Below are 45,458 nucleotides of genomic sequence, written 5' to 3' on the forward strand. Positions count from 1 at the left end.
GCCGGCAGGTGCTCGCCGGGGACGCTGCGCAGCACCAGACCCACCTCGGCGGCCTCGGCTCCGGTGAGGAAGCGCCCGCTGAACAGGAGCTCGCGGGCGCGCTGCGGACCGACCAGGCGGGGCAGCCGGGCGCTCGCCCCGCCGCCGGGCAGCATGCCGACGGCGAGGTGGTGGTCGGCGATCCGCGCCTCGTGGGCTGCCACGACCAGGTCGCAGGCCAGCAGCAGCTCGAAGCCACCCGCCCGGGTCGTGCCGTTGACGGCGGCGACCACCGGAGCGGGCAGCGTCTCGATGCGCCGGAGGATGGCGTGGAAGCGGCCGACCACGTCCAGGAAGTAGTCGTGGTCGCCGAAGGCCCGGCCCAGCAGGTCCAGGTCGAGACCCACGCAGAACGTGCTGCCGGCGCCGGTGAGCACCAGGGCGCGCACGTCCTCGTCGTCGACGACGCGGTCGAGGAGGAGGTCCAGTCCGCGCAGTGCGTCCTCGTCGAGGCTGTTGACGGCACCGCCGTCGAGGGTGGCGACGACGACGTGCGGTGCCTCGGCGATCGTCCAGCCGGCCACGGGTGCTCCCTCGCAGGTCTCGGAGTGGCGAATCGTCTGACGTGCCCCTTGACTTGTAAAGGTCTGCTCTTTCATGCTCCGGGCGTCGGGGCCGGGGAGCGGCCGGGGCGGACGCGCGGGCGGGGCGGGGCCGAGGACGAGGAGGGCGTGCCCGATGGCCGTTCAGCCCGGCTGGGAGGGCCGGTTCTTCGAGGACTTCACCGTGGGCGACGTGTACCGGCACCCGCTCGGGCGGACGGTCTCCGAGGCGGACAACACCTGGTTCACGCTGCTCACGATGAACACCAACCAGATGCACTTCAACGCCGAGTACGCCGCCCGGTCGGAGTTCGGGCGTCCCCTGGTGGTGTCCACGCTCACCGTCGCGATCGCCGTCGGGCAGAGCGTCACCGACCTCACCCAGAACGCGTTCGCCAACCTCGGGTGGGACGACATCCGGATGACCCACCCGGTGTTCGCCGGCGACACGCTGTGGAGCGAGTCGATCGTGCTCGAGAAGCGGGAGTCCGGATCGCGCCCGCACGCCGGCATCGTCACCGTCCGCACCCGCACCCTCAACCAGGACGGCGCCGAGGTGTGCTCCTTCCGCCGCACCTTCTACGTCTACCGGCGCGGCGCCGAGCAGGTGCGCGACACCTTCCCGACGCCGGCGACCGAGCTGACCCTCGACGACGAGGCCCCCTGATGCGGCTCACCTACGGCCCGTGGGGGGAGACCCTCGACGAGCTCGCCGACGCCGCCCGCCGTGCCGAGCAGGCCGGCGCGGAGGTGGTCTGGGTGCCCGAGCTGCACCGCAGCGCGACGGTCGCCGCGGCTGCGCTGGCCGGCGCGACGTCGACGGCGGGCGTCGGGACGGCGATCGCCCTGGCCTTCCCCCGCAGCCCGATGGTGACCGCCCTGGAGGCACTCGACCTCGACGAGCTGGCCGACGGGCGCTTCCTGCTCGGTCTCGGGTCGGGCGTGCAGCGGCTCAACGAGGACTGGCACAACGTGCGGTGGGACAGGCCGGTCGCGCACCTGCGCGAGACCGTCCGCGACGTCCGGCACTTCTGGGCGCACTGCACGACCGGCGCCCCGATGCTGCTCGACGGGGAGCACGAGCCGATGCGGATCTCCGGCTACCAGCGGCCCTTCCCGGTGCGGCGCACGCGCATCCCGGTCTACCTGGCGGCCATGGGCCCGGTCATGACCCGGCTGGCCGGTGAGATCGCCGACGGCTGGATCTCCCACGAGCTGTGCTCGCCGGCCTACGTGGCCGAGCGGGTGCTGCCCGAGCTCGACGCCGGCGTCTCGCGGGTCCCCGGCCGCCGCCGGGCCGACGTCGACGTCGTCGTCTCGGCCTGCTGCTCGATCGACGCGGACCCGGCACGGGCCCGCCGCCGGGCGGCCGGGCTGGTCGGCTTCTACGCCAGCGTGCGCACCTACGCGGACTTCTTCGCCTTCCACGGCCTCACCGAGGGGCAGGAACGGGTCCGCGAGGCGTTCCAGGGCGGCGCGGGTGCCGAGCGCCTGGCCGGCGCGGTGGACGACGGCATGGTCGACGCGCTCACGCTGAGCGGGACGGCCGACGAGGTGCTCGACCGCCTCTGCGCCTACGAGGGGCTCGTCGACACGGTCAAGCTGACCCCGCCGACGCACGGCGTCAGCGCGGCGGAGACCCGGCGGGCCCAGGACGCCGTGATCGCGCTGATCGCGCGGAGCACCCGAGGGAGGGCTGCGTGAGACCACTGGAGGACGTCCGGGTCATCGCCGTCGAGCAGTACGGGGCCGGCCCGTTCGGCAGCGTGCACCTCGCCGACCTGGGCGCGGAGGTGATCAAGATCGAGGACCCCCGGGTGGGCGGCGACGTGGGCCGGTACGTGCCGCCCTACGCCGACGGCGAGGACTCGCTGTTCTTCGAGACGTTCAACCGCGGCAAGCGCAGCCTGTCCCTGGACCTGACCAACGCCGCGGGCAGGGAGGTGTTCGAGGACCTGGTGCGGTCGGCCGACGCGGTGTACTCCAACCTGCGCGGTGACGTCCCCGCCAAGATGCGGATCACCTACGCCGACCTGGCCCACCTCAACCCGGCGATCGTGTGCTGCTCGCTGACCGGGTTCGGCATGAGCGGGCCGCGGCGCGACGAACCCGGGTACGACTACGTCCTGCAGGGCCTCGCCGGCTGGATGTCGCTCACCGGTGACCCCGACGGCCCGCCCACCAAGTCCGGGCTGTCCCTCGTCGACTACTCCGGCGGCTTCGTCGCGGCGATCGCGCTGCTCGCCGGGCTGCACGCCGCCCGCCGCGACGGGCGCGGGATGGACTGCGACGTCAGCCTCTACGACACCGCGATCGGGTTGCTGACCTATCCCGCGGTCTGGCACCTCAACGCGGGGTTCCGGCCGGTCCGCACCCGGCACTCCGCGCACCCCTCGCTCGTGCCGTTCCAGGCCTTCGAGGCCAGCGACGGCTGGCTGGTCGTCGGCTGCGCCAAGGAGAAGTTCTGGTCCCGGCTGGTGCAGGTCATCGGCCGCCCCGAGCTGGGGGAGGACCCCCGGTTCGCCTCGTTCGCCGACCGGCAGGCGCACAGCGACGTCCTGCTGCCGCTCCTGGAGGCGGAGTTCGCCAGCCGGACGGTGGCCGAGTGGCTCGAAGCGCTGTACGCCGCGGCGATACCGTGCGGCCCCATCAACGACGTCGAGCACGCGCTCACCGAGGAGCACACCGGCGCCCGCGGGCTGGTCGTGGAGACCGAGCACCCGCGGTACGGCCGGCTGCGGCAGCTCGCCTCCCCGGTCCGGGTCGGCGACCAGCTCCCGGCCTACCGCCGGGCCCCCGCCCGCAACGAGGACCTCGACCACGTGGTGCGGGAGGTCCTCGGCTACGACGAGGAGCGGGTGACCGACCTCGGGGTCCGCGGCGCCTTCGGGCAGGGGGACAGCGACCCGGACCTCCCGCAGGCCGAGGCCGCGGTCCGGTGAGCCCCTCGCCCGTCGCCCCCAAGCTGGTCGACTGGGCCTGGCGGCTGCGCCTCGACGACGTGCCCGCCGACGCGCGGGCCGCCGTCGCGCGGCACCTGCTCGACGGGCTCGGGACGGCGATCGCCGCCGGCCGCGCGGGGGCGGCATCGCCGGCGGTGACGGTGGCGCTGGGCCTGGGCGGCCCGCCGGAGTCGACGGTGCTCGGATCCGGGGCGCGGGTCGGCGCGCCGGCCGCCGCGCTCGCCAACGGCGTCCTGCTCCACGCGCTCGACTTCGACGACACCCACGCCGGCGGCCTGGTGCACGCCACCGCGGTCGTGCTGCCGGCCGCCCTCGCGGTGGGGGAGCAGGTGGGTGCGACCGGCGCCGACGTGCTGCTGGCCTCGGTGGCCGGCCTCGAGACCGTCTGCCGGCTCGGCGCCGCGGCCCCGCACGCCTTCCACGCGCGCGGCCTGCACGCCACCGCGGTCTGCGGTGTCTTCTCCGCCGCGCTGGTCGCGGCACGGCTCGGCGGTCTCGACCGGGCGCGGGCGGTCGACGCCCTGGGCATCGCCGGCAGCTCGGCGGGCGGGCTGCTCGAGTTCCTGTCCACCGGGTCGGCCACCAAGCAGCTGCACCCGGGGCTGGCGTCGCAGTCGGGGATCCTCGCCGCGCGGCTGGCCGCGGCCGGTGCCTCCGGCCCGGCGAGCGTGCTCGAGGGCGGGCAGGGGGTCTACGCGGCGCTCGCCGGCCGGCGGGTCGACCCCGACGCCGTGCTCGACGGGCTGGGCGAGCGGTGGGAGTGCACCCGGATCACCGTCAAGCCCCACCCGGCCTGCCAGCTCTCCCACGCGGCCCTCGACGCCGCGGCGGCCGCGGCGGCCGGGCTGCCCGACGGCCGTCCGGAGGCCGCGGCCATCGCCTCCGTGGTGGTCGACCTGCACCCCGACAGCGCCGCGATCGTCGCCGAGCCGGCTGCCGCCAAGGTGGCCCCCCGCACCCCCTACGAGGCGAAGTTCTCGGTGCAGTGGAGCGTCGCGGCGCTGCTGGTCGACAGGCATCTCGGCGTGCAGACCTACGCGCCGGCCTCGCTGACCCGCGCCGAGGTCGCCGACCTCGCGGCCCGGGTGTCGGTCCGGGTCGTCGACCGGCCCGGGGTGCCCGCCGCCGCGGCACCGGGGGCCGCGACGATCCGGCTCACCGACGGCACCGAGCTCCGCGGCGAGGTGCCCTGCAGCGCCGGCAGCCCGGAGCGCCCCCTCGACGACGACGGCCTCCTGGCCAAGGCCGCGGCCAACGCGGGCGGTCCCGGCGCCGACCTCGACGAGCTCGCCCGGCGGGTGCGGGGGCTCGCCGGCGAGCCCGACCTGGCGCGGGTCGTCGAGCTCGCCGACCGGCTCGCCCGGCCGGCCGGCCCCGCCGCGGCGCCGCACCCCGAGGAGGACCGATGACGACAGCGGCCATCCGGCCGGCCGAGTTCCCGTGGTTCCGGTACGAGGGCTACACCTTCTCCCTCGGCCTGGCCGAGGACGGCACGGCGTGGCTGTCCGGGCACTCGGCCAGCGAGCACGACCCGCAGTCGGGCCGGATGGTCGTGCGGGGCGGCATGCGCGAGCAGTCCCGCACCGCGTACGCCAAGATCGGCGCCATCCTGGACGCGGCGGGGCTGACCCCCGCCGACGTCACGAGCCTGACCGAGAACGTGACGGTGGCCGGCATCGAGGAGTACGAGGAGACGGCCGCGGTGCGCCGCGAGGTGTTCGGCGCGCACGTCCCGGCGGTGCGCACCGTGGTCGTCGACCGGCTGCTGCGCCCGGCGGCGCTCGTCGAGATCGAGGTGCACGCCGGCCGGGGCGGGGGGACGGCGGGTCCGGGCGGGGTGCGCGAGGCCGGCGACGGCTCGGTCGTCCTGCCCACGGTCCTCCCGCTCGACGACGACGGGGAGGTGGTGCACGACGGTGACCTGGTCGGCCAGTACGCCTGGTGCCTGGACCGCGCCGAGGCCCTGCTCGGCGGGGTGGGTCTGTCGCTGGCCGACGCCGTGACCACCTACGACTACACCACCCTGGCCAGCCGGGACGTCTACCGGCGGACCCACCGGCCGCGCCAGGAGCGGCTGGGCGGGAAGGGCGTCCTCCCGGGCGCGGGCGGGATCCTGGTGAGCCGCCTGCACCGGCCCGGCGTCCTGGTCGCCCTCGACGTCACCGCGTCGCGGCTGCCGTTGCGGCAGGTCAACCCCGGGTGGAGCCGGTACGACACGCTCACCTACGCCCCCGGCGTGCTCGCCGGGCGCACGCTGTACATGAGCGGGTTCGCCGCGCTGGACCTCGAGACGCAGGAGGCGCTGCACCCGGGCGACGTCGTGGCGCAGGCCGAGGTCACCTACCGCTCCGTGCTGGAGGTGGTCGAGGCCGCCGGCGGCCGGCCCGAGCACCTGGTGTCGACGGTCGAGTACGTGTGCCCGGGGGGCCTGGGGGACTACCGGGGGGTCGCGACGGTCCGGCAGCGACTGCTCCGCGAGCCCTGGCCGGCCTCGACCGGCGCGGTCTGCGCGGGGCTGCTCCGGCCGGAGTTCCTCCTGGAGGTCTTCCCGACCGCGCTGCTGCCCGACGAGGACGGCGCCGGTGCTGCTGACTGACGAGATCCGCGCGATGGTGGGGCGCGAGGTGGTCTACACCGCGCCCGAGGAGCTCGGCCGCGCCGCGATCCGGTACTTCGCCCTCGCCGTCGGCGACGACAACCCCGTCTACACCGACGACGACGCCGCCCGGGCCGCCGGTCTCGACGGCGTGGTGGCCCCTCCGACCCTGGTGTGCGAGACGAACCAGTACTCCGGGCGCCCGCCGAACGCCGACGGGTACGCCGGGCACGAGTGGGGGATCGAGATCCCCGGCACCCGCCTGGTCCGGGGCGGGAACAGCTACGTGTTCCACCGACCCGTCCGCCCCACCGACGTGCTCACCGTGACCTGGCGGATCACCGGCATCACCGAGAAGGTCAACCGGCAGGGGCAGGAGATGGTCGTCGTCGCCTCCACGGCCCGCTACCGCAACCAGCACGGCGAGCTGCTCACCGAGAACGACGAGACGCTGGTCTACGTGGCCCTGCCCGGAGCGGCGTCGTGACCGCCGTGGCGGTCGGCGCCACCGTGCCGCCGCTGGAGCGCCGCTTCGACCGGGCCGGCATGGTCGCCTACGCCGGGGCCACCTGGGACTGGCACCGCCTGCACCACGACGAGACCTACCTGGCCGAGAAGCAGCTGCCCGCCCCGGTGGTCGACGGCCAGCTGTTCGGTGCCCTGCTCGCCGAGCAGGTGCAGGACTGGCTCGGCCCGTCGTGCTTCGTCACCCGGCTGTGGTTCCGGTTCGCAGGGCTGGTGTTCGCGGGGGAGACCGTCCGCTGCGAGGCGACCGTCACCGCCGTCGACGGCGACCTCGTCACGGTGAGCTCGCGGGTGGTCGTGCCGGCGAGCGGCGACCGCCCGGAGCGGCCGGCCGTGACCGGCGCGGGCGCGCAGGTGCGGGTGGCGGCGCGGTGACCGGGGTCGCGATCGTGGGGGCGGCCGAGTGCGACCTCGGCGTCACCGGGAGGTCGGTCCTCGGGCTGCAGACCCAGGCGGTGACCCGCGCCCTCACCGACGCGGGGCTGGCGCTGGCCGACGTCGACGGGCTGGCGACCAGCGGTATCTCCCGGTTCTCCACCGCGCAGCTGGCCGAGTACCTCGGCCTGCGCCCCTCGTGGGCGGACTCCACGTTCGCCGGTGGCAGCGCCTACGAGGTGTACGTGGCGCGGGCGGTGCAGGCGATCGAGGCCGGGCAGTGCTCCACCGTCGTGGTCAGCTTCGCGTCGAACCAGCGATCGGCCCGGTCCCGCTCCCTGGGCGGGGTGGTGGAGCCGCACACCCCCGAGGCCCAGTTCGAGGCCCCGTACGGGCCGCTGTACCCGATCTCGCTGTACGCCATGGCCGCGGCGCAGTACCTGCACCGGTACGGCGCCACCCGGGAGCAGCTCGCGGAGGTGGCGGTGGCCGCCCGCGAGTGGGCGCTGCTCAACCCGGTGGCCTACCGCCACGGCGCGGGTCCGCTGACGGTCGCCGACGTCCTCGGCGCACCGGTGCTGTCCACCCCGCTGACGTCGGCCGACTGCTGCCTGGTCACCGACGGCGGCGGGGCCGTCGTGCTCACCTCGCTCGAGCGGGCCCGCGACCTGCCCAGACCGCCGGTGCGGGTGCTCGGCTACGGCGAGAGCACCACCGGCACGTCGATGGCCGGGTACGACGACCTCACCCTGCCCGGAGCGGTCGACTCGGGCCGGGCGGCGTTCGCCCGGGCCGGGCTGTCCCCGGCCGACGTCGACGTCGCCGAGGTCTACGACTCCTTCACGATCACGGTGCTGCTCACCCTGGAGGCGCTGGGCTTCTGCGGCCGGGGGGAGGCCGCCTCCTGGATCCAGGGCGGCCGGGTCCGCCCCGGTGGGGACTTCCCCCTGGACACCTCCGGAGGAGGGCTGTCCTACTGCCACCCCGGCCAGTACGGGGTGCTGCTGCTCGTCGAGGCGGTCCGCCAGCTGCGCGGCGAGTGCGGCGACCGCCAGGTCCCGGGCGCCGAGGTCGCCCTGGCCCACGGCACCGGCGGCGTCCTCTCCACCCACGCCACGGTGCTGCTCGGGGTCGACCGGTGAGCGCCCCGGACGTCCCGCCGCCGGACGAGGTCACCGCGCCGTGGTGGGAGGCCACCCGGCGCCGGGAGTTCCTGCTGCAGACCTGCTCGCGCGGCCACCGGCAGCACCCGCCGCGGGCGGTGTGCACCGCCTGCGGCGACGTGGCCGGCCTCGGCTGGTCGCCGGTCGCCGGCCGGGGCCGCGTCGACGCCTGCACCGTGGTCCACCGCGCCCCCGGCCCGGGGTTCGACCCGCCCTACGTGGTCGCCCGGATCCGCCTGGTGGAGGGGCCGGTCGTGCTGAGCACCGTGGTCGCCGACGACCCCGGCGCCGTCGCGATCGACGACGACGTCGTCCTGGACTGGCGCGGCCTGCCCGACGGGCGGGCCCTGCCCGTCTTCGTCCGACCACCGAGGAGCTGACCGATGGAGTTCCGGCTGAGCGACGAGCAGCGCTCCTTCCGTGCGGTGCTGCGCGACTTCGTCGACGAGGAGGTCGTGCCCGTCGCCCGGGAGTGGGAGCAGGCCGGCCGGTACCCGCAGGAGCTCGTCGACACCATGGCGGAGCTGGGCCTGTTCGGGGTGACCGTGCCCGAGGAGTACGGCGGCCTGGACCTGGACCCGGTGTCGTTCGCGCTGGTGTTCGAGGAGATCTCCCGCGGCTGGATGGGGGTCGCCGGCATCCTCGGCAGCCACTCGCTGTCCTGCCGGATGATCGCCGTCCACGGCACGGCGGAGCAGAGGCAGCGCTTCCTGCCCGACCTGGCCACCGGCCGGCGGCGCACCGGCATCGCCCTCACCGAGCCCGACGCCGGTACCGACCTGCAGGGCATCCGCACCCGGGCGGTCCGCGACGGCGACGGCTACGTGGTCACCGGCACCAAGACGTGGATCACCAACGCGCGCCACGCCGACCCGCTGCCGGTGCTGGTGAAGACCGATCCGGAGGCCTCGCCCGCGCACCGGGGCATGAGCGTCCTGCTCGTGGAGGCCGGCACCCCCGGCTTCGCGGTGGCCCGCGACATCCCGAAGCTCGGCTACAAGGGGACCGAGTCCTGCGAGGTCGTGCTCGACGGTGCCCGCGTGCCGGCGGCCAACCTGCTCGGCGGCGTCGAGGGCACCGGCATGCAGCAGGTGCTGTCCGCGCTGGAGTGGGGCCGGGTCAACATCGCCGCCCGCAGCGTCGGCATCGCCCAGCGGGCCTACGACGAGGCGCTGGAGTACGCGCGCGGCCGGCACGCCTTCGGCCGGCCGATCGCCGACTTCCAGGCCGTGCAGCTCCGGCTGGCCACCCTCGCCACGACGCTGCAGGCGGCCCGCCTGATGGCCTACTGGTCGGCCGACGCGGTCGCAGCCGGCCGGGCGGACGCGCAGACCGGCATGGCCAAGATCTTCTGCTCCGAGGTGGCGCTGGAGGCCGCGATCGACGCGATGAAGGTGCACGGCGGGTACGGCTTCTCCACCGAGTACGAGGTCGAGCGGCTGTACCGCGACGCCATCCTGATGAGCATCGGGGAGGGCACGAACGACGTGCTGCGCACGGTCGTGGCCAAGGCGCTGGTCCGCGGGGAGGCCGCGATCAGGTGAGCACCCCCACGACGGGCGGACGGGCGGCCCCCGACCGCGTCCCCGGACCCGGCGCGGCGTGGCAGGCGCTGCACCTGCCCGACGCGGAGCCGGCCGTCCGGCGGGCGGTCCTGCACCGCGACGGCGGGGGGCGCTCGGTGCAGCTCGTGGAGTTCCCCGCCGGCTGGCACCGACCCGCCGCCGGGCACTTCCCCGTCGACGAGGAGTTCGTCGTGCTGCGCGGCAGCCTCGAGCTCTCGGGGGTCGCGGTGCTCGCGGGGGACCACGCGCTGGTGCCGGCCGGTGCGCTGCGCGCCGACTCCGCCGTCGGGCCGGAGGGGTGCCTCGCGGTCGCGTGGTTCGACGGCGTCCCCGAGTGGCGCCGCGGTGCCGCGCCCGCCCCCTCGGGCGCGATCGTCCGCCGGCGCGTCGAGGGCGTCCTGCTCAGCGAGGGCGGTCGGGTGCGCCCCCACCCCGGGCCCGAGGTGACCGGACCGGCCGACGTCCTCACGACCGACGGTCGCTGGGAGCGGGTGCCCGACGGGGCGGTCGCTCCGGTGCCCGGCGGGGACGCCGTCGTCCGCCCGTGGGGGAGGCGGCCACCGACGTCCCCCACGAGTCCGCCGCACGGTGCCGACGGCGACGGCTCCGAGGGTCAGGCGGACGGCGGAGACACCCCTCGCTGGTCATCTGCGGGTCACCGGTCGTCGGGCCGCCGGTCGCCCCGGTGACGCCGGGGCTCGTCAGGGTCGGGACGACGTGTCCGCGACCCTGGAGAGCTCCTGTGTCATCTCGCGCCGCCCGGCTCCTCGCCTGCTCGCTCCCCGCTGCCGCCGTGCTCGTCGTCGCCGGCAGCCCTGCCGGTGCCGCACCCGGCCCGCAGCGGTCGTTCACCGAGGTGGCGACCTTCGACGTCAGTGGTGAGGTCGCCGAGATCCTCGCTGTCACACCCGACGGCCGGACGCTGCTCCACACCGACTCGGCGACCGGGGAGGTCGGCCTGGTCGACCTGACCCGACCGGACCGGCCCCGTGCGATCGGCGGTGTCGCGGTCGGTGGCGAGCCCACGTCGGTCGCCGTCACGCGGGACGGGCGTCACGCCCTCGCCGTGGTGGACACGAGCGCGTCGCCCGCCGCCCCCTCGGGAGAGCTGGCCGTCATCGACCTGCGCACCCGGTCGGTCGTGCGGACCCTGGACCTGGGCGGGCAGCCCGACTCCGTCGCCGTCGCTCCGGACGGTTCGGTGGCCGCCGTGGCCATCGAGAACCAGCGCGACGAGGAGGTGGAGGTCGGGGGCGTCGAGGGTGGTCTGCCGCAGGCGCCGGCGGGCTTCCTGGCCGTCGTCGACCTGCACGGGCCGGTAGCGGGGTGGACGGTCGGGCGCGTCGAGCTGACCGGCCTCGAGGTCGCGCTGTACCCGGAGGACCCCGAGCCCGAGTACGTCGACGTCGACCGCGACGGCGTCGCCGCGGTGACGCTGCAGGAGAACAACGCCGTGGCACTCGTCGACCTCGGCTCCCGCACGGTGGTCGGTTCCTTCTCGGCCGGCACCACGACGCGTCCTGACGCGGACACCGTCGACGACGGCGTCGCGGTGTTCGACGACCCGCTGCAGGCGCCTCGCGAGCCCGACGACGTCCCGCTCCGTGGTGCGCGCGGTGGAGCCGCGCCGGCTCCGGACCACCCGCACCGACTCCCGGTGTGAGCGCGACCGTCGGACCGGTCGGCCGGGGCGTGTCGGTGCGCCACCGCCTACCGGCCTCGCGAGCGCCTGGGCGAGACTGCGCCGGTGGACGACGAGCACGACGCCGCGCAGCGCGCGGAACGGTCGGCGGAGCTGTTCGGCGTGCTGGCCCGGATCGTGCACCGCACCGCCCAGGACGCCGCTGCCGTGCTCCGCGGGGAGGGTCTCAACCCGGCGCAGTTCCAGCTGCTGCGGGCGGTCCGGGACGCGCCGGGGGAGACCCAGCAGACCTTCGGGAACCGGTTCGGCGTCACCCGCGGCAACGTCTCCATGCTGGTGACCAAGCTGGTCGACGCCGGCCTGCTGGTGCGGGAACCGCGCGGGGCGGCCAACGGGCTGCGGCTCACGCCGCGCGGGGAGGCGCTGGTGGAGCGGCTGGAGCCGGACCAGAGGCGGTTCCTCACCGAGCGGTTCGGCGTCCTCGACGAGGCCGAGCTGGCCACCCTGCACCGGTTGGCCGTGGCGGTCCTGGAGGGCTTGCCCTGAGCCGCAGGCGGGCCTACCGTCGAACTATGTTCAGCACTGAACACACCCTCGTGAGCGGTCGCCGCTCCCTCGTCCTCACCGTCCTCGCCACCGCGGCCGCGGTGGCCACCTTCTCCGCCCTGCGCCTGTCGGGGCAGGAGCTGGTGGTGGCCGCCCGCGGAGATCCACGGCCGGTCCCGGTCGGCGCCGTCGTCCTGGCCACCGTCGCCGGCGGGGTCGCCGCGCACGTCCTCGCCCGGTCGGCCGCTCGCACCGGCCGGCCCCGGCGGACGTTCCTCGCTGCGGTCGTCGCCGGCCTCGCCCTCTCCGGCGTCCCCCCGGTGCAGGCGGCCACCACGACCTCGACCGCCGTCTGGCTGCTCGTGCTGCACGCCGTCGTCGCCGCGGTGCTGGTGCCTCCGCTCGCACGGGCGCTCCCGCCGACGCGGCCCCCCGCGCAGCGGCGCCCGGAGCAGGTCCGGCCCGGCGCCGGGGTCCCGCGGTGAGGCCGGCGAGGCCGCCGGCCGCCGGCGACGTCGCCCGCCAGGTGGCCACCGTGACCGGCGCGGTGGCGCAGGCGGTCCTGCCCGCGGTGCTCCTCCCGCGGGTCCGCCGCGACCTGCGGCCGCCGGAGGTGGCCCAGCCCGCGCCGTGGGCCTTCGCCGTCTGGCTGCCGGTCTACGCGGCCTCGGCGGCGCACGCCGCCCGGCAGGCCCGGCCGGCCCTGCGCGCCGATCCGCTGCTGCGACGCACCGGCTGGCCGCTCGCCGCCGCGTTCCTCTGCCTGGGAGCCTGGGCGCCGCTGCTGTCCCGGCAGCGGTACTGGGCGGCGCAGGCGGCCCTGGCCGGCACCGCGCTGCTCGCCGGGACCGCGCGAGCGCGGGCGGACCGCACGCCGGACCCGGTCCCGCCGACCCTGGCGCTCACCACCGGACTGCTCGCCGGGTGGGGAGCGGCCGCCTGCGGGGTCAACCTCGCCTCGATGCTCGTCGGCGCCGGGCCCGTGCCCGGTGGCCGGCCGGCCACGGCCACCGGCGCGGCCACCGCGGTGGCCCTCGGCGCCCTCGGGGTGGCCACCCTCCCGCGGCACGCCACGACGCTCACCCAGCGGGTGTACGGAGTGACCCTGGCCTGGGCGCTGGCCGGGGTCGCCGACGGTCGCCGCCGCGCCGCTCCACCGGTCGCCGCGGCCGCGGCGCTCGCCGCTCTGCCGATCCTGCGTCGTCTGCGCTGACGGACCCTGCCGGTGGCGGCCAGGGAGGCCGGCCGGCCTCCGTCGCGGTCCTCCTCCCCGCGGCGGGGCCGGCACGGGTCGCCGGTTCAGGTCTGCTCGCTCGTGGTGACGGTCATCTTCGGGCCCGGAGCCGAGACGGACGCGATCTCCAGCCCCGACCTCGTGCCGTCCCACCACCGGCTGTCCGGCGCGGTGGCGTTGCCGAAGGCCGTCGCGAACGGCGCCCCGTACAGGTCCGAGGAGTCACCGGCGTTGGCCCGGTGCTCGAGGTCGAAGCGGTTGTCTGCCTGCTCGAGCGAGCACTCGTAGTGCCGCGCGGGCGTCATCTGCTCGTGGCTGTTGTCGCCCCGCTCGTCGACGTGCCAGATGGCGAGGCCGGCGTCGGGGAGCGAGCGGTCGCGTCCCACCTGCTGCCGGTTCTCCAGCAGGAAGTACTCGGTCGCGTTCCTGCGGTGGACGAGGAGGTCGTTGGTCCCGGCCTCGAGGACGAACGTCGCGCCCGGGGTCAGGGGGCGGACCGACGACGCCCAGCCCGAGGCGTGCTTGAGGTAGGCGCTGACCTGGACGGGGTTGACGTCGGAGCCGCCGAAGCACATCAGGCAGTAGTGCCCGACGCCGTTGCCCTGCAGGGTGGGGTTGGTGTCGTAGTCGTAGAGGTCGGGGTAGTCGCAGATCATGTGGCCGTTCTCGTGGCAGAACGTCCGCAGCGTCAGCCGGTCGCCGAGGTCGGTGATCTGGTAGTCGTAGAGCTCCGCCGTCGGTGTCACCCGGTAGCCGCTCCGCAGGTGCCAGGAGTGCGGCCAGAGCCCCTTGGCCCAGTTGTTGACCCGCTTGCCCGTGTAGAAGACGTTGAGCGCCCGCACGTAGCCGGCGTCGTCGGTCGTCAGCTGCGAGAAGTCGAACCCCTGCGCCACCAGGTCGTCGAGTGCCTCGGTGATCAGCTCCCAGGCGCGCAGCGGCTGCTCGATCGTCTCGTCGGTGTAGTGGGCCCGCTCGTGCCGGGCCGTGTAGTAGGCCGTGACCGTGTTGGTGTAGGTCAGCCGGCCGCCCGAGACGTCGGCGAAGTAGTCCCGGACGGACCCGTTGTTGCCGAAGCCGGCGTACCCCTGCTGGTTGCAGAAGTCCTCGACCTCCCGGCGGGGGATGGTGGCCGGGACGTCGGGGAACGCCACGAGCAGGCACAGGCCGACGTAGTCGCCGGTCGTCTCCTCCTGGGGAGGCGCCGGTGCCGCACCGTCCTGCGCGTCCCCACCCCGGCCGGCCAGCCGCTGCTCGTGGCGGACCCGCCACCGTGGCCGCTCGTCGGCCGCGGAGAGGGCCGACCGCGCGGAGACGCCCCTCGCTCCCCGCTGGGGGCGGACGTGCCGGGGCAGGTCGAGCAGCGCGGCGTCGACGGCGCCGACCCGGTCGCTCGTGGGGAGGAGTTCCTGCTTGTCCGGCGACAGCGTCGCGTACTGCCAGTACCCGCTGTCGGGGTCCTGCACGACGGTGTGCCCGTCGAGGGTCTCGAAGACCGCGGCGAACTGGTTGCCCCAGGCCCGCACCGGCAGCTCGGCGCCGTCGGGGTCGTGGAGGGTGAACTGCTCGCCGTCGTAGGGGAGGGGCATGCCGTCGCTCCTTCGTCCTGGGAGTCCCCTGGCCGGGCCGGCCGCGGGGAGGGACTCGCCGGACGGAGCCCGGGCACCACCCGGCTGATACCCCCGACGGCGAGGTGTCCCGGCGCGCGTGCCGGGTGTGGACCCGGTGGTGACGCGGCGGTGACGCCCGGCCGCTGGACTCGGCCCATGACGCTGACATCCCGCGTGGCCGTCCTGCAGCCGCGCCAGGCCATGGACGACGTGGCCGCCGACGACTCCCTGCCGGTCGAGCTGACCATCCAGGTCGGCACCGGCGACGCCGCACTGGCGGGCTCGGTGCCGCTGCACGAGTTCGTCGCGACGGCCGGGACGCTGACCCACGCCGACCGGGTCGTGCTGGTCGACCAGGCGCTGGTCCTGATGGAGGACAACTACGTCCACCTGCCGCTGAAGACGGCGATGCACGCGGTGAACCCGGTGCAGCGGCTGCGCCTGCTGCGGGCGCGGCTGGGACAGCAGACCGACGCCACGATGGACCCCGAGCGGGTCTTCCACGCCGAACTGTCGGAGGTCTTCCACTCGGTGCGCGACCTGCACACCAACTACCTGCTGCCGGAGCCCTTCGCCGGCCAGGTCGCCTACCTGCCGTTCCAGGTCGAGCGGTGCGTCGAGGGGGCGGCGCGGCGGTACATCGTCAGCAAGACCGCCTCCGGCGTCAGCGACCCGACCTTCCGGGTCGGCGTGGAGGTCCTGCACTGGAACGGTGTCCCGATCGAGCGGGCGGTCGCGGTCGCCGCCGACCGCTTCGCCGGCAGCAACCGCGCCGCCCGCCTGGCCCGCGGCGTCGAGTCGCTGACCATCCGGCCGCTGAAGCTGCACCTGCCGCCGGACGAGGAGTGGGTGACGGTCACCTACCGCGACGCCGACGGGGTGCGCCGCGAGTTCCGGGTGCCGTGGCTGGTGGCGCCCAACGTGCCACCGATGGCCGACGCCGGCGCCGTCACCACGGCCGCCGCCTCCCAGGGCCTGGACCTGCTCACCGACGAGGTGGGGCGCGCGCAGGCGCTGCTCTACGCGCCCCGGGCGGTCGAGCAGCAGCTCGGCGCGGCCGACGTCGACCTGTCCACGGAGCCGGCCGCGCCGGGGGCCGACGTGCCGACGTCGATGCCGCTGGTCTTCAAGGCGCGCAGCGTCGTCACCGCCTCGGGCACCTTCGGCCACCTGCGGGTCTTCCGGTTCGCCGTCCCCGACCCGCACGCCTTCCTCGCCGAGTTCGTCCGCCTGGTGGAGCTGCTGCCGCAGGACGGGCTGGTCCTCGACGTGCGCGGCAACGGCGGCGGGCACATCTTCGCCAGTGAGTTCCTCCTGCAGACGCTCACGCCGCGGCGCATCACGCCGGAGCCGGTGCAGTTCCTCTGCACGCCGCTGAACCTCGCGATCACCCGCCAGCACGCGGCCAACCCGATCGGCATCGACCTCGGGCCGTGGCTGCGGTCCATGGAGCAGGCCGTGCAGACGGGCGCGGTGTTCTCCTCGGCGTTCCCGATCACGCCCGAGGACGAGGCCAACGCCACCGGTCAGCGGTACTTCGGCCCGGTCGTCCTCGTCACCGACGCCCGCTGCTACTCGGCCACCGACATCTTCGCCGCGGGCTTCCAGGACCACGCCGTCGGGAAGGTGCTCGGCGTCGACGACAACATCGGCGCCGGCGGGGCCAACGTGTGGACCCACGGGCTGCTCGCGCGGCTGCTGCGGGAACCGGTGCCGGATCCGGACACCCCGTACGTGGCGCTCCCCCACGGGGCGGACATGCGGGTGTCGATGCGCCGCACGCTCCGGGTCGGGGCGCTGGCCGGGACGCCGGTCGAGGACCTGGGGATCACCCCGGACGAGCGGCACGAGATGACCCGCCGCGACGTGCTGGAGGGCAACCTCGACCTGCTGGAGCACGCCGGCCGGGTGCTCGCGGGCATGCCCCGCCGCCGGCTGGACGTGTCCGCGTCCCTGTCCGGTGGGACGCTCACCCTCGAGGTCGACGTGGTCGGCGCCGACCGGCTCGACGTGCACGTCGACGACCGGCCGCGGGCCAGCGCGGACGCCGCCGACGGGCACCGGACGATCCGGGTCGACGGCGTCCCGGGCGCCCGGGTCGTGCGCGTCGAGGCGTTCGCGGCCGGCGCCCTGGTCGCCGCCCGGACGCGCGGTGTCTGAGGACGCCGTCGTGCCGCGGCACCCCGACGAGGAGGAGGCAGCCGTGTCCCGCTCCAGCGCTCCGGGCCGCTCCCGGCAGGAGGTCCGCCTGGCCCTGGTCCTCAACGGCGGCGTCAGCCTGGCGGTGTGGATGGGCGGGGTCACCCACGAGATCGACCTGCTCCGGCGGGCGTCGCGGGTCGCCGCCGGGGAGTCCGAGGTCGCCGTCGGCGGGGTGGCCGAGCACGACCGGGCGGTGTTCGACGCCTGGGTGGACCTGTGCCGGCGCGCCGACGTGGGGGAGGTCGTCGTCGACGTCATCGCCGGCACCAGCGCCGGCGGCCTCAACGGCACCCTGCTGGCCACGGCGGTGGCCCGCGGGGTCCCGCTGGACCCACCCGGCGGCGACGGCGGCCCGCGGCTGCGCCGCGTCTGGGACGACCGCGCCCGCCTGGAGGAGGGGCGGCTGCTGCGCCGCCGCGAGGAGGACCCGCTGCCCAGCGTCCTCGACGGCGACTTCTTCCGGGAGGCGGTCCGCGAGGAGATCGCCGGGATGGGCGGCGCGGGCGGTTCCCGCGGCCGGCCCGTCACGCTGTTCGTCACCGCGACCGCCCTGGGCCCGGCCACCCGGCCGCACGTGGACTCCTTCGGCCAGCGCTTCGACGTGGCCGACCACCGCCGGCAGTACCGCTTCCGCCGCACCGAGGACGACGGGGTCGTCTACCGGCCCGGCGATGCCGATGCCGATGCCGATGCCGATGCCGACGCCTCGTGGTGGCAGCCGGCGCTCACCGACGACTTCGACGGGCCGGACGCGGAGAGCGCCCTGGTCACCGCTGCCCGGGCGTCGGCGTCCTTCCCGGTGGCCTTCACCCCGGTGCGGGAGGGACCCGAGCTCGCCCGGCGCCGGATCCTCCCGGCCGCGCCCGTGGAACGCGACGGCGACCGCTGGCTGGTCGACGGCGGCGTCCTGGACAACGCGCCCTTCCAGCCGGTGCTCGACGCCATCGGCCGCCGTCCGGCCACGGGGCCGGTGCGGCGGCTGCTGGTGTACGTGGTGCCCTCCCGCGGGCAGGCCTCGACCGGCCTGGACCGGGCCGCACCGGACCACCCTGAGGAGACGCCGGACGGCGCCGGCGACCACCCGGACTGGACGGGCATCCTCGGCTCCGCCGTCGGCTTCCCCCGGGAGGGGGACGTCCGCGCGGACGTGGAGGACGCGGCCGAGCTGCTGGCGCGCGCCGACGCGCGCCAGGCCGGACCGGAGACCCTGCTGCGCGCCGAGCTGGCCGCCCCCACCGGGGCCGCGGACGGGTTGCTGGAGCAGTACCGGCGGGCGCGGGCGGTCGGGGGCCTGCTCGACGTCCGCACCACCCTGGCCTCGGCCAACGAGGGCGGCGGGGTGGTGCTCGCGCCGGCCACCACCGTGGACCTCGACCGGCTGCTCGAGCAGGACCTGCCGTGGGTGCCTCCTGCCGGGACGGGCCTGACCCCCGGCCCCGGCGGCTGGGCCTGGGGCCTGGGCACCGCCGAGCGCGTGTGCCGCCTGCTCGCCGGCGACCTCCGCGACCGCGTCGCCCAGGGCGAGCAGCCGGGCGCCGGCGGGATCGCCGACGTCGTCTCCGCCCTCAGCCGGGTCGAGGCCGTCCGGGACGCCGTGTCCGCCCGGCTGGTCGAGCAGGCCGCCGGCGCGCCGGCCGAGGACGTCGCCTGCGCCGCCTGGGCGCGGCAGCACATCGAGGCCCTCCGGGCTCCCGCCGCCCTGGCCCACTGCGTGCAGCAGGCGGCCCGGGGATACGCCTCCGCGATCGGCGGCTCCCTCGACACCGCCGACGTCGTGCGCGCGGCCCTGGCCGTGGAGGTCGCCTCCCAGGCGTTCACCGCCTACGGGGCGTTCCGGCGGACCGCGCCCTTCCGGTTCCTGCGGCTCGGGCCGGACGTCGACAGCCCGTTCGTGGACCCCTCGGAGGAGGACGCCCGGCTCGCCCGGCGCTGGGGGGACAGGAAGCTCTACGGCACCCGGGTGATGCACTTCGCGGCCTTCGGCCTGCCCGAGTGGCGCGCCTGGGACTGGACCGCCGGCCGGCTCGACGCGCAGGCGCACCTGGCGCGCGCGCTGTCGCCCGACGACGACGAGACCCGCAAGCGGCTCGCCGACTGGCTGACCGACGTCCAGACCGCCACGGTGCGCGCCGAACTGGACCGGGACCCGGCCGCGTGGCGGGAGGAGCGGCAGGCGCTGCGCACGATCGAGGACGAGGACCTGATCGGCCGGCTCCGCAGCACGTCGAAGGGCGAGCACCTGGTCGTCGCCGTGGTCGACGCGGCCATGCGGGCCCTCCCGCTGCGCCTCGCCCTGGACCGGCGCGGGCTGCTGCTCAACACGCTGGTGGCGCGCAAGCCGCAGCAGCGCTGGCGCCCGCCGTGGGCCCCGGTCGCCCGGCTCGTCGTCCGCCGGCGCTGGAGGAGGTGGACCGACGGGCTCGGCCGGCGGACGGCCGGCGAGCGGGGGTGACCGGACGGGCAGCCGCCTCGCCGGTCAGGGGCGGCGTGCCCGCAGCAGGGAGAGCAGCGCCAGGGCGTAGGCCTCGGCCGGGTCGCGGCCGTTGAAGCCGCTCGTCGCGCCGTCGACGCGGAGCGTGACCCGGTAGCCCTCGCCGGTGGGCGCGAGCCCGGCGAACGCGTCGCCGAGCAGCCCGCGCAGCTGGTGCTCGGCCGGCAGCCACAACGCCTCGGACTGCTCGAGGGAGTCCAGGGCCCACTCGGTGGTGCCGTTGAAGCCGATGACCGGCCCGGTGGGGAACTGATGCACCTCGATGGTCATGTCCGAGAGCACGAAGACGTCGGAGTCCATCTCCTTGTCGGGGACGACGAAGCTGTCGCCCCGGGCGGGGGTCCACGTCAGCCCGGCGTCGCGCAGGGCCCGGGCGAGGGGAACGGAGAGCACGCCCCCATCCTGCGTCATCCCCGCCCGACCGGGCCGGGTGCCGGAGGGCCGTCCCGGGTCCCCCTTGTGGGGGACACCGGCAGCGACGGGAGGGGAGCGGGAGGGCGCGGGTGCCGACATGTCCCTGACCGCAACAGGAAGGGGCTCCCCGATGCCCGACGCAGGCATGCTCCTGGCGCCCTCGCTGCAGGACCGGACCGACGTGGCACCGTCTCCCGTCGTGTCCCCCCTGGGAGCCCCGCAGACGCTCGGTGACCTCGCCCTGCCGGTGCGCACCGTGCCGGCCGGGACGCCCCTGCCCGTCGTCGCGGACCTCCTCCGGACCGACGGCTCCCTGCGGTGGGTGGTGCTCACCGGCGCCGAGGGTCCGGTGCTGCTGACGCGCAGCTGGCTCGAGCGGCTCCCGGCCCCGCTGCGCGATCCCGGTCCCCTCCACCGCGGGCAGCGGCCGGCGACCGCGCCGGTCCCGCCCGGCACCGTCGTCCTGGCCGACGGGTGCACGCTGGGCGACGCCGCCGCCGTGCTGGCCCGCAGGCGCCGCACCGACGACCCGGTGCCCGAGGCGATCGTCGTGCGGACGGCGGGCGGACGGTACGGCGTCGTCCCCGTGGCCACCGTGTTCGAGCACCTCGCCCGGCACTACGCCCACCGGGCCGCGCACGACCCGCTGACCGGCCTGCCGAACCGTTCGTTCCTCGAGGAGCAGTGGGGGACGCCCGGCGACGGGCCCCGCCCCGGTGCGCTCCTCTACATCGACCTGGACCGGTTCAAGGACGTCAACGACCACCTGGGGCACGCGGCCGGTGACCAGGTCCTCGTCGAGTTCGCCCGGCGCCTGCGGTGCCTCGCCCGGGAGGGCGACCTCGCGGTGCGCCTGGGCGGGGACGAGTTCGCCCTGCTCGTCGCGAACCGGCTGACCCCGGCGCAGGCCGAGGGGCTCACCCAGCGCATCCTGCTCGCCGCCGCGGCCCCCGTGACGGTGTCCGCGGCCACCGGCGGCGAGGAGGTCGTGACGATCGGGGCGAGCGTCGGCGTCGCCGACGGGCCGGCCGACGACGAGCCGTTCGGGGCCGACGCGCTGGACACGCTGCTCACCCGGGCCGACCTCGCGATTTACCAGGCGAAGTCCCTCGGCCGCGGGCGGGCCGAGCGGTTCGTCCCCGACCTGCTGGCCGACCAGGAGACGGCCGACGAGGTCCGGGCGCGGCACTCGCTGGAGCGCCGGCTGCGCGCGGCGGTCGACGTCGGCGGTCTGACCCTGCAGTTCCAGCCGGTGGTGACGCTGCCCACCGGCCAGGTGACCGGCTTCGAGGCCCTGGCGCGGTGGCAGGACGGGGAGCTCGGCTGGATCCCCCCGGACCGCTTCATCCCGCTCGCCGAGCGCACCGGGCTGATCGTCGACCTCGGCCGCTGGGTGCTGCACACCGCCTGCGCGGCGGCCGCGGGCTGGCCGGCCGGGCCCTCGGGTGCGCTGCCGACCGTCGCGGTGAACGTCTCGCCGGTGCAGCTCGGGCGGCGCCGCTTCGTCGACGACGTGGTGTCGGCCCTGCAGGCCTCGGGCCTGGCGCCGTCGCGGCTGTGCCTGGAGATCACCGAGACGGCGGCGGTCACCGACCTCGACGCCACCGCCCGCCGGCTGGAGGAGCTGCGCGAGCTCGGCGTCCGCCTCGCACTGGACGACTTCGGCGCCGGCCACTCGTCGCTGACGCTGCTGCGCCGGCTGCCGGTGCACCAGGTGAAGATCGACCGCTCGTTCGTCGCGCGGGTCACCACCGACCCGGCCGACGCGATCCTCGTGCGGCTCGTCGTGGAGGCGGCCCACAGCCTCGGCCGGCGGGTGTGCGCCGAGGGGGTGGAGACCCTCGAGCAGGCCCAGCAGCTCGTCGCCATGGGCTGCGACGCCGCGCAGGGCTGGCTCTTCGGCCGCCCCGCGCCGGCACCCGTCCTGACCGGCGCCGGGCCGGGGGCCACCGCGGGGATCGCCGACCCCCCGCGCGCGTCCCTGCTGCTGCAGGGGGCCGACGAGATGGTGTTCGTCTCGACGCCGGAGCGGGTCATCACCTACGCCTCGGCCACCACCGGGCCGGTCCTCGGCTGGCTGCCGCAGGAGCTCCTGGGCCGATCGGTGCTCGCGCTGCTGCACCCGGAGGACGCCGAGCGCGTCCGCTCCGGCCTGCCGCTGGTGCGCAGCGGCACGCTCGACGGCACCGTGCACCGGGCGCTGGACCGCGACGGCCGCGTGCGGTGGCTGCGCACGTCGGTGCAGCGGCTGACCGACGAGGACGGCGCGCTGCGGGAGCTGGTGACGACCTCGCGGGACGTCACGGCGGAGGTGACCGCGCAGCAGGCGCTGCGGGAGAGCGAGGCGATGTTCCGCCACGCCTTCGACGAGGCGCCCATCGGCATGGCGCTGACCGGCATGGACGGTCGCTTCATCCGCGTCAACAAGGCCTACGAGGCGCTGGTGGGGCGCACCGCGGAGGAGTTCGCCGGCCTGTCCGTGGCCGACGTGACCCACCCCGACGACCTGGCCCAGGACGTCGTCAACCTCGGCCAGGCGCGCGACGGCACGGTGTCGGTGCACGACGTGACCAAGCGCTACCTGCACGCCGACGGGACCGTGGTCCCCGCCCGCGTGCGGGCGACCGTCGCGCACGACCTGGCCGGGCGGCCCCCCTACGTCTTCGCCCACGTGGTCGAGACGCCCGCACCGCGGCCCACCTGCGCCGACGACCGTCGGGCGAGCCGCTGCCCGGCCGGGAGGGGGACCGCGGTCGACGGGGGAGGGGACCGGCGCCGCTCCGCGGGGTAGGGCGGGTCCGACCGGCCGCGGCCGCGGGCCGGCACGGCCACGAGGGGAGCACCGTGGACGACGCGACGACGCCGCGCGAGGTCGTGGTGGGGGTGGACGGGTCCGACGGGGCGCGCACCGCCCTGGCCTGGGCGCTCCGGGAGGCGGGTCTGCACGGGGTGCCGGTCCGGGCGGTCACCGTCTGGCCGCCGGACCTGCCGCCGCACCGCCACGACGGCGGCGTCGGCCGGCCCGACGTCGCCGACCTCGAGGCGGACGTGCGGTCCCGGATGGCCGCGGAGGCCGCCGACGTCGCCGCCTCGACGGGGACCGACGCCGTCCCGGTGCACCCGGAGGTGCGGTTCGGGCACCCCGTGCAGCAGCTGGTCGACGCCGCCGGCGAGGACCGGCTGCTCGTCGTCGGCTCCCGCGGGCGGGGGCCGCTGCGCGGGGCGCTGCTCGGCTCGGTGAGCCAGCAGTGCGCCCAGTACGCCCGGGGACCGGTGGCCGTCGTCCGGGACGACGAGTCCACGCACGGTGCCGTGCTGTGGCAGGGCACCGGCAGCCGGGTGCTGGTCGGGGTCGACGGCTCGGCGGAGTCGGTGGCGGCGGTGCGCTTCGCCGCGGCCGAGGCGCGGCTGCGCGGCGCCGAGCTGCACGTCGTGCACGCCTGGACCGACACCGTGTCCGGCTACGGCGGCCCGCCGTGGGCGGTGCCCGGCACCACGCTGCGGGAGCAGGCCGACGTCGTCCTCCGCACGACGGTGCACGAGGCGTGGCAGGGGCGGACCCCGGACCTGCAGCTGCGGGCGGAGACCGTCGAGGGCGTCGACTGGGACGTGCTCACCGAGCTGGCCGACTCCGCCGACCTGCTCGTGGTGGGGTCGCGCGGCCGGACCGGCTGGTCGAGCCTGCTGCTCGGCTCGGTGGGCCTGCGCTGCCTCACCTACTCGCCGTGTCCGGTGGCGGTGGTCCGGTCGCCGCGAGCCGGGGGGTGACCGCCCGCGACGGTGGTCAGATGGCGGATGCCGTCCGCCGGAGGTCGGGGGATGGTCGGCGGGTGTGCCGGCCACGGCAGCGCCGGCCGAGGGAGGGCAGGTGTCCGACGAGCTGCAGGTGACCGAGGTCCCCGGGGACGTCGCGGCCGTCGTCGGCCGGCTGACCGCCGGGCTGCGCGCCCGCGGGGTCGAGGTGTTCGCGACCATCGACCACGCGGCCGGTGCGCGCGCCGCGGGACTGGAGCTGGCCGACGAGGTGCTCCTCGTCTTCGGCAACCCGGCGGTCGGGACCGCGCTCATGCAGGCCGATCCGCGCTGCGGGTTCGACCTGCCGCTGCGGGTGCTGGTGTGGTCCCAGGACGGCACGACCCGGGTGGCCTCCCAGGACCCCGCCGTCCTCGCCGACCGCTACGACGTCGGTGCCGAGCAGGCGACGCTGACGAAGCTGCGCAGACTGCTCGGGCAGCTCGTCGCCGAAGCGGGGGGAGGGCGGTGAGGCGGGGCCTCGCCGCCGCCGGCGCCGCGCTGGTGCTGCTCGTCGGCTGCGACGCCGGGAAGGACGCGGCCACCGAGACCGAGGCCCCGGCCACCGCGGGGGTGAACGCGCAGGCGGGCTCGGTCCAGGTGGTCGACGCCTTCCTCGACACCTCGGGCACGGTGCCCGCCGGCGGCGACGTCGACCTGCGCGCGGCGCTGGTCAACGACGGTGACGAGGAGGACCGGCTGGTCACCGTCAGCACCGCGGCGGCCGCGTCGGTCGAGCTCCTCGGCGAGGACGGCGCCCCGGCGGCCGGCGGCATCCCCGTCCCCGCCGGTGGCACGGTGGACGCGACGAGCGGCCCGGTGCGGCTGCGGCTGACGGGGCTGACCGAGGACCTGCCGGTCGGGCAGAGCGTGTCGGTGACCTTCGAGTTCGCCGTCGCCGGTGACGTCGCGGCCCAGGTCCCGGTCGGCACCTCGTGAGCCCCCCGCCGGAGGCCGGGATGGCGGAGGACCGGCGCCTGGCCGGCGCACCGGAGACGCGGGCGCGCATCGAGCGGGCCGCCGTGGAGCTGTTCCGCCGGCACGGCTACGAGGCGGTGACCGTGGGGGAGGTGTGCCGGGCCGCCGACGTCAGCCCGGCCACCTTCTACCGGCACTTCCGGTCGAAGGAGGACGTGGTCTTCGGCTACCGGGAGCCGTTCTCGTCCGCGCTCACCCGCGCCGTCGCCTCCGTGGAGGCCGACGTCCCGGGCCGGGACCGGTTGCCGGCCGTCCTCCTCGCCTTCGCCGACTTCCTGGAGTCCCAGCAGGAGCTGCTGGACCTGCAGGGCGAGCTGGTCGACGGGCACCCCGCCCTGCTGCGCCGCACGCTGGCGGTGCAGCAGCAGCTGGAGGCCCAGCTCGCGGCCGCGCTGGCCGCGCGGGGCGGCACCGCCGGACCCGCCGACGCCGACCTCGCGGCCGCGGTCGGGCTGGCGGTGCTGCGCGCCGCGGTCTGCCACCGGCGTTCGGGCGGGAGCCCGTCGATGCCCGCGGCGATGCGGCGGGCGCTGGCCGAGGCCCGGCGGATGCTCGGCTGAGCGCAGCACCGTCCCACCGTGCCGGCGACCGGGCCCGCGAACCGGCAGGATGACCGGCCGATGAGTCCGGGCTCCGGCGGGCGTCCTCCTGTCGGCGCCGGCGACCGGGCCGGCCGGGTGGAGGGGACGAGGATGGACGTGGACGGGCGCGGCGGGGCACGGGACGACCTGCAGGCCTGGGTGGGGCCGACGTACGACGGACTGGCCGCACTGCTGGCGTCCGGTCCCGAGGGGGTCTGGGACGCGCCGTCGCTGTGTGCGGGGTGGCAGGTCCGGCACGTGGTGGCGCACGTGACGATGCCGGTGCGGCTGACGCCCGAGCGGTTCGGCGCCGAGATGGCGGCGGCCGGCGGCGACTTCGGCGTCCTGTCCGACACCGTGGCCGCGCGCGACGCCGCGCTGCCGACCGCCGACCTGCTGGCCGCCCTGCGGTCACCGCAGCTGCACGCGTGGCAGCCGCCGGGCGGCGGTGCGGTGGGGGCCCTCAGCCACGCCGTCATCCACTCGCTGGACGTGACGGTCGCGCTCGGCCGGCCGCCGGTCGCGCCGGCGGAGGCCGTGGTCGCCGTCCTCGAGCACCTCGCCGCCGCCGGCGGCGCGGTGTTCGGCACCGACCTGACCGGGGTCCGCCTCGAGGCCACCGACACGGCCTGGAGCCGGGGCGACGGGGTGCCCGTCCGCGCGGACACCGGCTCGCTGGTCGCGCTGCTGGCCGGCCGCACGCTCCCGGACGGCCGCGCCCTCGGTCGCTGAGGCCGCCTGCCGGCGGGTGGCGGCGGTCGGTGCGCGACGGATCCGCAGTCGGATGGCCGATGTGCCGCCGCCGTCCACCCGCCACGGTGACGGGACGCACCCACCGTCCCGGGAGGTCCGGCCGTGTCGTCCGATCCCGCCCCCGCACCCAGGTCCGCCGGCGACGCCTTCGCCGGCAGGCTCACGCGCACCGAGGTCCAGCGCGGACCCCTGTCGGTCCCCGGCCGCGTGGTCGTGCAGGTCCTCACCGAGATCCCGGTCGGCGTGGAGTCCGGGTGGCACACCCACCCGGGGGAGGAGGTCGGGTACATCGCCGCGGGGACGGTGGAGGTGCAGGTCCAGGGGCAGCCGCCACGGACGCTGCACGCGGGGGAGGGGTTCCTCATCCCGCCCGGCACCCCGCACAACGCCCGCGACCTCGGCCCGGGGACGGGGCAGATGCTGTCCACCTACCTCGTCGACCCGGCGCAGCCCCTGGTCACCCTGGTGACCGGGTGACCGGGTGACCGCCGGGTGGTGACCGCAGGACCTCGGCACCCGTGAGGCTGGTCGGCTCCGCGCGGGGAGAGGCCCTCGTCGCGGTGGCGCTCGGGGTCGCCGTCGCGGTCACGGTCGGCTGGGCCCGGTCCCCGGCTCTGGGGCTGATGCTGGGCTGGGACACGGTGGCGGGGCTCTACACCGGCTGGCTGGTGTTCGGGCTGCTGCGCATGGACGCCGCGGCGACCGCGCGGCGGGCGACCACCACCGACCTGAACCGGGTGACGACGGACGTCATCCTGCTGGTGGCCGCCATCGCCAGCCTCGTCGTCGTGGCCGTCGTCCTGGCCCGCGCCGACCAGGGGAGCGGACCGGAGGAACTGCTGCGGGTGGTCCTGGGCGTGGTGTCGGTCGTGCTCTCCTGGGCGCTGGTGCACACCCTCTACACGCTCCGGTACGCCGCGCTGTACTACGCCGAGCCGGTGGGAGGGATCGACTTCACCGGCGCCGAGGCGCCCACCTACCGCGACTTCGCCTACCTGGCGTTCACCGTCGGCATGACCTTCCAGGTGTCGGACACGACGCTGCAGTCGACGGTGCTGCGCGGCACCGCGCTGCGTCACGCGCTGCTGTCCTACCTGTTCGGCACCGGGATCCTCGCCACCACGATCAACCTCGTGGCGAGCCTGCGCGCTGGCTGACCGGCGCCGGGCGCCGCCCGGCCTCAGGCGGTGACCGACGCCGTCGCCGCGGCCGCCTCCAGCACCAGCCGGGTCGCCTCGTCGTGGTGGGACATCCCGACGACGTGGGAGGCGCCGGGGACCTCCACGGCGCGCCGCGCCCCGGCCCGCTCGGCCATGCGGCGGTGGGCGCCCACGGGGATGTTGCGGTCGAGCTCCCCGAAGAGGAACCAGCTCGGCAGGTCGCGCCACAGCGGCCGGTCCCCGGACGCCTCGCCCAGCGCGGCCTCGGTGATCGGCCGCTGGGTGACCGACATCAGCAGCGCCTCCTCGTGGGGCAGGTCGGCGCAGAACTGCTGGTGGTAGCGGTCCGGGGCGATGTAGGTGTCGGCGCCGCCGCCCGCCAGGGGCACCCGCACCTGCGTCTCGCCCAGCGTGCTGCCGGGGACGAGGGCGGAGGCGTCCGCGCAGCTCTCGCCGGGTGCCAGCGCGAACGCGGCGACGAACACCAGCCCGACGACGTCGCCGGCGTCGGGCGCCACGTTGGTGACGACCGCGCCGCCGTAGGAGTGCCCCACGAGCAGCACGGGTCCCTCGACGGTCCGCAGGAGGTCGCTGAGGGCGGCGGCGTCGGCGGCGACGCTCCGCAGCGGGTTGGCCCAGGCGACGACGCGGTGCCCCTCGGCGGCCAGGGGCCGGATGACGCTGTTCCAGCTCGAGGACTCGGCGTAGGCGCCGTGGACGAGGACGACGGTCTGCTTGCTGGTCACGGGTCTCCCTCGTCGTGCCGGAGCCGGGGCCGGGGTCGGCCGGGCGCTCCCCGAACCTCCCCGATCTGCCGGCCGGCGTCATCGGACAGATGACTGCCGTGACCCCCGACCGCCGTCACCCAGCTGTCGCCGGTCCCCGGTCGTGCGACTCCCGGGTCGCGCCCCCCGAGGGCGCCCTGGGGACGTGGGCGCGGCGGGCGGGCGGGTAGCGGAAGCCCCGGGCGGCCAGGTACCGCCACCGGTGCTGGCGCCAGCGGTACAGCACGTGCGCCCAGGCCCAGGCGAGCGAGGTCAGCAGGCCTGCGTCGACGTCGATCCGGTCGGTGTACCGCGCCCGCGTCGGCGAGCTGCCCGGTGCGATCGTGATCAGGTGGTCCCAGCGGCGCAGCAGGTCACCGGACCCGTTGTCCCTGAGGAGCACCCGGTCCGGGGTGGTGGGCGGGAAGGAGATCGAGATCGTCTGGCGGCCCAGCGGTACCAGCCCGAACAACCGCATCCGGACCAGGTGGTCCCCGGCCTGCCAAGTGGGTGGCAGGACCGGCGGGTCGACCGGGAGGAACTCGACCAGCGGCCAGGACACGTACAGGAGCAGGCGGGACGTCCCCACCTCCTCGCGGGCCCGTTCGACCGAGCACGGCAGCTCCGTGGTGACCGTCACCAGCACGGCGTCCTCCTGACTCCTCCTGCCGGGCGCGCAGGTCGCGGGCCGGCCCCGGTCGGGCCGAGGTCCTGCCGGACCATGGCCTCCTCCTCGGTGATCCTGCGGACGACGGCGGGCACCCGTCCGATCCCGCCCAGCAGGGTGGCGCGGACGGCGGCCACGGCCGGGTCCGTCACGGCCATGTTCCGGAAGATCCTCGCGTTGGCGCCCTGCACCTGACGCGACGCCGCGCGCTGCACGCGCTCGTAGTCGTCGAGCGGCCCGGCCGCGGGAGCCCCGTCCGCCACCACCGCGGCCAGCCGGTGCGCCAGCCGCCAGGCGCCGACGACCCCGATCATCATGCCCGCCCCGGCCGACGGGCCCATCGCGTGCGCGGCGTCCCCGCACAGCAGCCAGCGCCCGCGGCGGTAGGTGCTCGCCTGCCCCTGGGCGAGACGGAAGGCGCTGGCCCACAGGAAGCGCTCGACCCGCGCCGTGGGCAGCCGCGACGTCAGCAGGGCGACCGCCGCGGCCTCCGACGTCGCCTCCGCCCGGTCCTCCCCGTCGCCGAGCCGGTAGACGAACCGCCAGCGGCGCGGCCCGAAGCGGAAGAAGCCGTACGGGCGCGCGGGGTCCAGCACGATCCGCGAGACGCCGGCGGGCAGGTCGCAGTCCATCACGACGTCGGCCACGGCCGAGTCCGTGCCGTGGTCACGCCAGCGGGTCCCGATGCCGAGGTGGTCGCGGACGGTACTGCGGGCGCCGTCGCACGCCACCCCGGAGGACGCCGTCTGCCGGTAGCCCCCGTCCGGACCGTGCACGGTGACGGTCACCGCGTCCGGGGTCTGGTCCACGGCCGTCACCCGGTGACCTCGTCGGACCTCCACCAGACCGGTGGCCAGCGCGGCTGCCTCCAGGAGGGCCTCGGAGTGGTGCTGGGGGAGCTGCAGCGTGTACGGGTGCGGGACCGGCAGCTCGTCGAACCGCAGGGTCAGCAGCAGCCGCTCCGGCGTACGGAACTCGTGGGCGGTCCGCCGCACGCCGTGCCCGGCGAACGCCCCCAGCAGTCCCAGCCGGTCGAGCAGCTCCAGGCCCTTCGGCATCCAGGTGATCGCCCGGGACTCGTCGACCGGCGTGGGCTCCGGCCGGGCCTCCAGGACGAGGGACGGCACGCGCTGCCGGGCGAGGGCGAGGGCGAGGGTCAGTCCGACCGGCCCGCCTCCGACGACCACCACCCCGGCGTTCACGGCCGCCTCGCCCTGGGTCGTCCTGCGCTGGTCGGGTACACGACACGACCTCCTCGGTCCGGGTCCGGCCGGCCGCTCGCACCGGGGTGCGGCGCTCGGTGGCAGGAGTCTCCGCGCGCCGGGGGGAGGCGGGCCACACACGGTGCGCCAACAACGGGCACACACCGCGCTCCCGGACCGGCCTCCGGAGCGCGCCCGGCTGCTAGCGTCTCCGGCGCCGCGTCGCGGCCACGTGACGACCCAGTGCGAGCAGCCAGCATGAGCGCCGACAGCGGGCACACGCCGTCCTTCGGAGCACACCTGCGGCGACTGCGCGAGGCCGCCGGGCTCAGCCAGGAGGAGCTCGCGGAGCTGGCGGGGGTGACGCGCAACGCGATCAGCGCGCTGGAGCGGGGCGAGCGGCGCCGGCCCCATCCCCACACCGTGCGGTCGCTGGCCGACGCCCTCCACCTGTCCGGCCCGGAGCGAGCCGCGCTCCTCGCGGCGGTCCCGCGCGAGGCCGCCGGACCCGGTGCGGCGTCGGTCGTGGTCCCGGACACCGCCCTGCCGGTCCCCCTGACGCCGCTGGTCGGCCGCGAGCAGGAACTGGCCGAGGTGGCCGCGCTGCTGGACCGCCCGGAGGTCCGCGTGCTCACGCTCACCGGTCCGGGCGGGGTCGGCAAGACGCGCCTGGCCGTGGAGACCGCGGGTGGCGCCGCCGACGCCTTCCCCGACGGGAGGGTGTTCATCCCCCTGGCGCCGCTGTCCGACGCCGCGCTCGTGCTGCCGACCGTGGCGGGATCGCTCGGTCTGCGCGAGACGGAGGGGCGGCGCCTGGTCGACTCCGTGGTCGCCCACCTACAGGACCGGCGCGTCCTGCTCGTCCTCGACAACCTCGAGCACCTGGTGGCCGCCGCGCCGGAACTGTCCGGGCTGGCCGGGCAGTGCCCGTACGTGACCCTGCTGGTCACCAGCCGGGCGCGGCTGCGGGTCCGCGGTGAGCACGAGTACCCGGTGTCGCCCCTGCCGGTGCCGGCACCGACGCCGTCGCCGTCACCGGACGACGTCCTGGCGGCCTCCTCCGGCCGGCTGTTCGTCGAGCGGGCCCGCACGACCTCCCCCTCCTTCACCCTCACCGAGGGCAACGCCGCGAGCGTGGCGGCGATCTGCCGGCGGCTGGCGGGCCTGCCCCTGGCCGTGGAGCTGGCCGCGGCCCGCGTGCGGTTCCTCGACCCCGCGACGCTGCTGGCCCGCCTCGACCGTGCGGTGTCGCTGTCGTGGGAGCGGGATCTGCCGGACCGGCAGAAGACCGTGCGCGCCACCCTCGACTGGAGCCACGACCTGCTCAGCGACGAGGCCAGGGCGCTGTTCCGCCGGCTGGCGGTCTTCTCGGGTGGGCTGACGCTGGAGGCCGCCGAGGCGGTCGGGTCCGGGGACCCGGTGGACGTGCCCGCTGTGCTGGAGCTGCTCGGGGACCTGGTGGAGCAGTCCCTGGTGGTGGCCCGAACCGACGACGGCGCGGTCAGGTACACCCTGCTCGAGCCGATCCGGGAGTACGCGCTGGAGCGCCTGAGGGAGAGCGGGGACGCCGACGACGCCCGCCACCGCCACACGGCGTTCTTCCTCGCGCTGGCCGAGCGTGCCGAGCCCGAGTTGCGGGGACCGGGCCAGACGACGTGGCTGGGCCGGCTCGACCAGGAGACCGACAACCTGCGCGCGGCGATCTCGTCGGCGCTGTCGGCCGGTGACCACGAGAGTGTGGTGCGCTTGGGCTGGGCGCTGTGGGTCTTCTGGTGGCTGCGGGGCCGTCAGGACGAGGGCCGGACCGCCGTGGAACAGGTGCTCGGCAGCGACCCGGCCCCGCGGACGGCGGCCGTCGGATCCGGTGTGGTCGGAGCGCTGGCGTACGCGCAGGGCGACTACCCGGCCGCCGAGCGGCACCTGGCCCGCAGCCTCGCGCTGGCCGCCGAGGTGGACGATCCGGTCCTGGCCGCGCACGCGGTGCACGGCCTGGGCCTGCTGGCGCTCAACGTCGGCGACCTCGACACCGCACGGTCCCACCTGCAGGAGGCGTTGCGGCTGCACCTCGAGACCGGCGTCAACGAGCAGTCGGTGTCGACGGCCCGGACGCAGCTGGGGACGGTCCTGCTGCTGCAGGGCGACCTCGACGGGGCGGCGTCGACGGTGGAGGAGGGACTGCGGGTCGCCCGCCGGTCCGGGGACCGGGCCGGTGCGTGCGTCGCGCTGTTCAACCTGGCGCAGGTCGCCCTCGCCCAGAGCCGCCACGACGACGCCGCCCTCCTGCTCGCGGAGGGCGTGGTGCTGTCGGAGCGGATGCACGACCGGGCCAACCTCGCGCACTTCGTCGAGGGGCTGGGCGCGGTGGCCGCCACCCGCGGTGACGCGCGGCGCGCCGCGTGCCTGCTCGGAGCGGCCGAGGGACTCCTCGCGGCGGTCGGCTCCCCGGTCTACAACTACTACCGGCCCGACCGCGGGCTCTACGACCGCGCCACGGCCCGGGCCCGCGAACGCCTCGGTGTGCCCGCCTTCGAGCGGGCCCGCGAGCAGGGGCGGGCGATGACCTTAGAGCAGGCGGTCGAGTACGCGCTCGACGGACACGGCGGGCTGCGGCCGTCCGACGGCTGAGCGCGCTCGTCGGGGCCGCTGCCGGTCAACGACGGGACGTCGGCCCTCGGCCCCGATGACGAGCACCTCGTGCGGGACCACGGAGCGCTGCACTTCGCCCCGCTGACCCCGCTCGTCGCCCCGGCGGTGCGGTCGGAGCCGCGGTCGACGCGCGCGGCGCTCCTCGCCCGGCTCGGGTGCACGGTGCCGCACCCGGTGGTCCGCACGACGACTCCCCGGCCCTGCGGCGCCCGCGTCGCCGGGCCGGTCCGTCGGCGGTCGACGATTCCGTGCCCGCCCGTGCGGCGTGTGCCCGCTGTGTGCACGGAGTTGTCGTCGCGTGCGTGGTCCCGGGGCCAGGGCGGCGCGCACGCTCGTCGCCGACGGTCCGCACGGGAGCGGGAGCTCCAGGGAGGAGGACGGTGTGATGGCGGAGGTGGCCATCCGCACGGAGGGACTGGTCAAGACCTACGGCCGCACCGGCCGCGGGCTCGCCGGCCTCGACCTCGAGGTCCTCGCCGGTGAGGTGTACGGCTTCCTCGGGCCCAACGGGGCCGGCAAGAGCACCACGATCCGGCTGCTGCTCGACCTGATCCGCCCGACGTCCGGGCGCGTCGAGGTGCTGGGCGCCGACCCGCGCACGCACGGCGTCGAGGTGCGCCGCCGGATCGGGTACCTCGCCGGCGAGTTCGTCGTCGACGGCCGGCAGACCGGCCGCGAGCTGCTCACCTACCTCGGCAACCTGCGCGGCGGGGTGCCGGCCGGGCGCACGGCGGAGCTGGCCGACCGGCTGGGTCTCGACCTCGACCGCGGGATCAGGACCCTGTCGAAGGGCAACCGGCAGAAGGTGGGCATCGTCCAGGCCTTCGTGCACGACCCCGAGATCCTGGTGCTGGACGAGCCGACCAGCGGCCTGGACCCGTTCCTCCAGCAGGAGTTCGTCGCCATGGTCCGCGAGGCCACGGCGAGGGGCGCGACGGTGTTCATGTCCTCGCACGTCATGAGCGAGGTGCAGCAGACCGCCGACCGGGTCGGCATCGTCCGCGAGGGGCGCCTGGTGACCGTCGAGCGGGTCGAGGAGCTGCGCGAGCGCGCCGTCCGGCGGGTCGAGATCGTCTTCGCCGCACCGGTCGACCCGGCCGACTTCGCCGCGGTACCCGGCCTCAGCGACGTGACCGTGCAGGGCACCGTCCTGCGGGGCCGGCTCGACGGACGGGCCGACGACCTCGTCAAGACCGCAGCCCGGCACACCGTCGTGGGACTGCGGTCCGAGGAGCCCGACCTCGAGGAGCTGTTCTTCACCTACTACGACACCCGGAGGGAGCCGGACCGTGTTGCTGCATAGCGTGTTCGGGAAGGCTGTCTGGGACGCCCGGCGTTCCCTGGCGGGCTGGACCGTGGCGATCGCCGTCGTCGGTGTGGTGTACGCCGCCTTCTGGCCGACCATCAGCACCCCGGAGGTGCAGGAGGCCGTGGCCGCCTACCCCCGGGCGCTGCTCGAGGCGTTCAACGTCGACGAGCTCACCAGCCCCGAGGGCTACCTGGGCAGCTCGGTCTACGGGATGCTGCTGCCGCTGCTCGTCGCGGTCGCCATGACCGCGTGGGGCACGCGCATCGTCGGCACCGACGAGGAGGCCGGCACCCTCGACCTGGTGCTGGCCCACCCGGTGAGCCGCCGGCAGCTGGCGCTGCAGCGGATCGCCGCGGTCCTGGTCGGCGCCGTCGTCGTCGCCGTCGGGCTGTGGCTGGCGATGCTCGCCCTGTCCGGCGCGGTGGACCTCTCCGGCATCAGCGCAGCAGAACTCGCCGCCATGGACCTGCACCTCGCGCTGTTCGGTGGCTTCTGTGCCGCCCTCGCGTTCGCGGTCGGGGCCGCCACCGGCAGGAGGACGGTCACGCTCGGCGTGAGCGCGGGCGTGGTCGTGCTCGCCTACCTCGCCAACAGCGTCCTCCCGCAGGTGGACGCGTTGAGCTGGACCCGGGACCTGTCGCCGTTCCACTGGTACCTCGGCGGCGACCCGCTGGCCCACGGGGTCCAGCCCGGCGGGGCGCTGGCGCTGCTGGCGGCCACAGCCGTCCTGGTCGGCGTGGGCGCCGCCGTCTTCACCCGGCGTGACATCGGGACCTGAGCGGATCCGGCACGGCCTGTGCCCCGGCCCGGTCGCCGGGCGGGGGACGGGTCGTCCGCGGACGGGAGGTGCACCGTGACCACCTCGGAGATGCCCGCCGGGATCGGGACCGAGCCGGCTGTTGGCGGCCCCCTGCGCCGGTTCGCCCGCCGTCGGCCGGTCACGTCGTTCCTGGTCGGAGCGCTCGGCACCGGCTGGACGGCGCTCGGGACGGCACTGGTGGCCGGTCTCCCGGTCGAGCCGTTCCTGCTGGCCGCCACCGTCGTCGGCCTCCTGGGGCCCGCGGTGGCGGTCACCTGGCTGGCCGACGGCCGCCCCGGCGTGCGCCGCCTGTTCGCGGGCGTGCTGCGCTGGCGGATCGGCTGGACGTGGGCGCTGCTGGTGCTGCTCGGCATCCCGGGAACCACCCTGGGCCTGGCCGCCGTGACCGGCACCCTCGTGTGGCCCGGGGCGGGCTGGGGGCGCTTCGCCGCAGACCTCGCCGTCTCGACGCTGCTGTGGGGGACGCTCCTGCTCAACCTGTGGGAGGAGACCGCCTGGGCCGGCTTCGTGCAGCGCCGGCTGGTGGACCGTCACGGGCTGTGGGCCGGCTCGGCGCTGACCGCGCTGCCCTTCGCGGCGCTGCACCTGCCGCTGCTGTTCGACGGGCGTCCCGGTGTCGGCGAGGTCGTGCTGGGGGCAGGCGGCTTGCTGGTGGTGGCCCTGGTGTTCCGCCTGCTGGCCGGCTGCGTCCTGCTGTCCACCGGCGGCAGCATCCTGGCCGTCGGTGTCCTGCACGCCGCCTTCAACACCGCGGGCGACCTGGACGCCGTCGAGGGCGGCTGGCAGCGCGACGTCGCGCTGCTGCTGTGCACCGCCGCCGTCCTGGCCGTCCGGCGCCTGCGCTCCCGTGACGGGGCCGCGAGCGTCCGGCCGGCCCGGGAGGGGACCGACCGTGACCGGTGAGCCGTGTCCGTGCCGGGGGGCGCCGAGCGCGCACGAGCGACTGGAGCGGTTCCGTGTGACGCACCCCGTGCGCCGCCTCCGGATCGGCGCGACCTCCTGGGAGTACCTGACCGGCGGATCCGGCTCACCGGCCCTCCTCCACCTGCCCGGCGGTACCGGCCGGTCGGAGGCGTCCTTCGAGCACCTGGCCGCCATGGAGGCCGACCACCGGGTGCTGTCGGTGACCCGTCTCCCGGCGACCGACCTCGACGAGTCGGCCGGAGGGCTGCTCGCGATCCTGGACGCCGAGGACGTCGACACCGCCGTGGCCTGGGGCACCTCGTCCGGCGGACTGGTCGCCCAGGCTCTGGTCCGCCGTGCCCCGCACCGGTTCGGCGCGATGGTCCTGGCCGACACGGCCGCGCTCCCGCGGTCCGCCCCCGCCGACCTGGCCGGGTGGCCCGGCCGGGTGCTGCTCCTGCAGGCCACCGGCGACGAGCGGTGCGGGACGGCGCTCGAGCCGGTGCGACGGCTGTACCCGGGCGCCACCGTGCGGACCTTCTCCGGTGGCCAGACTGCCTCCGTCGCCCGAGCCGACCGGTACGCCGCCGCCGTCCGGGCCTTCCTGGGCCGGCTCCCGCACCCCGGTCCAGCAGGGACGTGACCCGGTGTCGGCCCGGGGACGGGGTGGGTCGGCCCGTGACCGGCCGGCGGGGCGGCCGCGGCGCGTCGACGTCGTCCTCGTCACCGCCCGCGAGCTGCGCCTGCTGCTGGGCCTGCTCCTGGTCCTGTTCGTCACCGCTGAGACCTGGCGCCACGTCGGTCGTCTCCCGCTGCCGCGGCTGGTCGTGCTGCTGACCGTCACCTGCGGCGGCGCCCTGGTCGTCGCGACCGTCGGGGTCCGGCGCACGCTGTCTGCGCCGCTCGACCGGCGCACCGGCAGGCGGGTCACCGCCCGGGTCGCCTACGAGGTGCTCGGCTTCGGCGCCGCACTGTTCGGGGGTTTCCTCGCCCTCGGCCTGGTCACGCTCGACCTGCACGTGGTGACCGAGTGGACCGGTGCGCCCGCCGACGCCGTGATCGCCCTGGGCGGCGAGGGGACCGCGGTGGTCCTCACACGCGCTCTGGCCCAGGTCGCGGCGTGGCTGGCCGCGTTGGGCGCCCTGGCCTTCGCCGTCGAGGTCGTCGTCGACCCGGCGACCCGGGCCACGCTGCTGCGCGACCTGCTCGACGCGGGGGACCACCGGGGCCCTCACCGGCGCGCCGCGCGCGCCAGCGGCACGACGCCGGCCAGGGCGGCCACCCCGCCGCCGACGAGCAGCGCCACGCCGACCGGGAAGGCGCCGTCGAGCACGAGCTGGACGTCGACGCGGGCGTCCACCCCGGGTGACCCGTCGGCGTTCACCACGACGAGCCGGTGGTCGCCGTCGGCGAGGTGCCAGGTCAGGACCCCCGAGGACGCGGTGTCGGCCGAAGCCGCCCAGAACGGCTGGCCACCGGGTGGTGCGGCGGCGGGTGCGCCGGGCTGAGGGTCCACGGCCTGCGTCGAGGTCCCCAGCCCGCTGACCTCGTCGTGGGCCACGCCGGCCAGGTACCCCTCGACGTCACCGGCCGGGCCGATCCCGACGAACACCGGCGTGGACGGGTCCCCGCCGGTCACCGACAGCCGCAGGTCGAGCCCGCCGGTGACGGCGGCGACCCGGCTGACGTCGTCGACCCGCGAGGCCTCGCTGACGAGGGCGGCGGAGGAGGTGGACAGCCGGAACGGGCCGGTGTCGACGGTGCCGTCGGTCCCGAAGGCGGCGAGGACGCCGGCTCCCGCCGTCCCGGCGAGCCCGCCGAGGACGACGAGGACCAGACCCAGGACGGCGAGCAGCGGCCGCCGGGCGCGGGGCGGCGCGGTCGTGGGGTGCGGGGCGGTCAGGGTGTCCACGGGAGCTCCTCGGGGTCGGGTCGTGGCCCGCCCGCCGACCGGGGGACCGCGGCGCCGACGCTAGGAACGGGGGAGGAGCCGGTGGAGCCGGTGGGCCACCCGGTCGGCGGCGGGTTCCCGCACCCGTGGGCTCGGCCGGCCTCCGGTCGCCGGGCGGTCAGCTCCCTGGAGGGGGTGCCGGCCGGCGGCGACGCTCGGCAGCGACCGGACCGGCACCGCGCCCGAGGAGCTCCCGTGACCGCCCAGGACCAGCAGCCGTCGACCGTGTCGGCGGCCCCGGAACGGGCGCCCGAGGGCGCCGACGGCCGGCCGCCCCCTCGTTACCCTCCCGCCATGACGCTGCGGGTCGTGTTCGCCGAGGACAACTACCTCGTCCGGCAGGGCACCGCGGCGCTCCTGGGGACGGCCGACGAGGTCGACGTGGTCGCCGTCGCCGAGGACGTGGACACGCTGCTGCGCCGGGTCGACGAGCTGCGGCCCGACGCGGTGCTCACCGACATCCGCATGCCCCCCGGGCTGACCGACGAGGGCATCGTCGCGGCCAAGCGCATCCGCGCCGCCCACCCGGGCACCGGCGTGGTGGTGCTGTCCCAGTACGTGGAGCCCGACTACGTCTTCGAGCTGCTGGAGGACGGCGTCGAGGGGCTCGGCTACCTGCTCAAGGAGCGCGTCTCCGACGTCGAGGAGCTGGTCCGGGCGCTGCGGGAGGTGGCGGCCGGGGGCTCGGCGCTGGACCCGAAGGTCGTCGAGGGGCTGCTGCGCCGCTCGACCGGCGAGCGGTCCCCGCTGGCCGGGCTGACCGACCGCGAGCTCGAGGTGTTGCAGCAGATGGCGACCGGCCGCAGCAACGCCGCGATCGCCCGCGTCGCCTACATGAGCGAGCGGGCGGTCGAGAAGCACATCACCGCGCTGTTCCAGAAGCTCGGGCTGAGCGAGGAGGGCGACCTCAACCGCCGGGTCGCGGCCGTGCTGACCTTCCTGGAGGCCGGCGGCCAGCCGCAGCCCCGCTGAGCGAACGGGGAGTGCGGCCGTCCCCCCGGCGCGGTGCGGGCAACCCCCTCCCCGGCCCGCTGCGGGGCGGCCACACTCCCGCCCATGCCCCCAGCCCCGGCAGCTGCCGGCACGCGCCGCGCCGGCGTCGCGCCGGCGGTCGGCTGGGTCCTGACCGCGGCCGGCGTGCTCGCGGTGTACCTGGTCGTGGTGGTCGGCGGCGACCTGCTGCTCGGGCGCACCGGCACCGCGCGCTCCGGCCTGGCGCTGCTGGCCACCGCGGTGGTCGCCGTCGGTCTGGAGCCGGCCCGGCGTCGCGTGCAGGCGGCCGTCGCCCGCCGGCTGGCGGGCCCGGTGCCCGAGCCGTACGAGCTGCTGTCCGGCTTCGCCGAGCGGCTGGGCAGCAGCGCGTCGGTGCGCGAGATGACCGGGCGGATGGCCCGGGTGCTCGCCGAGGGCACGGCCGCCGCGTGGACACAGGTCTGGCTGCTGGTGCACGGCGAGCCGCGGCTGGTGGCCGGCTGGCCTCCCGGGGTGGCCACCGACCCGCTGCCGCCGCCGCCCGCGGCCGAGCACCGGGCCGGCGTGCACAGCCTGCCGGTCGGTCACGGCGGGGAGGTGCTCGGCGTGCTGCGGGTGCGCGAGCGGCCCGGGCGCCCCCTCACCGCGGTCGAGCTGCGCCTGTTCACCGGCCTGGCCGGCCAGGCCGGCCTGCTGCTCGCCCGGGCGCAGCTGCAGACCGAGCTGCAGGCTCGCGTGGACGAGCTGACCGGGCAGGCGCGGCGGCTGCGCGCCGCGCAGGCCGAGCTGGTGACCGCCTCCGACGTCGAGCGCCGGCGCCTGGAGCGCGACCTGCACGACGGCGCCCAGCAGCAGCTCGTGGCGCTGAGCGTGCACCTCGGACTGGCGCGCCGGCTGCTCGGCACGGACCCGGCCCGCGCGCAGCGGGTGCTGGCCGAGCAGGCCGACGCCGCCGAGGCCGCCATCGAGACGCTCGTCACCCTCTCGCGGGGCCTCGGTGCCGCGACCCTGCTCGCCGACGGGCTGCCCGCGGCGCTGAGCCGGCTCGCGGTCACCGCGCCGGTGCCCACGACGGTGACCGTCGCCGCCGCGGTCCCGTGCCCGGCGGAGGTGGCCGCCGCGGTCTACTACTGCGCCTCCGAGGCGCTGCAGAACGCCGTCAAGCACTCCGGCGGGTCCTGGGTCCGGATCCACCTCGACGCGACCGCCGCGGGCGTGCTCCTGACCGTCGCCGACGACGGCAGCGGGCGGCTCCCCGACGGGACGGCCGGCGGCGCCGGGAGGGGCACCGGGCTGCGGGGCGTGCGCGGCCGAGCCACCGCCCTCGGCGGGACGGTGCGGGTCGAGGGCCGGCCCGGGCGGGGGACCACCGTGACGGTGCAGGTGCCCGTCCCGCCGGCCGGCGCGGACCGGCCGTGAGGGTCCGCCCGGGGATCCGCCTCGCGTGGCTGCTCGCCGGCCTGACCGCGGCCCTCGCGGGACTGCGCGTCGTCGTGCTCGCCGCCTCCGACCGGCTGGGCAGCGCCGAGGCGGTCACCGCCGGCTTCCCGCTGGTCGACGTCGGCGCCGTCACCGGGGCGGTGATCGGGGCCCTGGTCGTCTCGCGGCACCCCCGGCACCGCATCGGGTGGCTGTTCGTCGTCGGGCAGCTGCTCACCGAGCTCGGCGTCGCCGCCCAGGCCTACGGCGTCGCGGCCGTCCGCGGGGACCTCGGCGACGTCCCGGGCGGGCCGGGGGCGATCGCCGTGGGGCTGCACCTGGGTGCCTTCCCGACCCTGGCGCTGCTGGGGTGGCTGTTCCTGCTGGCGCCCGACGGGCGGTGGCCGCGCGGGCGCTGGTCGTGGGGGGTGTGGGTGCTCGCGCTCGGCGTGCTGCTGCACGCGGTCGCGGTGGCCCGCGTGGGCACCGGCCGGGTGGACGACGCCGGTCAGGTGCCCGCACCCGACGACCCGCTCGTGCAGGCGCTGCTGCTGCCCTCGTACGCGCTGGTCACCGGCGGTGTCGTCGTGGCCGCCGCCGCGCTGTTCTCCCGCCTGCGGCACAGCGACGGGCGCACGCGCGAGCAGCTGTGGTGGATCACGCTCGCGACGGTGCTGCTCGCGGTCACCGGGGGAGCCACGCTGGTGTCGGCGCAGTGGCTGCAGCTGCCGGCCTGGTCCACGCCCCTGCCGCTGATGGCCGGCTACGCCGCGGTGCCGGTGCTCACCGGGATCGGCATCCTGCGCCACCGGCTCTTCGACGTCGACGTCGTGCTCGACCGGGCGATCGTGCTCGCGCTGCTCACCGGCGGCGCCACCGTGCTGTACGCCGTCGCCGTCGTGGTGGTCAGCGGCCCGGGCCCGTGGTCGGCGTCCGATCCCGGCCTGCTGACCTCCGTGCTGCTCACCGCGTCGGTGGCCCTGCTGCTGCAGCCGCTGCGCAGCCGCGCCGCCCGCTTCGCGACCCGGCTGGTCTACGGCGCGCAGGCCGATCCCTACGTCGCGCTGGCGGACTTCACCCGGGAGCTGCAGGACGTCCCGCACCCGCAGGAGATGCTCGCCGGCGTCGCCCGGGCGATCGGCCGGGCGGTGGGGGCGGCGGTGGTGCGGCTCGACGTCCCGGGCGCGGCACCCCTGGACCGGTGGCCGGCCGCGACCACGTGGAGCGACGGCAGCGGCCGGGAGCCCCTCGCCCCGGACTGGACGGCACCGGTCGTCGCCGACCGCGGCGAGGTCGTGGGCCGGGTGGCGGTCACCATGCCGCCCGGACGGGGGCTGCGGACCCTGGAACGGCAGCTGCTGGCCGACTTCGTCGCCCAGGTCGGCCACGCCGTGGGCAACGTGCGCCTGGGGGCGGAGCTCTCGGCGCGCGCGGCCGAGCTGGTCACCCTGACCGGGCAGCTGGAGGCCTCCCGCCGCCGGCTGCTGGCCGCCCGCACCGAGGAGCGCACCCGCTTCGAGGCCGCCGTCGAGCACGTGGTCCTGCCGCACCTGCAGCCGCTGCCCGCGGCGCTGCGCCGGCTCGCGACCTCCCCGGTCCACCCGGGGACGGGGGCCGCGCTGGAGGACCTGCTGACCGGCACCCAGCAGGCGGTCGACGCGCTGCGCACGGTCACCCGCGGGGTCTTCCCCGCCCAGCTCGCCCGGCGCGGCCTGCCCGCCGCGCTGGCCACCCACCTGCGCGGTGCCCGGCCGGCGGCCCGGGTCACGGCGACGGAGTGGTGGTCGGACCGGCGGCTGGACCCGCGGCTGGAGTCGACCCTGTACTTCGCGACCGTGGACCTGCTCGATGAGCTGCCGGCCGTCCGGTCGGTCGAGCTGACCGCCGAGGGGGCCGGACGGGTCGCCCGGGTGGCGGTCGTCGGCCGTGCGGCGGGGGACACGCCGGCGGGCCGGTCCCGGCTGCTGACCGACCGGCTGGCCGTCTTCGACGGCACGGTGCGCAGCGACCGGGCGCCGGACGGGGAGGTGACCGTCCTGCTCGACCTGCCGGTCCCGTCCCCGCGATCAGCCGAGGAGGTCGTGCCAGGCGGCGCGGAGCCGGTCCGGGTCGAGTGAGACCTTGCTGAGGAAGCCCCCCGCGCCACAGGCGGACACGTCGTCGAGGTCCTGCACGTCGTAGGTGGACACCAGCAGCACCCGCGTCCCGGCGGTGTGCGGCCCGGTCGTGATCCGGCGGGTGGCCTCCAGGCCGCTGATCCCCGGCAGGCTCACGTCCATCACCACCAGGTCGGGGTGGGTGGCCGCCACCGCGTCCACGGCGGCCTCCCCGCTGTCCACCGCGCCGACCAGCTCGAACTCCTCGACCGCGGAGACCACCGCGCCGGCGGCCCGCCGGAAGGGCTCCTGGTCGTCGACGACCAGGACCCGCACCTTGGCCATGCCCGCCACCTCGCCCGCCACCTCCGAGCCGCCAGCGTGTCCGCACCGGGCCCGGCACGCCAGGGAGCCATCCCCCCGGTCGACGGGGGGATGGCCGCCCTCGCCGCGCGGGCCGCCCGGCCCGTGCGTGCGCTCAGCCGTCCCGGCGGCGCAGCACACGCCCGGCCAGCAGCAACCCGGCGGCGCACCAGGCCACGGTGACCGGCGCGGCCACCGCCGCGGACAGGGACCCGCCGCTGGGATCGGCGCCCATCAGCGCGGCCGCCGCCTCCCCGGGCAGGAACGGCACGACGTCGTTCGCCACCCGCGCCGGCAGCAGCCCCACCAGCGGCGCCAGCACCGCCAGCACCCCCAGCAGCGCGGCCGCGGCGCCGAGCGTGCTGCGCAGCAGCCAGGCCAGCACCTGGCCGAGGACCCCGACGGCGACGGCGTACCCGGCCGCACCGAGCACCACCTGCAGCGCGTCCAGGGACAGCACCGGGACCGCGAGGTCCCGGGTGCCGAGGACGGCCTGGCCGGCGAGGAAGGTGACCGCCGTGGCGACCGCCGTCACGGGCGCCACGAGCAGCGCCAGGGCGGCGGCCTTGGCGGCCACCACCAGCCCGCGCCGGGGCACCGCCGCGAACGTCACCCGGCTCAGCCCGGTCGTGGTCTCCCCGGTGACCTGCAGGATGCCGACGACGGCGGCCAGGAAGGCCAGCGTGCTGACCCCGGTCGTGGTGGCGGCGACGGCGTCGAACCCCGCGGGAGGCGGTCCCTCCCCGTCCTGCCAGACCACCGAGGACACGCTGGTCAGACCGGCGAGCACGGTGAACGCGGCGCCGGCGGCCAGCAGCGCCCAGGTGGAGCGCAGGCTGGTCAGCTTGATCCGCTCCGCGCGCAGGACGTGGGCCAGCGACAGCCGGCCCGTCCCGGTGGGCGCGGTGTCGGCGAGTGGGGTGGTCACGGTCGGGGGTCCTCTCGGGGTGCCCGCCGGACGCCGGGTCCGGCGGGGTGGGGAGAGCGCTCCCCGCCGTCCTGGCCGTACTCGACGGCCCCGGCGGTGAGCTCCACGAAGGCGTCCTCGAGCGACTGCCGTCCGGCGGTGAGCTCGGTGAGGACCACCCGGTGCTCCATCGCCAGGGAGGCGACCTCGTCGGCGTCGAGGTGGCGCACGGTGAGCCGGCCGTCGCCGTCGGGGTCGACCTGCGCGCCCCGGGCGGTGAGGACGGCGCGCAGCCGGTCGGCCTGCGCGGTGCGCACCTGCACCGACGGGGTGGCGCCGGTGAGCAGGTCGTCGGTGGGGGTGTCGGCGATCAGCCGGCCCCGTCCGATGACGACCAGGTGCGAGGCGGTCTGCGCCATCTCGCTCATCAGGTGCGAGGACAGGAACACGGTGCGCCCCTCGTCGGCCCGGGCTCGCAGGAACGACCGGATCCACCGGACGCCGTCGGGGTCCAGGCCGTTGACCGGCTCGTCGAGGACCAGCACCTGCGGGTCACCGAGCAGCGCGCCGGCCAGGCCGAGGCGCTGGCTCATGCCGAGGGAGTAGGTGCCGGCGCGCTCGTCGGCGACCTCGGTGAGCCCGACCAGCCGCAGCACCTCCTCCACGCGGGTCGCGCCCTCGCCGATGGTGGCGGCGAGGGCCAGCAGGTGCTTGCGGGCGGTCCGGTTCGGGTGGACGGCCTTGGCGTCGAGCACCGCGCCGACGGAGCGCAGCGGCCACGGGTGCTCGGCGAAGGGCCGGCCGGCGACCAGCGCGGTGCCCGCGTCGGGGCGGTCGAGCCCGAGGACCACCCGCATCGTGGTCGACTTGCCCGCGCCGTTGGGGCCGAGGAACCCGGTGACGCGTCCCGGGTGCACGGTGAAGCTGAGGTCGTCGACGGCGGTGCGGGTGCCGTAGCGCTTGGTGAGGTGGCGGACGTCGATCACGGGGGGCCTCGCTGGGGGAGGGGGTCGGGGCTCCGCGTCCCGCCTCCCCGGGGGACCGGGGCCGGCCGGTGGACGCGGCCGATCCAGTAGAGGCACGCGGCGGTCCGCGTCCCAGGGAGCCAGTCGCCTCCCCGGCGGGGGTGCGCCGCCGTGCCGCGGGAGGGGTGGCCGCCCGGGTGGTGGCGGGCGCACCGCCCGCCGGCCCGGACCCGGCGGGTCGGTTCCCCGCCCCCGACCGTGCGCCTGTCCCGATCGTGGCGGCGGCACCGCCGGCCCTCCACTGGGAGGGCCACTGCTCCTGCTCGACGAACGGACGGGTCCCTCATGTCCACCACCACGGAGGTCGCTCCCTCGCGCGGCCGGCTGCACCGGCTGACCCGGCGTCGCCCGCTCACCGTGTTCCTCGTGCTCGCCATCGGGCTGTCCTACGCGCTGGTCACCCTCTGGGGGCTCGCCTACCACGGCCACCTGCCGGGCGGGGACCTCCACGAGGTGCTGGGCATCGCCCCCGACGAGCTGACCGGCGTGGTGATCGCGCTGGCGCTGCTGCCCGCCGCGGTCTACGTCACGGGGGTCACCGAGGGGAGCGCGGGCGTGCGGGCGCTGTTCCGGCGCGCGTTCCGCTGGCGGGTGCACCCCGGCTGGTGGCTGACGGTGCTGCTCGCGCTGCCGGTGCTGACGATCGCGCTGGGCGCCGCGATGGGCGACGAGCTGCGCCCGGTCGACGTCGTGCCGGTGCTGGTCAGCCAGGCCGGCCTGCTGCTGGTCAACCTCGTGCTCGTCAACCTCTGGGAGGAGACGGCCTGGACGGGGGTGCTGCAGACCCGGCTGGAACGGCGGCACAACTGGTACGTCGCCGCGCTGCTGGTCGCCGTCCCGTTCGCGGTCGTGCACGTGCCGCTGGAGTTCTTCCTCGACCAGCAGGTGACCCCCGGCGTGCTGCTCGGCGCGCTGGTCAGCTACTTCCTGCTCGGCGTGTTCGTGCGGCCGCTGCTGGCGGCGGTGCGGCGGGGCACCGGCGGCAGCCTGCTGCTCGTCGCGCTGCTGCACAGCGTCTTCAACCGCACCAACAACGACAACGGCATCGCCGCCGAGTTCCTCGACGGCCAGATGCGGGCGATCAGCATGCTCGTCGCCACGGTCCTCCTGACCGTCGCCGTGGCCGTCGTCGCCCGCCGCCGGCTCTCCCGGCAGTACGGCCGCGAGCTCGAGGCGTCGCCGCGCTGATCGGCTCCCGGGCCGGGGCGGGCGTACCCGCCCCGGCCCTCCCGCCCGGCGGCCACCG

Annotated in this window: 44 protein-coding genes (1 of these 44 only partly in view); 34 read left to right on the forward strand and 10 right to left on the reverse strand. The window is 76.5% G+C overall.

What is annotated here, in order from left to right; all coding sequences use genetic code 11:
* Nucleotides 1-563, reverse strand: the 5' portion of a protein-coding gene (locus ACI8AD_RS12660) for an enoyl-CoA hydratase/isomerase family protein (RefSeq protein WP_456870881.1). The gene continues 217 nt to the left of window position 1, outside the view; the window shows 563 of its 780 coding nt (coding positions 1-563); the start codon lies at nucleotides 561-563; its stop codon lies off the left edge, out of view.
* A 154-nt stretch (nucleotides 564-717) separates the two neighbouring features.
* On the opposite strand from ACI8AD_RS12660, the gene ACI8AD_RS12665 reads away from it, so the two are divergent.
* From ACI8AD_RS12665 to ACI8AD_RS12735, 15 genes are all read left to right on the forward strand, one after another.
* Nucleotides 718-1,248, forward strand: coding sequence for a MaoC family dehydratase (locus tag ACI8AD_RS12665; protein WP_456870882.1), 531 nt, complete (start codon nucleotides 718-720; stop codon nucleotides 1,246-1,248).
* On the forward strand, nucleotides 1,248-2,285 hold the full coding sequence (locus ACI8AD_RS12670; RefSeq protein ID WP_456870883.1) for an LLM class flavin-dependent oxidoreductase: 1,038 nt from the start codon (nucleotides 1,248-1,250) through the stop codon (nucleotides 2,283-2,285). Before ACI8AD_RS12665 ends, ACI8AD_RS12670 begins: the two co-directional genes overlap by 1 nt.
* Entirely contained in the window at nucleotides 2,282-3,523 is a 1,242-nt protein-coding gene (locus ACI8AD_RS12675) for a CaiB/BaiF CoA transferase family protein (RefSeq protein ID WP_456870884.1), read from the forward strand. The genes ACI8AD_RS12670 and ACI8AD_RS12675 overlap by 4 nt, the downstream gene beginning before the upstream one ends.
* Nucleotides 3,520-4,953, forward strand: a complete 1,434-nt coding sequence (locus tag ACI8AD_RS12680) for an MmgE/PrpD family protein (protein WP_456870885.1) — start codon at nucleotides 3,520-3,522, stop codon at nucleotides 4,951-4,953. The genes ACI8AD_RS12675 and ACI8AD_RS12680 overlap by 4 nt, the downstream gene beginning before the upstream one ends.
* Nucleotides 4,950-6,140 (forward strand): Rid family hydrolase, encoded by a 1,191-nt coding sequence (locus tag ACI8AD_RS12685; RefSeq protein ID WP_456870886.1) that lies wholly within the window; start codon nucleotides 4,950-4,952, stop codon nucleotides 6,138-6,140. The genes ACI8AD_RS12680 and ACI8AD_RS12685 overlap by 4 nt, the downstream gene beginning before the upstream one ends.
* Nucleotides 6,127-6,627: an FAS1-like dehydratase domain-containing protein gene (locus ACI8AD_RS12690; protein ID WP_456870887.1), complete on the forward strand. Its 501-nt coding sequence runs from the start codon at nucleotides 6,127-6,129 to the stop codon at nucleotides 6,625-6,627. Before ACI8AD_RS12685 ends, ACI8AD_RS12690 begins: the two co-directional genes overlap by 14 nt.
* A complete protein-coding gene (locus ACI8AD_RS12695) occupies nucleotides 6,624-7,040 on the forward strand; it encodes a MaoC/PaaZ C-terminal domain-containing protein (RefSeq protein ID WP_456870888.1) in 417 nt (138 codons plus the stop codon). Before ACI8AD_RS12690 ends, ACI8AD_RS12695 begins: the two co-directional genes overlap by 4 nt.
* The gene (locus ACI8AD_RS12700) at nucleotides 7,037-8,182 is read left to right on the forward strand and encodes an acetyl-CoA acetyltransferase (protein WP_456870889.1); all 1,146 of its coding nucleotides are present in this window, start codon (nucleotides 7,037-7,039) and stop codon (nucleotides 8,180-8,182) included. Before ACI8AD_RS12695 ends, ACI8AD_RS12700 begins: the two co-directional genes overlap by 4 nt.
* Nucleotides 8,179-8,583 carry a Zn-ribbon domain-containing OB-fold protein gene (locus ACI8AD_RS12705; RefSeq protein ID WP_456870890.1) on the forward strand — a complete coding sequence of 135 codons (405 nt, stop codon included), beginning with the start codon at nucleotides 8,179-8,181 and terminating at the stop codon, nucleotides 8,581-8,583. Before ACI8AD_RS12700 ends, ACI8AD_RS12705 begins: the two co-directional genes overlap by 4 nt.
* 3 nt (nucleotides 8,584-8,586) lie before the next feature.
* Nucleotides 8,587-9,747, forward strand: a complete 1,161-nt coding sequence (locus ACI8AD_RS12710) for an acyl-CoA dehydrogenase family protein (protein WP_456870891.1) — start codon at nucleotides 8,587-8,589, stop codon at nucleotides 9,745-9,747.
* Complete coding sequence (locus ACI8AD_RS12715) at nucleotides 9,744-10,457, forward strand: hypothetical protein (protein ID WP_456870892.1); 714 nt, start codon at nucleotides 9,744-9,746, stop codon at nucleotides 10,455-10,457. Before ACI8AD_RS12710 ends, ACI8AD_RS12715 begins: the two co-directional genes overlap by 4 nt.
* Nucleotides 10,458-10,510: 53 nt before the next feature.
* Nucleotides 10,511-11,431 carry a hypothetical protein gene (locus tag ACI8AD_RS12720; protein ID WP_456870893.1) on the forward strand — a complete coding sequence of 307 codons (921 nt, stop codon included), beginning with the start codon at nucleotides 10,511-10,513 and terminating at the stop codon, nucleotides 11,429-11,431.
* An 84-nt stretch (nucleotides 11,432-11,515) separates the two neighbouring features.
* Nucleotides 11,516-11,956 (forward strand): MarR family winged helix-turn-helix transcriptional regulator, encoded by a 441-nt coding sequence (locus ACI8AD_RS12725; RefSeq protein WP_456870894.1) that lies wholly within the window; start codon nucleotides 11,516-11,518, stop codon nucleotides 11,954-11,956.
* Between the two features lie 26 nt (nucleotides 11,957-11,982).
* A complete protein-coding gene (locus tag ACI8AD_RS12730) occupies nucleotides 11,983-12,441 on the forward strand; it encodes a DUF6069 family protein (protein ID WP_456870895.1) in 459 nt (152 codons plus the stop codon).
* Nucleotides 12,438-13,169: a hypothetical protein gene (locus ACI8AD_RS12735; RefSeq protein WP_456870896.1), complete on the forward strand. Its 732-nt coding sequence runs from the start codon at nucleotides 12,438-12,440 to the stop codon at nucleotides 13,167-13,169. The genes ACI8AD_RS12730 and ACI8AD_RS12735 overlap by 4 nt, the downstream gene beginning before the upstream one ends.
* Before the next feature lie 86 nt (nucleotides 13,170-13,255).
* Here the strand turns inward: ACI8AD_RS12735 and ACI8AD_RS12740 are convergent, their stop codons facing one another.
* Nucleotides 13,256-14,776, reverse strand: coding sequence for a M6 family metalloprotease domain-containing protein (locus ACI8AD_RS12740; RefSeq protein ID WP_456870897.1), 1,521 nt, complete (start codon nucleotides 14,774-14,776; stop codon nucleotides 13,256-13,258).
* 177 nt (nucleotides 14,777-14,953) lie between these two features.
* On the opposite strand from ACI8AD_RS12740, the gene ACI8AD_RS12745 reads away from it, so the two are divergent.
* The gene (locus ACI8AD_RS12745) at nucleotides 14,954-16,957 is read left to right on the forward strand and encodes a S41 family peptidase (protein ID WP_456870898.1); all 2,004 of its coding nucleotides are present in this window, start codon (nucleotides 14,954-14,956) and stop codon (nucleotides 16,955-16,957) included.
* Nucleotides 16,958-17,000: 43 nt separating this feature from the next.
* Nucleotides 17,001-19,451 carry a DUF3376 domain-containing protein gene (locus ACI8AD_RS12750; RefSeq protein WP_456870899.1) on the forward strand — a complete coding sequence of 817 codons (2,451 nt, stop codon included), beginning with the start codon at nucleotides 17,001-17,003 and terminating at the stop codon, nucleotides 19,449-19,451.
* Nucleotides 19,452-19,475: 24 nt separating this feature from the next.
* On the opposite strand, the gene ACI8AD_RS12755 is transcribed toward ACI8AD_RS12750, so the two are convergent.
* A complete protein-coding gene (locus tag ACI8AD_RS12755) occupies nucleotides 19,476-19,883 on the reverse strand; it encodes a hypothetical protein (RefSeq protein WP_456870900.1) in 408 nt (135 codons plus the stop codon).
* A gap of 220 nt (nucleotides 19,884-20,103) precedes the next feature.
* Between ACI8AD_RS12755 and ACI8AD_RS12760 the strand changes: the two genes are divergently transcribed.
* From ACI8AD_RS12760 to ACI8AD_RS12795, 8 genes are all read left to right on the forward strand, one after another.
* Nucleotides 20,104-22,695, forward strand: coding sequence for an EAL domain-containing protein (locus ACI8AD_RS12760; protein WP_456870901.1), 2,592 nt, complete (start codon nucleotides 20,104-20,106; stop codon nucleotides 22,693-22,695).
* 53 nt (nucleotides 22,696-22,748) lie between these two features.
* Nucleotides 22,749-23,672 (forward strand): universal stress protein, encoded by a 924-nt coding sequence (locus ACI8AD_RS12765; protein ID WP_456870902.1) that lies wholly within the window; start codon nucleotides 22,749-22,751, stop codon nucleotides 23,670-23,672.
* Nucleotides 23,673-23,772: 100 nt separating this feature from the next.
* Nucleotides 23,773-24,168 carry a DUF302 domain-containing protein gene (locus ACI8AD_RS12770; protein WP_456870903.1) on the forward strand — a complete coding sequence of 132 codons (396 nt, stop codon included), beginning with the start codon at nucleotides 23,773-23,775 and terminating at the stop codon, nucleotides 24,166-24,168.
* Nucleotides 24,165-24,635 carry a copper chaperone PCu(A)C gene (locus ACI8AD_RS12775; RefSeq protein ID WP_456870904.1) on the forward strand — a complete coding sequence of 157 codons (471 nt, stop codon included), beginning with the start codon at nucleotides 24,165-24,167 and terminating at the stop codon, nucleotides 24,633-24,635. The genes ACI8AD_RS12770 and ACI8AD_RS12775 overlap by 4 nt, the downstream gene beginning before the upstream one ends.
* Nucleotides 24,636-24,655: 20 nt before the next feature.
* Entirely contained in the window at nucleotides 24,656-25,234 is a 579-nt protein-coding gene (locus ACI8AD_RS12780; RefSeq protein ID WP_456870905.1) for a TetR/AcrR family transcriptional regulator, read from the forward strand.
* Between the two features lie 132 nt (nucleotides 25,235-25,366).
* Nucleotides 25,367-25,987 (forward strand): maleylpyruvate isomerase family mycothiol-dependent enzyme, encoded by a 621-nt coding sequence (locus ACI8AD_RS12785; protein WP_456870906.1) that lies wholly within the window; start codon nucleotides 25,367-25,369, stop codon nucleotides 25,985-25,987.
* Nucleotides 25,988-26,110: 123 nt separating this feature from the next.
* Complete coding sequence (locus ACI8AD_RS12790; RefSeq protein WP_456870907.1) at nucleotides 26,111-26,485, forward strand: cupin domain-containing protein; 375 nt, start codon at nucleotides 26,111-26,113, stop codon at nucleotides 26,483-26,485.
* A 41-nt stretch (nucleotides 26,486-26,526) separates the two neighbouring features.
* Nucleotides 26,527-27,165 (forward strand): DUF1345 domain-containing protein, encoded by a 639-nt coding sequence (locus ACI8AD_RS12795; RefSeq protein ID WP_456870908.1) that lies wholly within the window; start codon nucleotides 26,527-26,529, stop codon nucleotides 27,163-27,165.
* Nucleotides 27,166-27,188: 23 nt separating this feature from the next.
* Here the strand turns inward: ACI8AD_RS12795 and ACI8AD_RS12800 are convergent, their stop codons facing one another.
* The 3 genes from ACI8AD_RS12800 to ACI8AD_RS12810 all read right to left on the reverse strand — a co-directional run bounded on the left by ACI8AD_RS12800 (nucleotide 27,189) and on the right by ACI8AD_RS12810 (nucleotide 29,801).
* Nucleotides 27,189-27,914, reverse strand: a complete 726-nt coding sequence (locus ACI8AD_RS12800; RefSeq protein WP_456870909.1) for an alpha/beta fold hydrolase — start codon at nucleotides 27,912-27,914, stop codon at nucleotides 27,189-27,191.
* Between the two features lie 115 nt (nucleotides 27,915-28,029).
* Entirely contained in the window at nucleotides 28,030-28,578 is a 549-nt protein-coding gene (locus tag ACI8AD_RS12805) for a hypothetical protein (RefSeq protein ID WP_456870910.1), read from the reverse strand.
* Complete coding sequence (locus ACI8AD_RS12810; RefSeq protein ID WP_456870911.1) at nucleotides 28,569-29,801, reverse strand: FAD-dependent monooxygenase; 1,233 nt, start codon at nucleotides 29,799-29,801, stop codon at nucleotides 28,569-28,571. Before ACI8AD_RS12810 ends, ACI8AD_RS12805 begins: the two co-directional genes overlap by 10 nt.
* A 258-nt stretch (nucleotides 29,802-30,059) precedes the next feature.
* On the opposite strand from ACI8AD_RS12810, the gene ACI8AD_RS12815 reads away from it, so the two are divergent.
* The 5 genes from ACI8AD_RS12815 (at nucleotide 30,060) to ACI8AD_RS12835 (ending at nucleotide 36,122) form a co-directional block, all read left to right on the forward strand.
* Nucleotides 30,060-32,426 carry an ATP-binding protein gene (locus ACI8AD_RS12815; protein WP_456870912.1) on the forward strand — a complete coding sequence of 789 codons (2,367 nt, stop codon included), beginning with the start codon at nucleotides 30,060-30,062 and terminating at the stop codon, nucleotides 32,424-32,426.
* Between the two features lie 406 nt (nucleotides 32,427-32,832).
* A complete protein-coding gene (locus ACI8AD_RS12820) occupies nucleotides 32,833-33,750 on the forward strand; it encodes an ABC transporter ATP-binding protein (protein ID WP_456870913.1) in 918 nt (305 codons plus the stop codon).
* Nucleotide 33,751: 1 nt separating this feature from the next.
* A complete protein-coding gene (locus tag ACI8AD_RS12825; RefSeq protein ID WP_456870914.1) occupies nucleotides 33,752-34,534 on the forward strand; it encodes an ABC transporter permease subunit in 783 nt (260 codons plus the stop codon).
* A 75-nt stretch (nucleotides 34,535-34,609) separates the two neighbouring features.
* Entirely contained in the window at nucleotides 34,610-35,479 is an 870-nt protein-coding gene (locus tag ACI8AD_RS12830) for a CPBP family intramembrane glutamic endopeptidase (protein ID WP_456870915.1), read from the forward strand.
* 67 nt (nucleotides 35,480-35,546) lie between these two features.
* The gene (locus ACI8AD_RS12835; RefSeq protein ID WP_456870916.1) at nucleotides 35,547-36,122 is read left to right on the forward strand and encodes an alpha/beta fold hydrolase; all 576 of its coding nucleotides are present in this window, start codon (nucleotides 35,547-35,549) and stop codon (nucleotides 36,120-36,122) included.
* A 588-nt stretch (nucleotides 36,123-36,710) separates the two neighbouring features.
* Here ACI8AD_RS12835 and ACI8AD_RS12840 read toward each other — a convergent pair.
* Nucleotides 36,711-37,391, reverse strand: a complete 681-nt coding sequence (locus ACI8AD_RS12840) for a hypothetical protein (protein WP_456870917.1) — start codon at nucleotides 37,389-37,391, stop codon at nucleotides 36,711-36,713.
* A 333-nt stretch (nucleotides 37,392-37,724) separates the two neighbouring features.
* On the opposite strand from ACI8AD_RS12840, the gene ACI8AD_RS12845 reads away from it, so the two are divergent.
* The 3 genes from ACI8AD_RS12845 to ACI8AD_RS12855 all read left to right on the forward strand — a co-directional run bounded on the left by ACI8AD_RS12845 (nucleotide 37,725) and on the right by ACI8AD_RS12855 (nucleotide 41,938).
* A complete protein-coding gene (locus ACI8AD_RS12845) occupies nucleotides 37,725-38,402 on the forward strand; it encodes a response regulator transcription factor (RefSeq protein ID WP_456870918.1) in 678 nt (225 codons plus the stop codon).
* A gap of 84 nt (nucleotides 38,403-38,486) precedes the next feature.
* Nucleotides 38,487-39,821 carry a GAF domain-containing sensor histidine kinase gene (locus ACI8AD_RS12850; protein ID WP_456870919.1) on the forward strand — a complete coding sequence of 445 codons (1,335 nt, stop codon included), beginning with the start codon at nucleotides 38,487-38,489 and terminating at the stop codon, nucleotides 39,819-39,821.
* Complete coding sequence (locus ACI8AD_RS12855) at nucleotides 39,818-41,938, forward strand: hypothetical protein (protein ID WP_456870920.1); 2,121 nt, start codon at nucleotides 39,818-39,820, stop codon at nucleotides 41,936-41,938. The genes ACI8AD_RS12850 and ACI8AD_RS12855 overlap by 4 nt, the downstream gene beginning before the upstream one ends.
* Here ACI8AD_RS12855 and ACI8AD_RS12860 read toward each other — a convergent pair.
* The 3 genes from ACI8AD_RS12860 to ACI8AD_RS12870 form a co-directional block, all read right to left on the reverse strand.
* Nucleotides 41,888-42,262 carry a response regulator gene (locus ACI8AD_RS12860; RefSeq protein WP_456870921.1) on the reverse strand — a complete coding sequence of 125 codons (375 nt, stop codon included), beginning with the start codon at nucleotides 42,260-42,262 and terminating at the stop codon, nucleotides 41,888-41,890. The genes ACI8AD_RS12855 and ACI8AD_RS12860 overlap by 51 nt on opposite strands.
* 133 nt (nucleotides 42,263-42,395) lie before the next feature.
* A complete protein-coding gene (locus ACI8AD_RS12865; protein WP_456870922.1) occupies nucleotides 42,396-43,208 on the reverse strand; it encodes a hypothetical protein in 813 nt (270 codons plus the stop codon).
* Nucleotides 43,205-44,173, reverse strand: a complete 969-nt coding sequence (locus tag ACI8AD_RS12870; RefSeq protein ID WP_456870923.1) for an ABC transporter ATP-binding protein — start codon at nucleotides 44,171-44,173, stop codon at nucleotides 43,205-43,207. Before ACI8AD_RS12870 ends, ACI8AD_RS12865 begins: the two co-directional genes overlap by 4 nt.
* A gap of 324 nt (nucleotides 44,174-44,497) precedes the next feature.
* Between ACI8AD_RS12870 and ACI8AD_RS12875 the strand changes: the two genes are divergently transcribed.
* On the forward strand, nucleotides 44,498-45,400 hold the full coding sequence (locus ACI8AD_RS12875) for a CPBP family intramembrane glutamic endopeptidase (RefSeq protein ID WP_456870924.1): 903 nt from the start codon (nucleotides 44,498-44,500) through the stop codon (nucleotides 45,398-45,400).
* The last annotated feature ends 58 nt before the right edge of the window (nucleotides 45,401-45,458 follow it).

Source organism: Geodermatophilus sp. SYSU D00766 (assembly GCF_054049915.1).

Coding starts and splice junctions, on each gene's coding strand:
- ACI8AD_RS12665 (WP_456870882.1), top strand. CDS start 718: ATGGCCGTTCAGCCCGGCTGGGAGGGCCGGTTCTTCGAGGACTTCACC.
- ACI8AD_RS12670 (WP_456870883.1), top strand. CDS start 1,248: ATGCGGCTCACCTACGGCCCGTGGGGGGAGACCCTCGACGAGCTCGCC.
- ACI8AD_RS12685 (WP_456870886.1), top strand. CDS start 4,950: ATGACGACAGCGGCCATCCGGCCGGCCGAGTTCCCGTGGTTCCGGTAC.
- ACI8AD_RS12710 (WP_456870891.1), top strand. CDS start 8,587: ATGGAGTTCCGGCTGAGCGACGAGCAGCGCTCCTTCCGTGCGGTGCTG.
- ACI8AD_RS12730 (WP_456870895.1), top strand. CDS start 11,983: ATGTTCAGCACTGAACACACCCTCGTGAGCGGTCGCCGCTCCCTCGTC.
- ACI8AD_RS12740 (WP_456870897.1), bottom strand. CDS start 14,776: ATGCCCCTCCCCTACGACGGCGAGCAGTTCACCCTCCACGACCCCGAC.
- ACI8AD_RS12745 (WP_456870898.1), top strand. CDS start 14,954: ATGACGCTGACATCCCGCGTGGCCGTCCTGCAGCCGCGCCAGGCCATG.
- ACI8AD_RS12780 (WP_456870905.1), top strand. CDS start 24,656: ATGGCGGAGGACCGGCGCCTGGCCGGCGCACCGGAGACGCGGGCGCGC.
- ACI8AD_RS12785 (WP_456870906.1), top strand. CDS start 25,367: ATGGACGTGGACGGGCGCGGCGGGGCACGGGACGACCTGCAGGCCTGG.
- ACI8AD_RS12815 (WP_456870912.1), top strand. CDS start 30,060: ATGAGCGCCGACAGCGGGCACACGCCGTCCTTCGGAGCACACCTGCGG.
- ACI8AD_RS12820 (WP_456870913.1), top strand. CDS start 32,833: ATGGCGGAGGTGGCCATCCGCACGGAGGGACTGGTCAAGACCTACGGC.
- ACI8AD_RS12845 (WP_456870918.1), top strand. CDS start 37,725: ATGACGCTGCGGGTCGTGTTCGCCGAGGACAACTACCTCGTCCGGCAG.
- ACI8AD_RS12850 (WP_456870919.1), top strand. CDS start 38,487: ATGCCCCCAGCCCCGGCAGCTGCCGGCACGCGCCGCGCCGGCGTCGCG.
- ACI8AD_RS12860 (WP_456870921.1), bottom strand. CDS start 42,262: ATGGCCAAGGTGCGGGTCCTGGTCGTCGACGACCAGGAGCCCTTCCGG.
- ACI8AD_RS12875 (WP_456870924.1), top strand. CDS start 44,498: ATGTCCACCACCACGGAGGTCGCTCCCTCGCGCGGCCGGCTGCACCGG.